Genomic DNA, 56715 nt, shown 5'->3' with positions numbered 1-56715 from the left:
GTTCCGCGACGCACGGGTGCTCCAGCGGCGACGCGACGACGCGCCCCGGGCCGGCGAGCCCGAAGACGGCGAGGTTGTTGGCCTCGGTGGCGCCGCCGGTGAAGGTGACTTCGTCGGGCTCGCAGCCGAGCGCGGCGGCGACGCGCTCGCGGGCATCGTCGAGCGCGCGGCGTGCGGCGCGGCCGGCGGCGTGGGCGCTCGATGGGTTGCCGTCCGGCGCGGCGCGGACGGCGTCCCACACCTCGGGCCGGGTCGGTGTGGTCGCGTTGTGGTCGAGGTCGATCCGCCTCATGGGGGGAATTGTACCCCGGCCGGAACCGCGCTTCTGGTGCCGTCGCGGTTCCTACGACCGGTGCGACCGCACCCGATTCGTGAACTACAGTCCCGGTGTCCCTCCGACCCCGGGAACGCGTCATGGCCAAGCTGTGCGAAGGGTGCGGGTTCTACACCGCCGACAACGCCCCGTCCGCGTGCCCCGACTGCTCCGCGGCGCTGAAGTTCACCTTCCTGCCGCCCGCCGGCAAGGCCGCCGCCCCCATCGCGGGGCTCCCCACCAACGCCACCGACGAACTGAACCGCCGCCACCGCGCCGGCGGCGGCAGCCGCATCAACTGGCTGCTGGTGAAGGGCGTCGGTGCCGCGCTCGTGACCATCACGATCGCCGGCGTGCGCTTCTACTTCAAGCAGGAGGCGCGCGAGGAGCGCGAGGCGCAGGAGACGGCGTCCGTGGAGCGCGTGCGGCCGGGGATGCACATCTCGGAGGCGGCCCGGCTGCTGGAGGGCGGCTCGAACATGCCCCGCTGGCACGGCTCGACCCGCAGCGAGTTCGACGCCGACGACGACTCGGACGGCACGATGGAGCTGAACGACGGCCGTAACGACGTGAAGGTGACGTGGCGCAACGGCTACGTGGTGTCGGTGGAGCGCGCCGCCGGCGGCGGCGGCACGCGGCAACGGGCGGCGCGGACGACGACGGGCCCGGACGTGGAAGCCGACGGGGTGGCGGACGGGCCGGACAGGCCGGTGGTGCACCCGGCGGAGCGGCTCATTGCCCAGCCCGGTTCGGGTCGCTAAGCAGCCGGCCGTAGTTGTTTCCCAGGTTCTGGGCGGAGCTTTTGGGCATAGGAGTTGAAGCCCTGCTCGACGGCCGCCCGCAGATCGGACCGGGTGGCGTAACTGCGGGTCGGGATCTCGTGGTGCTTGACCTGCTTGAACACGGCCTCGATCCGGTTCAACTCGGGGCTGTACGCCGGCAGGTAGTACAGGTAGACCCCCGACTTCGCCAGCTCGGGCCGGGCGGCCTTGACCACCTTGCTGGTGTGGATCGGGGCGTTGTCCAGAACCACCACCCGGGGTCGCCCGACCGCGGGCCTCCCCCGCAGGTAGGCCACGAGGTCGTCCGACGTGAGCGTCCGCTCGAACGGCACGGCATCCAAGCGGGGGGCCGGGCCGAGCGGCTCGTAGGTGGCCAGGACGTTGACCCGCCGACCTTGGGGGTACTCGTACCGGACCCGCTTCCGCTGGCCCGGCAGGCACCACGAGTACCCACCGGGCAGCGACGGGGCGAACCCGCACTGGTCGAGATAGTCCAGGACCAGCCGGCCCTCCCGGGCCTTCCGTTGCAGGCCGCCCAGGACGGCCGCCGCCCGGGCGACCTTGGGCCGGTTCTGCTTGTGCTCCAGGGTCGAGGCCGTCCGCCGGTACCCGGCCCGCAGTCGGGCGAGGTACCGACGGACCTGACGGGCACGGAGCCGGATCCCGTTGGGGCGGAGGGCGTCGGCCAGTTGGGCCGCCGTCCACGTCCGGTCCTGGCCGAGCAGGTCGGTCAGCCGGGCGGCCACCTGATCCCGGCGGGCGTAGTTGGGGGCCGGCCCGGGCTTGCCGGGGTAGAGGGCCGGCACCCCCCGGGCGTTGAACCCGTGGATCACGGCCCGGGCGGTCTGCGGGTCACACCCGAGGTGCCGGGCGATCCGGGGCGGGGACCACCCGGCGTCGGACAGCAGGACCATCTCCAGCCGATCCCGTACCCGGGGCGGGAGGGGGTCCCGCCGGAGAGCCTGCAACTCGGACTGCGTCGCAACGGTGAGGTGAACGCGGATCATGAAACATGGTACGCAATCGGGGCCAACTGCTTAGTGCCGGCCCCTGTGCGGCGGTGACACGCGGCCGTGTCACCGCCGCACGGCCGCGGCTGATGACGTTCCGTAGCCAGTCCGGTTGAGCCCGGTCCGGACTGAGGAATCGCACGGGTCGGGAAAAGTACCGCCGAGTCTGCGCCGGTTGGCATTTCATCTGCCTTACCCATCTTGACACTCCTCATCCACCCGCGACCGCAGGGCCCGCTCGGCCGCCGGCCGTGGGGCGGCCCGTCCGTTCCTCTGCCCGGAGGCCACGTCATGCGCCATACCACCCCGGTTCTACCCCGCCATCGGGTGCGGCTGGAACGGCTTGAAGACCGAACCAACCCCGACACCCACACCTGGGGTGGCCTGGGCCTGACGAACGACTGGAGCGACTCCTTCAATTGGGTCAGCGGCACAACGCCCGCGAGCGGCGACGACGTGATGTTCGTGAACAACGTCAACAACAACCAAGATCAGGACCTCGTCGGCCGAGTGTACCGGACCCTTCAGTTCAACACGGGTCCCGGGACCACCGCCGACGTCACCATCAACCTGGTCTCGGACCTGGGAATCAACGGCTCGCTGGCGACCAACAACGTGATCGACAACACGGGGCTCAACGACATCGTCGGCCCAGCCAACCTGGTCCTGTCCGGGTCGACGGTGTACTTCCTGACCAACTCCGCGACGGGGCGGTTGCGGATCTCGGCCGACATCACCGGGACGGTCGGCCTGCGAAAGCTCGGGGTCGGCACCCTCGAACTGGCCACCGACACCAGCGTCGCCGGGCACACGGGGAACACGTACACGGGGGCGACGACCATCGCCGCGGGGCGACTGCGGCTGGTGACGAATACGAGCGACGACGGGCTGTCGACGACGATCTCCGTCGGGGACGGGAGCGGCGCCGCGGGCTCGGCCGAACTGGAGTTGGTGAACATTACCGAGATTCCGGACACGGCCGACATCACCGTCCGGAGCGACGGCCTGCTCCACGTCCTGAGCACCGCGTACGAGGACGTGGCGACGCTGACGATCAACCCGGGGGGCCAGTTCACTCCGCCGTTGCTCGGCGGCGGGGGGGTCGGGCTCCAGGTCAGCGGGACGGTGTCGGTGAACGGGGCGGTACTGCTGCCGACCGCTCCCGGGGCGTCCGTCATCGGTCAGGAGTATATGGTCATCCGGAACCTCGGGACGGACCCGGTCGTCGGGACGTTCGCCGGGCTCCCCGAGGGCGGGGGGCTGCTCGTCGGCGGCTTGCCGTACTCGATCTCGTACCGGGGCGGCACCGGCAACGACGTGGTCCTCACCAGGCTGGTCGAACTCCCCCGCGCGCACCTGGCGGCCACCGGGACGGACGACGGGGCGGCGCTGGTGTACCGGGCGAACGCGGTCGGCCACTACACCGCCGCCCCGGTCACGGTCGGGGCGTTCGGCGGGCTCGGGACGAACGTTCGGGCCACGACCGCAGACGTGAACGGGGACACCTTCGTCGACACCATTCTGGTGACCGGCCCGGGCACCCCGCTGCGGATGGCTGTGGTGAGCGGTGTGGACAACGTCACCCTCCTGGTCACGCCGACCGCCCCGTTCACCGGGAGCGAGGACTTCACCGGCGGCGGGTTCGTGGCCGCCGCCGACCTCGACGGCGACGGCGAGGCCGAGTGGGTCGTCACCCCGGACGAGGGCGGCGGCCCGCGGGTGACGGTGTTCGCCTACGGCGGCGGGATGATGTCCGTCCGGGCGAACTTCCTGGGGATCGACGACGCCAACTTCCGGGGCGGGTGCCGGGCCGCCGTCGGCGACGTGAACGCCGACCACGTCCCCGACATGGCGGTGGCGGCCGGGTTCCTCGGCGGGCCGCGGGTGGCCGTGTTCGACGGGGCCACCCTGTTCGGCACCCCGACCCGGATGCTGAACGACTTCTTCGCCTTCCCGGGGGCGGACGCGGTGAACCTCCGCAACGGGGCCTACGTCGCGGTCGGGGACGTGAACCGGGACGGGTTCGCCGATCTCGTGTTCGGCGGCGGCCCCGGCGGCGCCCCGCGGGTGTTCATCCTCCCGGGCGACGAGATCGCGGCGGGGAACGTGGACGTCGCCCAGTCGACTCCGATCGCCAACTTCTTCGTCGCCGGGGACGCGGCCAACCGGGGCGGTGTGCGGGTGGCGGTGAACGACGCCGACTTCGACGGCCGGGCGGACGTGCTTGCCGGGAGCGGGGAGGGCTCGGCCGCCCGGGTCCGGTCCTACCTCGGGGTGAACTTCACGACGACCGGCGAGCCGGCCGTGTTCGAGGATCTGGCCGTGTTCGGCGGCGTACCCCTGGCCGGCGGGGTGTTCGTCGGTTGACCCGCCCGGCCCGGCCGCTAGCATGACCCCGTTCCGACGAACCCGCCCGGATCAGGACGTGTCCGGGCGCCGGAGCGGTGCTCGAGTGGTTGAAGAGGCGGCACTGGAAATGCCGTATACGGTATCCCCGTATCGAGGGTTCGAATCCCTCCCGCTCCGCTGGTTCGGTCGGTGGCGTCTCGCCGCGATTCGCAAGGGGAAGCGGTAACCGCTTCCCCTTCATCGTCTTCGGGCGGCCCGCCGCGGGCCGGGGCGGCGGCTGGTGGGCGCGAGCGACGAAGCCATTCTGGGGGCTACGCCAGAAGCGGTGTGGGTTGTAGACTAAGCATCCCGGCGCGGAGTCGCGACCGGCAGCCAAGGAGACGGAATGGGATTGCGAATGCGCGTCCACGACCGCGAGCCGATCGGCGCGGCGCTGCGGCGGTTCAAGAAGCTGGTCGAGCGCAGCGGGATGAAGAAGGAGCTGCGCGCCCACGAGTACTACGAGAAGCCGTGCGAGGCGCGGAGCCGGAAAGAGGCGAAGCGGCGGAGCACGATCCGCAAGGCCCTTCTGGGCAAGCCGGTCAAGAAGGAGCGGTACTGATTCGTGGTCGGAGCGGGGTCCGCCGGCCCTCGACCCCACCAGGAATGAGTACCGCTTCGTTACGGTCATGGCACCGGGCGTCCGTCGTCGGCCGCCCGACAGGTGCGGCCGCGCGCCGACACTTCGGCCAGGATGATTGTTTCCGGCCGAGGGGGGTCGATCCCCGGAAACATGTCACCGACTCATAAAAAAGTTGGTTCGATCCAGCCGCGACCCACACTTCCGACGCTAATTCCTCCCCCGTAACAGCTTGGGCCGGCGGCCGTCAGGCACGCTTCACCGCCGGATGCTCTCCCACAACTCACCCTCGGGGCCAGGGGCTTCGTGCCTACTGCCGGGGTACGACGCGGCCCAGGCAGACGCGGAAGCCGTCGCGGGAGTCGGAGTAGGTCACGCTCTGGATGCCCAGGCGGACCGCGCAGCGGGCGTTGCCGGGCACGTCGAAGTAGTTGCCGCCGCGGCACACGGGGCGCGTCACGGTTCGCGTCTCCGCGTTCTCGTAGTAGATCTCCTCGTGCCCGCCCTTCGGGTCGAAGTGGTCGATCACGAACTCCCACACCCCGCCGCACGTGTCGGCCAGGCCGAAGCCGTTGCGCCCCCGCTCGCCGTAGTGGTCCACGGGCGAGACGAACGGGAAGCCGTCGCTCCAGGGGGCCTTCCCCAGCGGCCAGGTCCGCTTGCGGCCCGGCAGGAAGTCGATGGCGGAAATGTTCAGCCGGCCCTCGCCCTGTTCGAGGTCGTTGCCCCACCAGAAGTACAGGCTTTCCTTGCTGCCGCCGCGACACCCGTACTCCCACTCGGCCTCCGTCGGCAGGCGGTACTCCAGCCCGTCCGGCAGCCGGCCGGCCTTTCGCTCCCGTTCGGTCAGCCACCGGCAGAAGGCGTTCATGTCGTTGTAACTCACGCACACCACCGGAAAGGCGTCCCGGTTCTCGAAGCCCCAGTTCGGGTCGCGCCAGCTCTTGCCCGGCACCGGCGCCCACGGGTGAACCACCTTCGACGTGAGGTGGTAGCCGTCCCACGCCGGGTCGAAGACCTGCGTCTTGCCGCCGGGCTTCTCGGCGTCGGTGACGTACTTGGTCTCCGCGACGAACCGGCGGAACTGGCCGACGCTCACCTCGGTGCGGCCCATCCACACGCCGTGTTTCACGCGCGTGAGCCGCGGCTTCTCGCCCTCGTACGACTCGCGCTCCGTCCCCGGCTGGGCGCCGCCCTCGATGCCCGTCGCCCACTTCTTCTCGTCCGGCGTGCTCCCCATCAGGAACTCGCCGGGCGGCAGGTAGACGACCTCCAGCGAAACGCCGTCACCGAGGTCAACCCGCCGGGATTCGCCGGCCTTCGGCTCGGCGGCGTGGAGCGCGGCCAGCGGCGCGAGCACCAGGGCGAGGAGGAACGTGGGACGGAAAACGACTGGCCGCATGGTACCGCTCTCGGTGGGGAATGGTGTTCGACCGGACCGCGTCACGGCTCCGACCCCCGGCCGGGCCGACGCCGACCCCGGTCACCACAGCCGTTGAACAGGGTACGGGTCGAAGGCGGTGTCGGTGCCGACGATCGAAATTCCGTCGACGACGGCCGGCGAGATCCGGAGCCGGTCGGCGGGGTCGGTGTGGTACCGGGGGAGTGTCACGAGCGGTTCCCCGTGCCGCGGCTCGACCGGGGGGACGACAACGCCGTTGTCGAACACGGCGTGCCGGAGGGAATCGGGGACCGGCTCGGACCGGGCGAGCGTTCCCGTCCCGAGCTTGATGGCCATTTCCCCGTAGGACGCCGGGCTAACAACCAACTCAGCAGCGGCCCCCGCCCGTGTGAGCTATGGTCACCAGAAAGCTATAGGCGGGGGCCGTCTGCTGCAGCGTGGGGTTCGGCAATTGAAGTTACGCATCCAACATAATCGCCTCGTCCCAGGCGTGGTGAAACCAGAAGCTATCTTCGAAGTTGCTCGGATCAGCCTTCTTCAATCGACTCAGAAACTTCCGGTGCATCTTCCGCGCGTGCGGTCGATCTGCCTTCTCCAACTCCACCTCGTCACTTCTGCCGTACTTGCGGAGCAGTTGGGTCCATTCCTCGCGGAACTCCTTGTACGCAAGCCAACTTTCGAGGTAGCTCGCCAGACTGGTGTTGATCGGGTCGCAATCCGTACGCCGATCCCTCAACTTCGGATACACCCACCAGACACCACCGCGGACGCCGTCCACACAAACCAGGCGGTTCGGGTAGAACGTCCCCGGAGCCTCCCCAACCACGACAAACTTGCTCAGATCGACCCACTTGTCGAGTTCCGCGTGGCCAGTCCGGGGAAACTTTTTCCCCTTCTCAAGTCCAGCGTCCGCAACGAGACGAAGTTGCCGCGGTTGGTGCAGAACGTCGACATCCTCGAATCGCATGAACAACTTCAACGCGGCCTTCGGCCCGCGGGGCAGCCCGATGGCTCCGAGCAAGGCTTTGTCTACGGCGAGCAGTGGCAGGGACTCGACTAGTTTGGCGGGCGAACGACTGAAGTGTCGCGTCCCCCACTGATCCCGGATCGCGGCGAGATTCATAATGTGCGGTACACCCCTGTGCCCTTCGCCTCCGCCGCCGAACGACCAGCTCAGCAGTCGCCCGGGTAGCAGAAAACGACCGGAACACGCGAGCCAGCGAAAAGCGCGAATGAGCCGGCCGTCTGCTGCAGCGCCGGGTTCCACCCCGGGCAGGGGACCTGCCCCCGCACGCCAGGAACTTGGGGCTGGCTCCGCTGACCTCGCCGACTATGTTACCCGCGGCGCCCGGCGCAAAGCCCGTCCGGTTTCTGGTGCGGCGAGTGACCTCTGCTCGGCCCGTGGGTTCGATTGGGACGGGGAGCGCTTTCGGCCAAACACTTGGTGACGACCGCCTACCCACACCACCGGCGGTCGATCCCGTTGGGACGGCTGACTACACCGTGCCGACTCCCCCGCCGGTCGCCACTCGCCCTGGCCATAGTTCGCCAGGTGCATAACCCCTTCGCGGCCCGCCCCGGCGGCCCCGTCCGCGGTACGCGCCGATCCCGTGTTCATGCACTCTCCTCGCCCGACCGGCAACCTCACCGGCGGCGCCGTGATCCGACTCGCACGACATAACCGGCGGGGGGCGTTCGACTTGGCGGCCGCGGCCCGCCCTACGAGCGCCCCTCGTCAAGAGAAGTTCCTGGGGCGGCGGGCTTGCGCCGCCCACCAGCTCACCTGTGCGGTGCTGCGGGCGGCTGGCGACTTGCCCGGTACTCGTCCAGCAGCACGTAGAACTGGTCGAGCGCGTCAGCGTCGTCGCGGTAGTAGTACGCTATCTTGGCCGCCCATCCGCCCACATCGTGCCAGCGGTACTTGTCGCACACGAAGGCGTCGAACCCGTCGAACTCGTCCTCGCCGGGCAGCGGGGGCAGCTTGGCCTGCATCCGGGCGAATCGCAGCCCGCCGAGCCAGGCGTAGAAGTCCCGGAGCGACTTCCGGCCGATGTACATGCCCGGCCGCTCGCGGACTGCGGCGAGCAGCCCGAAGAACGTGTCGGGTATGGGGAGAACGTTGATGTCCTCAACCCGGTACACGGCGTCCGCGGGTGGCTGCCGTTCTTCGGGCATCGTGACTCCAGTCGCCTCCGCCGCCGAACCAGTGGTTAGATTGCGCCTTCGTTATCTATCACATGACGCCGCCCGCGCCGCCCCGCCGGCCGTAACCACCGATTGTGCCGGCCGTTACCTGCTACGGTCAAGTCAAAACCCACGCTATCGATCCTGCTAACGCACCTCGCGAAGCCCTCGGCCGCCGAACCACGTTTAGGGGTATTCGCCGGGGTCGGGGCTTCACCCCCGGTACGGCTCCGCGGCGGACACCGCCCGTCCGCAGGAGCGTACCGAACTCAACGGACGCTCGCAAGAAAATACTGGGGGCCGTTCGTCGTCGCTCGTCGAGCAGTCGGGGCAGATGCGCCCGGGCTGCTTCAACGGTGAGGGTGGACCGGGTTCTTCCGTCCGGCCGTCGGAATGCCGTCACCCCAGCTTGATGTCGTGCTCCTCGGCGATCGGGGCGAGGTCGGCCAGCAGCTGCGCCGCGGTCGCGTAACGGTCCTCCTGGTGGACCGCCAGCAGCTTCATCACCACCGCGTCGAACGCCGCCGGCACCTTCTTGTACACCAGCCCCGGCCGCGTCACCCGGCCGGCGTGCAGGTTCGACACGACCTCCGCGTGCGTCGCGCCCCCCACCGGCGGCCGGCCCGTGATCAGCGCGTACGCCACCGCCCCCACCGCGTACAGGTCCGCCGACTCGTCCACGAACGCGCCCGCGTCCGCCTGCTCCGGCGCCATGTACGGCAGCTCCGCCAGCAGCTTCGCCGCCTGAACCCGCTTGTGCAACGCGCTCCCCGCTAGCGCCTGGTGCAGCCGCAGGTCGGTCAGCTTCGTGGCGTGGTCGTCGGCGCGGAGCAGCACGTTCGCCGGCGTGATGTTGCCGTGAACGACGTGGTGCCGGTGCAGCGCCTCGAGCGCCCGGCCCAGGTGAACGGCCACCCGCGCGGCCCGCGTCCAGCTCGGCTTGTCGCCGGCGGCCACCCGCGCCGCCACGGCCGCGGCCGACTCGCCCGGCACGTACTCGCGCGCCACCCAGCACCCGGCCGGCGTCCGGCCGGCGCCGGCCAGGGCGATCAGGTTCGGGTGCTTCACCGCCTGCGCCGCCTTCAGCTCGCGGGCGAACGCCTCCAGCTCGGCCGGCGCCGCCGGGAACTCGGCCGCCAGCAGCTTCAGCGCCACGGTCTGGCCGGTGGTGTCGTGCGTCGCCTCGAACACCTCGCCGGTGAAGCCGCGGCTGAGCGACCGGCCGAGCTTGTAGTGCCCCACCGGCGGCAGCTCCGGGGCCGCCTCCTTCACCGCCTCGGCCCGCACCGGCTTGTGGTGCTTCGAGCCCTCGGCCGGCGGCTCGTCGGCGGCGGCGAGTTCGAGCCGCAGGTGCGAGTTGCCGACGCGCAGCACGCTCCCGCGCTTCAGCTCCTGCGAGCCGTTGATCTTCTTGCCGTCGATCAGCGTGCCGGCGATCCCCTCGACGTGCGTCACCACGATGCCGGCGGGCGACACCTCGAGCGAGCAGTGGACGCGCGACACGTACAGGTCGTGGAGGCCGACGTCCGCCGAGCCGCCGGACTTGCCGACGGTGACGGTGCCGCTGTCCGGCAGGCGGAAGGCGTGCCCCTGGTCGCCGCCGTCGATCACCTTCAGGCGGCGCGGGCCGGCCGCCGGCAGCGCGGGGGCGACCTCCGTCTCCTCCGCCAGCGCCGGGACCAGCGCGGTGCCGGCCATCGACAGGCTGGAGCTGCCGACGCGGAGGCTGCCGCCCGGCCCGAGGGCGCGCTTGACGAGCACGCCGGGCTCGTCGATGGGGACTTCGCCGCGGTCGTCGTCGAACTCGATCTCGCAGCGGACGCGGACGACGCGCAGGTCGCGGATGAGGCCGGCGGTGTGCGCGGGGCCGTCGCCGAGGCGGACGGTGCCGGACTCCACGGCGAGGAGGAAGTGGTGCAGGTCGGTGCCGTCGATGACGAGGGTACGCGTGGGCACGGGAGAGCCTCTTCAGGGGAGAACTGAAGTGACGCGAGGCGGGAGCGAGTCTGCTTCCAGTGTCGCCGGGGCGCAGGGGGTCTGTCAAGCGCACCGGGCGTGGGGGGCGTGTGGGCACCCGAATTGCTTGGTGTCCGGGTCGCGGCCCGCGTCGGGCCGCGGAGGGCTACCGATGCTACCATCAACCAGCCAACGCGTTCCGGACCAGACCGCCGCCCATGTGAACGAGGCCATCCGGCAGCGGACGCGCGGGTCCGTCGAGCGGGCCGCCGCCGGCGGGGTGCCGGCGATCGACCGCCGGCTCGCCGAACTCGACGCCGAGTGGGACGTGGAGCGGACCCTGGAGGCGAACGCGGCGACCGCCGCGGCGACGGGGGCCGCGCTCGCCCTCCTGGTGGACCGCCGGTTCGCCGTCCTGCCGCTGGTGGTCGGGGGGTTCCTGCTCCAGCACGCGCTCCAGGGGTGGTGCCCGCCGCTCCCCGTGTTCCGCCGCCTCGGGTTCCGCACGCCGACCGAGATCGACGAGGAGCGGGCGGCGCTGAAGGCGTTGCGCGGCGACTACCGCGGGGTCGGCGGGCGGACGCCGGGGGAGATGGCCGCCGACGCCCTGGCCGCCGCCCGCGGGTGAGTTCGGGGGTCGGGGCTTGACCGGGCCGCTAACTGTGGTAAGTTCGGTCCCAGCTTCCACGTCCGATTCGGCCCCATGACGCGCGTCCTCTCCCACCTGCCGGTGCGCACCGTCGCCGCAGCCCTGCTGCTGGCCGCGGGCGTGCTCGCGCCGGCGGGCCGCGCCGAGGCCGCGTGCGGCGACTACGTCGTGATCGACGGCAAGCCCGCCGCGCACGACCCGGCGCCGCCCGGCGAGCCGTGCCACGGGCCGAACTGCTCGGCCCGCGAGGCGCCCGCCCCCGCCCCGCTCGCCCCTCCGGCACCGCCGAACCCGGCGCCGAAGGACCGGCCGGCCGACCTGGCCGCGCCCGCCGACCCGAGCCCCACGTTCGACCACGTCGCCGACCCGCCCGCGGGCCGCGCCGTCCACGTCGCCTACCAGCCGTTCCACCCACCCCGGTCGGTCTGACCCGCCCGCGGCGCCGCCGCTGCGCACCCGCGCAGAAGGTCCGCGCCGCGCCGTCGTGGCGTCACTCCGTACCCCGGTACGTCCCGCGCGTCGCCGCGCGGGCGCGCCGCCATTCCCCGCCCGAGGTGGTCCCGTGTCTCTCCGTCGCAGTGCGTTCACGCTCATCGAGCTGCTGGTCGTCATCGCCATCATCGCCATCCTGATCGGGCTGCTCCTCCCGGCCGTGCAGAAGGTCCGCGAGGCGGCGGCCCGCATGAGCTGCCAGAACAACCTGAAGCAGATCGGGCTCGCCAGCCACGCCTACCACGACACGTACAGCGCGCTGCCGCAGGGCCGCTCGCCGTCGAACGCCAGGTCGTTCTCGGCGCTGGCCCAGGTGCTGCCGTTCATCGAGCAGGAGAACGCCCGCAAGCTGATCGACTTCGGCGTGCCGTGGAACCACGCCAACAACGCCGCCGCCGCCTCGACGCGGATCAAGACGTTCGTCTGCCCGTCGGACGACATCGGGGCGGTGCCGCCGACCCTGGCGCCGAACAGCTACCGGGCCAACGAGGGCACGATCGTGGCGATGTGGCAGGGGGCCAGCGACGCGAGCGGGGTGAACGCTGCGCTGCCGCCGAACAACGGGCCGTTCTTCTGCAACCAGCCGTACCGGTTCGCGGACATCACCGACGGCACGAGCAACACGGCGGCGTTCAGCGAGCACGTCAGCGGCGACTACAGCCAGACGACGGGGAGCGTGAAGAAGGACACGTTCCAGCCGGGCACGTACCCGGCGACGGCGGACGAGGCGGTGACCATGTGCAACGCGGTGGACCCGAACGACCTGTCGAAGCAGGGCTACTCGAACGTCGGCGGCCCGTGGCTGTACGGGTACCACTCGACGACGGCGTACTGGCACGTCATGCCGCCGAACGGCCGGTCGTGCATGTTCCCGCCGAGCCGCATCGCCACCAGCGCCAACAGCAACCACACCGGCGGCGTGAACGTCGTGCTGTGCGACGGCAGCGTGCGGTTCGTCCGCGACGCGCTGGACATCGCCACCTGGCGGGCGCTGGGCACCCGCAACGGCGGCGAGGTCGTCGGCAACTACTGACCGGGACAGCGGGACCGACGAAACCCAGGCCTCAGCCACCCACGAGATCACCATGAACGCACTCGCGCTCGCCGCGCTGCTCGTCTCGCAACCCGCGCCGTCGCCGGAGCCGAAGCCGGTGCCGGCCACCCGCGCCGAAGTGAAGGCCGCGATGGAAGGGCACAAGACCGCCCGCCCGCGCATCCCGTTCCCGCCGGGCGAGGGCGACGGCCCGTTCGCCAAGGTGAACAACGGCCGGTTCCGCGCGTACTACCTGCCGGCCGAGTTCCGCGACTTCGGCCTCGGCGGCCGCGGCGGCACCCCGGACGAGGCCGCCACCCTCGACAACACGTTCAAGACGCGGCTGTTCTGGGTCGTGTCCCGCGTCAACAACTGCTACTACTGCCTCGGCCACCAGGAGTACAAGCTCTCCGCCGCCGGCCTCACCGACGACGAGATCGCCGCCCTCGACGGCGACTGGGACGCGCTGGCGCCGAACCTCCGCGCCGCGGTGCGGTTCACGCGCAAGCTCACCGTCGCGCCGCACACCATCACCGACGCCGACGTGACGGAGTTGCGGCAGCACTTCAGCGCCACCCAGTGCAGCGAGATCGTGCTGGCGGTGGCCGGGTTCAACGCCATGAACCGCTGGACGGACGGGCTGAACATCCCCGGCGAGGCCGGCGGCGACTTCTTCGCCAAGGAGGGGAAGAAGACGGCGTCGTTCACCACGCCGGCGTCGCCGAAGTACGCGGGGTTCGTGTCGCAGGTGGCGGCGCTGCCGGAGAAGTGCGTGAAGGCCAGCGCCCCGGCGTGGCCGGCCCGGCCGAAGCTGGAGGACCGCGCCGCCGTGGAAGCCGCGTGGGCCGCGGCACGCACGCCGCGCCTGCCAGTCGCCGCGGACTCCAAGGCGCTCGGGTACGACGGTGCGGCGCCGAACTGGGCGAAGCTGCTGGCGGTGTTCCCGAACGGGACGAAGGGCCGCGCCGCGGGGCTGAAGGCCGGGATGGAGGCCGGGAAGCTTTCGCCGCGGCTGAAGGCGGCGGTGGCGTGGGCCGCGGCCCGCGAGGACCGCGCGTGGTACGCCCTGGCCGTGGCCCGCGACCGGCTCCGCGCCGCCGGCCTCACCGACGACCAGATTTTCGGGCTCGACGCCGACGCCGCGGCGCTGCCGGAGCGGGAGCGGCGGGCGCTGGCGTTCGCGCGGAAGCTGAGCGCCGCGCCGGCGACCGTGACCGACTCCGACGTGGAGGCGCTGCGGAAGGAGTTCACCGACTTCGAGGTCGCGGAGCTGGTGCACCACGTCTGCAACGCGGCGTTCTTCGACCGCGCCACCGAGGTGGCGCGGCTGCCTTACGACCGGTAACTGGGTATTGCCGCTTGCGGCGTAGCGGCGCCGGCGCCGCTACGCCGCAAGCGGCGGAACACAGTACACTACACGGCGATGCGCCGCCGCCCCGTCGTCCTCGCCGTCGCCGCCGTCGCGCTCGCCGCCGGCGCCTACCTCGCGTTCCGCCCCCCCGCCCCGCCCGACGCCGGCCCGCCGCGCGTCCGCTTCACCGACGCCACCGCCGCGGCCGGCCTCCGCTTCTCGCACACGAACGGCGCCACGCCGCGCAAGTTCCTCCCCGAAACGATGGGCGGCGGCGTCGTCGTCCTCGACTACGACAACGACGGCCGGCCCGACCTGTTCTTCCCCAACGGCCGCCCGTGGCCCGGCGAGCCCGGCCCACTCCCCACCCAGGCGCTCTACCGCAACCAGGGCGACGGCACCTTCGCCGACGTGACCGCCGCCGTCGGCCTGAACGTCACGCTCTACGGCATGGGCGCCGCCGCCGCGGACGTGGACGGCGACGGCTTCACCGACCTGTTCGTCGCCGGCGTCGGCGCCAGCCGGCTGTTCCGGAACGACGGCGGCACGCGCTTCATCGATATCACCTCCGCCGCGGGCGTCGCCGGCGGCGCGGAGCTGCCGACGCCGTTCGACACGCACGCGGGGCCGGTTCCGTTCCCCGCGTCGGCGGCGTTCCTCGACTACGACGGCGACGGCCGGCCCGACCTGTTCGTGTGCCGCTACCTGACGTGGAGCCCGGCCGCGGACCTCGGCGTGAAGGCCGAACTGCCCGGCGGCGGCCGCGCCTACGTGCCGCCGACGCAGTTCCCCGCCGCGGACAACGTGCTGTACCGCAACCTCGGCGGCGGCCGCTTCGCGGACGTGTCCGAGGCCGCCGGCGTCCACGTCCGCGACGCCGGCCGGCCCGTCGGCAAGGCGCTTGGCGTCGCCGTCTGCGACGCGGACCGCGACGGCAAGCCCGACCTGGTGGTGGCGTGCGACACGACGCGGAACCTGTACTTCCGCAACGCCGGCGGGCGGTTCGAAGAAGCCGCGATGCCGGCGGGCCTGGCCACCGCCGACGGCCGGCCGCGCGGCGGCATGGGCGTGGACGCGGCGTACCTGGACGCGGAGCGGCTGGCGGTCGTGGTCGCCAACTTCACGAACGAGCCGGACACGCTGTTCGTGGCCGGCGCGCCGGGGCGGTTCGGCGACCAGGCCCAGCGGCTCGGGCTCGCGGGGCCGAGCCGGCCGCCGATGAAGTTCGGCGCGCTGTTCCTCGACTTCGACCTCGACGGCCGGCCCGACCTGCTGACGTGCAACGGCCACCTCGAGCCCGACATCGCCGCCGCGCGGCCCGGCGAGACGCACCCGCAGGCGGCGCAGCTGTACTGGAACAGCGGCACCGACTTCGTGCCGGTCGGCGCCGACCGCGCCGGGCCGGACCTGTTCCGCCCGCTCGTCGGCCGCGGCTGCGCCGCGCTGGACTACGACGGCGACGGGGATCTGGACGTGGTGCTGGTGGCGAACGGCGGCCCGGCCCGGCTGCTGCGGAATGAGGGGAGCGGTAATCGCTCGTTGCGGCTCGACGTGCCGGCCGGCAGCGAGGTGACGGTGGGCGACCGCCGCTTCTACGCCACGCCGGCGCGCGGCTATCTGAGTCAGTCGGAGGCCGTGCTGACGGTGGGGCTGGGGGCGCGCGACGCGGAGCGGGTGACGGTGCGGTGGCCCGGCGGCGCGGCGGAGACGTTCGCGGAGCTGACGCCGGGCGGCGTGTGGCGGCTGCGGCCGGGGGCGGCGGCGGAACGGGGGCGGTGATTCAGCCGCCGCTCGCGGCGTAGCGGGGCACACACCGCTACGCCGCGAGCGGCGGCCGAATCACTCTCCCACTTCCTCGAACACCATGTCCATCCGGTCGGCGCAGCTCCGGAACGCCGTCAGCAGCGCCGGGTCGAAGTGCCCCGGCGAGCGCTCGACGATCTCGGCCACGGCGTCCGCGTGCGGCATCCCGGGCTTGTAGACGCGCCGCGCCCGCAGGGCGTCGTACACGTCGCACACGGCCAGGACGCGCGCCGCCAGCGGGATCGCCTCGGCCGACAGCCGGTCGGGGTAGCCGGTGCCGTCCCACCGCTCGTGGTGGCTGCGGGCGATGTCGATGGCCGTCTGCAGGAACCCCAGCGCGAACGGGTGCTCGTCGGCCACGGCCTGCAGCGTCTCGGCGCCGATCGTGGTGTGCGTCTGCATCCGGGCGCGCTCCTCGGGGGTGAGCGGGCCGGGCTTGTTGAGGATGCCGTCGGGCAGGGCCGCCTTGCCGATGTCGTGCAGCGGGGCGGCGTCCTCCAGGTTGCGGACGAACACCGGGTCGATAAGCGGGGCGAACGCCGGCAGCTCGGCCGCGGCCTCGGCCAGCACGCGGGCGTACCGCTGCAGCCGCATCAGGTGCGCGCCCGTCTCCTTCGACCGGTGCTCGATCAGCTTGGCCAGCGCCAGCACGAGCCCGCCGCGGGCGTGGGTCAGCTCCCCCTCGCGCACGGCGACGGCCCCTTCGAGCTCGGCGTTCAGCGCCAGCAGGCTGCGGTTGAGGCGGTCGGAGCGGTCCTGCGCGGCCTTCAGCCGCAGCGCCGCCTTCACCCGCGCCCGCAGCTGCACCGTGCTGAACGGCTTCGTCAGGAAGTCGTCGGCGCCGGCGAGCATGTTCCGCGACAGGTCGTCGCCGGACGCCGTGCCGGAGAACATGACGACCTTGAGGTTCGGCGCCGGCGGGTTGTGCCGCAGGCTGCGGAGCACCTCCTCGCCGTGGCACCCGGGCAGGTCGCAGTCGAGCAGCACCAGGTCGTAGTTGCGGCGGGCGGCGGCGGCGATGGCGGCGGGGCCGCTGCCGACCTCTTCGCACACCAGCCCGTCGGCCGCCAGCACCGTGCGGCACAGGCGGCGGATGTCCGGCTGGTCGTCCACGATGAGGACGCGGTGGGCGGGCGGGTCGGCGGCCGGCATGCGCGGCCGCGGGGCCGGGAACGCGCGAAGAACGGACTGGCCCACGTCGAACGGCTCCGAGCGCGAGGGGGTGCAGGCGTCCTGCCCGGGGGTGACGTTTGGGCTGATTCTAATTGATGCCGCGCCCGCATATCAGGTACGGTCGGACAAAAACTCACCATCGGCAGCGGCACGATCGGTCAACTTTTGCCATCCCGCCCAGCCTTCGCGCCCTGCCGAGGCCGCACGGTCACCGCCCGCCTGCCGCCTCGGCCTCGGCCCCGGTCAGGGTGATGTCGCAGGTCGCGCCGGTGTCGGCGAGAATCTTCCTCGCCAGCAGGCGGTTCACCGGCGCCAGCACGCTGAAGTGGTCGTGCCCGCGCACGGTCAGGAACGACACCCTGGGGTTGCCGTTGCCTTGCTTCATCCGCGCCAGGCTGGCGGCGTTGCCGCGGCTGGCCCCTTCGATCACGAACGTCGGCGACTTGATCGAGCCGAGCCACTTCCCCGGCGAGCGGATCTCGACCTCCTTCGCGTCGCGCTGGTTGAAGCCGGCGAGCTGGTCGCCGTAGCCGGTGGGGTCGTCCACGGGGCCGAACGAGAAGACGGCGCGGAACGCGTCGGTGTACTCGGCCGTCAGCAGCGCCACGGTGCCGCCGGTGCTGTGGCCGCCGAGGTAGACGCGGTCGGGGTCCACGTACGGCAGCGTGCGGAGGTACGCGGCGCAGGCGGCCACGTCGTCCAGTTCGCCGAAGAAGTACTCGCGGCGGCCGGGGTTGTCGTTGCCGCCGCGGAGCGACGGCACCATCAGCACCACGCCGGCCTCGCGGTACTGGGCGGCGCTCTGGTCGTTCTTCGGGTCGGCGCGGCCCCACATCGGGCCGATGCTGTTGCAGTCGCCGCCGGTGACCCAGACGATGGCGGGGTGCTGGGCGCCGTCGCGCGGGTCGGGGGTGACGTAGGCGGCGAGCTTGCCGGCGGGCGACTCGTAGCGGACGAGGTTGAACGTGCCGCGCGGCGGCGTCGGCGGCGGCCCGTCGCTCTCGCCGCGGGCGGCGGGGAGCTTCGTCACGAACGACTTGCGGGCCTCGGCGAGCGTCTGCTGCGGGAACTCGGTCGGCGCGGCGTTCGTGCCGACCTTGCGGAGCACGTCGCACCCGGCCGCGGACAGCACGAGGAGCAGACCGACGGCGGCGCGGCGCATGACGAACCTCCGGGCGCGGGGACCGCCCGAATGGTAGGACGGGGCGGCGGACGCCGCAACCGGGAGCCAGGAGCCAGGAAGCATATCCGTATCCTGGTTCCTGTCTCCTGTCTCCTGTCCCCGGAGGACGCACCCGTGTCGCAGAAGGTCGCCCTGGTCACCGGCTCGGCCACCGGCGTTGGCCGGGCGTGCGCCGTGCGCTTCGCCAAGCTCGGCTTCGCAGTCGCCGTCAACTACTCGAAGTCCGAGGCCGACGCCGCCGAGACGGCCGAGCTGGTCCGCGCCGCGGGCGCGCCGGTGAAGGTGTACAAGGCCAGCGTCGGCGACGACGCCGCGGTCCGCGCCATGGTCGCGGACGTGGTCGCCACGTTCGGCGGGCTCGACGTGCTGGTGAACAACGCCGGCACGACGCACTTCATCCCGCACGCCGACCTCGACGCGCTGACGGACGCCGTGTGGGACGACATCTTCCAGGTGAACGTGAAGGGCGCGTTCTACGCCTGCCGGGCGGCGCTGCCGCACCTGCAGGCGCGGCGCGGCAACGTCGTGAACGTGACGAGCGTGGCGGGCCTCAGCGGGCAGGGGAGTTCGATCCCGTACTGCGCGAGCAAGGCGGCGCTGAACTGCGTGACGCTGTCGCTGGCGCGGGCGTTCGGGCCGGCCGTGCGGGTGAACGCGGTGGCCCCCGGCCCGATCCTGACGCGCTGGCTGGCCGGCCGCGAGGCCCACGTGGCGAAGTACCTGGAGCAGGCGCCGCTCGGCCGCGCCGCCGACCCCGACGACATCGCCGACGCGGTGATCTACCTGGCGACGGGCACGACGCTGACCACGGGCCAGGTGCTCGTGGTGGATGGCGGGCGGACGATGTGAGCGCTCACCGGCGGATGCTCACGACCGCGGCCATCGCCAGCAGGGCCACGGCCGCCCAAAGCAGCCGACGCGGGGTCATCGGGCCGCGCGGGCGGTAGTAGCCCATCTCGCCCCCCGCTTGCACCGCTCAGCGACTCGGCGCGGGGACGTCGCACACGAGTGTCGCCGTGTGGCGGACCGACGCGAACGACTTCCCGCCGAACTCCCCGCCCTTCGCTTCCACCCGGCGGGCGGCCACCACGTAGCGGCCCCGCTCGGCGAACGCCGGGGTCAGGCCGGCTGCGTCGGTCTTCACCGCCTGCGCCTTGTCCTCGCCCTTCCCGGACAGGCCGACCGTGACCTCGGCGTCGGCCACCGCCTTGCCGTCGGCGTGTACCCGGAAGCGGACCTTCTCGCCCTCGCGGACCGGGGCCACGTCCAGCGCCTTCGCCCCGCCGAGGTTCGCCGCGAACGGGTCGCCGACGATCACCTTCGGGTAGTACCACGACAGCATCGGCGGGGCGTCGCCGCGCTGCGTGACGCCGGCCTCGGTCGTGCCGTACACCACCACCGGCCCGGCCGGCAGCTTCGCCCGGAAGAAGTTCCCGGCCCCCTTCTCGACCGTCAGCTTGGTCTCTTTGCCGGCGGCGTCGCGGGCGGTGAGGGTGGTCTTCTCGGCCCGGGCGGGGAACAGGTCCGGGTCGGGGGCGGCGTCGTGCCCGAACACCAGCTTGGCGTCCGCGCCGTCCACGTACACGAACACGAAGTGGGCGTCGGCCGCCGCCGTCACCGCCGCCGCGAGCAGGAACGCTGCCAGGTACCGCATGGTGCTCTCCCCGGTGGTGGGTCAGAAGTCGCCGGCCGTCTCGCCGCCGTTCCGCGAGCCGAGCGCCTGCCACGTCGGCAGCGGCACCGCGTCGCGGACGAACCGCACCGACCCGTCGCCGAGCAGCGCGTTGACGCCGCCGACGTGCCGGCTGCGGGCCGCCTTCCACGCCGGGTTCGAGTGCTGGACGCAGTCCATCTGCGGGCTGTTGGGGCCGACGACGTTGTTGTAAAGCGTGCAGTTGTACGCCCCGTCCGCCCACAGCGCCCCGCGGTCGGTAATCAGGGTCGTGCTGGCGTCGCAGTTGGCCGGCGAGAGGGCCGTCGTCTGCTTGTAGAACAGCGTGACGTCGGTCGCCCCGGCCGGGGCCGTGCCGCCGGCGCCGAGCGTCGTCTCGGAGAACGCGACGGTGTTGCTCAGCCCGTCGAGGACGCCGGCGACCCGCACCCCGGCGTTCGGGCTCACGTCCAGGTTCACGCCGTAGAAGATGCCGTTGCCGACGAGCGCGTCCCCGTTCGCGTTGCTGCCGCTGCACGCGACGTAGTTGCACGGCCCCTGGTCGGGCTTCACCTCGCGGAACTGGTCCGACGGGCACAGGAACGACGGGACGACGGCCTTGACCGCCGGCCGGTTGACCGGGAACGGCTCCGTCTGCGGCTGGAGCGCCCCGCCGCCGTAGAGCGGGTACGTGAGGTCGAGGGCGTTGTAGACGCTCGTTTGCTCCAGGAACGGCGTGAGCTGGGCGAGGGCGGACCAGCGGAAGTGCCCCTTCGGGTTCGTCGGGTCGGTCGGCCACGTCTTCCGCCAGTACCCGGTCGGGAAGTGGCCGCGCGAGCCCTCGAACCCGTGCATCGCCAGCCCGATCTGCTTCAGGTTGTTGGAGCACTTCATCCGCGCCGCCGCCTCGCGGACCTTCTGCACGGCCGGGAGGAGCAGCCCGATCAGGATGGCGATGATGGCGATCACCACCAGCAACTCGATGAGCGTGAAGGCGCGGCGTCGGGTCATGGGGGTGCTCCGCGGCCGCCGGCGCGTGTTACGAATCGCGCGAGCGTCACATCAGAGTAGATGATCGTCGCCGGTGTGCAAGTGGCAAAACCGCCCGCACGAGACGTGAAAAGACCTGCGGCGGCGGGCCGGGGCGACCCGATCCGCCGCCGCGGGTCGTGTTACCGCCGGAACGCTTCGTACGCCTCGGCCACCTTCCCCGCCTTCACGTCGCCGGCGTGGGCGTAGGCGCCGAAGCGGTACGTCAGCGTCTTCCCCTTCTCAACCCGCACGAGGTCCTTCTTCCCCTTCTGCGACGGGAAGCCGCTGTGGTCGCGGCCGAACGGGTTCGCGGCCATCAGCCCGTAGGCGCGGGTGTGCCACGCCGACTTCGTCGGGTTGTCCGGGTGCGCGAACACCGCCAGCCCCACCGCCTTGCCGTTCACCGTGCCGCTGTAGTCGTTCCAGTCGGCGACCTTGCCCCACAGCGGCAGGTTGTCTTTCGCCCCCGTCGCCGCCGCCTTCCCGGCCGACGGCGTGACCGTCCCGCTGATCGGTTGGCCCTTCGGGTCGGCCGTCCGCAGGTCGTCGTGGACGCGGACGCCGAACGAGCCCTCCTTCGTGTCGCCGAACACGATCGGGTAGTCGTTGGCGGTCAGCTCGCAGGTGAAGGCGAACAGCCGGCCCTCGGGCGTGTCGCGGAACGTGATCGTCCGCTTCTCGTCGAGGATCTTCTCGCCGTCGGGCGTGAGCCACACGTTCCACGTCACCACGACCACCGGGCCGCCGGGCTTGGCGTCGGGGATCGTCACCTTCGTGCAGCGGATGGTGCCGTGGCGCTTCCGGCCGTCCTTGTCCTTCGCCTCGCTCCAGAAGTCCACGCCCTTGTCGGCCTTGTTCGCCGCCGGCGTCTTGATCGCCAGCCCTTCGGGGATCACGTCGCCGTGGCAGAACCACACGGACTTCTGGTGGACGTGGTCGGTGGTGGCGTCCGTCGCGCTCGTCTGCACCGGCCAGGCGCGGGTGACGGGCGTGCCGCCGGGGGCCATCACCGGCCACAGGAACGGCTTCGCCACGGTCGGGGCGGTGTGGTACTTCGCCACGACCTCGGCGCCGACGCGGAACTCGACGCCGTCGGCCACTTGCACGGCGGTGGCCTGGGCGGACGCGGCGGACGGGGCGGCGAGGAGCGCGACGGCGGCGAGCCAGCGGCGGGACATGGCGGCGGTCCTGGGGGGGAGGGGACGGGGTGTAGTGTCGGCGGGGGGTGGGAGCGTGTCAAGCAACCGCCGCGAGCGGCTACACTACCCGGATGGGAAGCGGCAAGAAGAAGGTGCGCGTCGACCTGCGGAAGAACCGGGCGAAGCCGCCGCGCGAGAACGACATCACCCGCGCGTTCAAGGCCGACGCCGCCGCCACCGGCGACGCCGCCGGCGGCGAGCGCGTCCGCGCCAAGGGCGACCTGTCGCGCAAGCGCACCCTCACCGTCGACACCGCCGCCGACGGGATGCCGGCGGCCGACGCGGCGTGCGTGCGCGGGCGGGTGCTGCGCGTCCACGGGCTGGCGTCGGTCGTGGAGGCCGACGACGGCCGCGTCTTCCGCTGCGCCGTCCGCCGGCTGCTGAAGTCGCTCAGCGTGGACGAGCGGAGCGTGGTGACCACCGGCGACGTGGTGTGGTTTCGCCCGGTCGTTAGTAATTCGGAGGTTGAAATTGGGGGGGCTCCTCGCGCGGCGGCAGCTGAACCGTTGACCGCCGACGTGGGTGAAGAAGCGCCCTCCCCCGACGCCGACCCCGGCGCCGCCCAAATTCCAACCTCCAAATTCCAACCGACCCCCGAAGGCATGATCGAGCGCGTCGAGCCGCGGCGCGGCGTCCTCACCCGCGCCAGCCGGCGGCGCGAGCACGTCCTCGTCGCCAACGTCGATCAGCTGGCCATCGTCATCTCGCTCGTGCTGCCCGACCTGAAGCCGCACCTGATCGACCGGTACCTCGCGGCGGCGCAGAAGGGCGGGCTCGCCCCCGTGCTGCTCCTCAACAAGGCCGACCTGGCCGACCCCGTGGCGCTGCAGCCGCTCGTCGGCTTCTACTCGCAGCTGGGCATTCCCACCATCCTCACCAGCGCCGCCACCGGGCTCGGCGTCGGCCGGCTGCGGGAGCTGTTGCGCGGGCGGGCCACCGTGTTCTCCGGCCAGAGCGGCGTCGGCAAGTCGTCGCTCCTTAATTCGGTGCAGCCGGGGCTGGCGCTGAAGGTGAAGTCGGTGAGCGAGGTGAACGAGAAGGGCCGCCACACCACGACGTACGCGCAGCTGATCCGCCTCGACGCCGGCGGGTGGGTGGTGGACACGCCCGGCGTCCGCACGCTGGCGCTGTGGGACACGAGCCCCGAGGAGGTGGAGGGCTACTTCCCCGAGTTCCGGCCGTTCGTGCCGGGGTGCGCGTTCCCGGACTGCACCCACACCCACGAGACGGGCTGCGCCGTGAAGGCCGCCGTGGCGCGCCGGCAGCTGAGCGAGCGCCGGTACCACAGCTACATCGGGATGTTCCGCGGGGCCGGGGAGGAATGACCCCGGGAATGACCCGGGGAATGACCAGTTCCCACTGACCCACCAATGACCACGGGAAGAGCCGCACTCCGCCCGTGGTCATTGGTGGGTCAGTGGGAACTGGTCATTCGCCGCCCGTGACCACGTTTTCGCCGCGCGCAAGGCGCGAACCCGTCCCAAACTTCAGTCGTTTCCCCGGCGCGCGGCCCAACCGTCAGACTCGGCCCGTCTTCGACCCGCACAACGCACCCGGCCTCACCTTCGGGCGTAACCCGCGCACGGCGCGGGCCCGCGCCGACCGGCGCAACGGGGCGCAACCGGGGCGCGTTTTCCAGCCCGCGCGCCCCGATCCATTTCCCAACCCCGCCCGGCGCGGGAATGATCCCGGTAAGCACCTCGGGACCGACCGCCGCAGGGCCGCGACGAACGGATAGGTCGCAGCGGCGGTGGGCGGGGGTGCCGGATCGGAACAGTGAGGGAACCCATGAGCATTCGTCGGATCAAGGCGTGTCTGCTGACCGCCGCTTGTCTCGGCCTCGTCGGCCTCGCCGCCGGCGACGCCTCGGCCTTCGGCGGCCGCAGCAAGGCCAGCAGCGCCTGCTGCGACCCGTGCGCGGCCCCGGCCGCCCCGGTCGCCACGCAGAAGGTCAAGGTCACCGAATACGTCCCCACCTGGGTGGAGGAGACGGTGTCGGTGATGAAGCCCACCATGGTCACCGAGACGTACACCGCCCACAAGTGGGAGTGCGTGCCGGAGACGGTCACGAAGAACGTGACCAAGTACAAGAACGTCACCGAGACGACGATGGTCAACAAGACCGTCACCGAGCGCGTCCCGGTCACCAAGAACGTGACCGTGACGGAGCGGGTGCCGGTCACGAAGACCGTCACCGTGACGGAGCGGGTGCCGGTGACCAAGCAGGTCACGGTGATGGAGAACCGGACCAAGACGGTCCAGGTGACGGAGATGCAGACGAAGACGGTCACCCGGTGGGTGGACGTCCAGGAGGTGGTCGAGGACAAGGGCGGGCTCCTCGGCACCGGCATCGGCAGCCGCATCGGCGGCGGCCGCGGGAACAGCGGCGGCGGGCTCCTCGGCCGCCTCTGCCACAAGCCGGACGAGTGCGCCGACCCGTGCGCCCCGGCCGCCTGTGCCCCGGCCTGCGACCCGTGCCCGAAGACCAAGGTCGTGTGCAAGAAGCAGCGGGTCTGCGAGACCGTCTGCTGCCCGGTGACGGTGTGCAAGAAGGTGACGGAGTGCGTGCCGGTGTGCAAGACGGTGTGCACCTACGAGTGCCGCCAGGTCCAGAAGCAGGTCTGCACCTACGAGTGCGTGCAGGTCCAGAAGCCGTGCACCGTGTACGAGTGCGTCACGAAGTGCGTCCAGGTGCCCTGCACCGTGACCAAGTGCGTCCCGTACTGCGAGGCGGTCACCTGCACGGTGAACGTCAAGAAGTGCGTGGCGTACCAGGCCACCCGCCAGGTGTGCAAGAACGTGTGCGTGCAGGAGAAGGTCAAGGTCTGCAAGATGGTGCCGACCGTGGTCGAGCGTGAGGTGGCCTGCGCCCCCGCCGCCCCGGCCTGCCACACCGCCGCCTGCGGCCCGACCTGCGACGCCGGCTGCGGCGACCCCTGCAAGGCCAGCCTCCTGGACCGGCTGAAGAGCCGCCTGGGCAGCCTGAAGGGCAAGCTGTGCCACAAGAACGAGTGCGCTCCCGCCTGCGACACCGGGTGCGGCTCCGCCGCCGCCTCCGGGGCCGCCGCCGGCTGCTGCAACTAAGCCGTAGCAACAAACCAGGCCGGCCGGGGATCCGTTCCCCCGGCCGGACCCCCGCCCCGGGCCCCTCACCCGGGGCGGGTTCTTTTCTGCCGATGAAGGGGTGAAGGGGTGAGCGGGCGAAGGGGTGACAACCCCCGCCTCGCTCACCCCTTCACCCCTTCACCCCTTCACCCCTTCACCCCTTCACCCCTTCACCCCTTCACCCCTTCACCCCTTCACCCCTTCACCCCTTCACCCCTTCACCCCTTCACCCCTTCACCCCTTCACCCCTTCACCCCTTCACCCCTTCACCCCTTCACCCCCTTCACCACGCCGGCTGGTACAATGCGCCTCACCCCCGAGGCGTACCCATGTCGCGGCTCGTTCCCCTCGCGCTCGTTGTCGCCGTGGTCGTGGCTTCCGCCCCCGCGCCGGCCCAGCCGCTCGACGCCGAGCCGACCGCACCCGGCGTCTGGCGCGTCGTCGTCCTCACGGCGCCGCACCCGCTCCTCACGCCCGCGTTCCGCGACCGCCTCCGCCGCGACCTGATGGCCGCCCTCCCCGCCGCCGCCCACCCCGTCGCCACCGTCGAAGTGCCGGACCTGGCCGCCCTGCCGCGCGACCAGTGGGACCCGCTCTGGCTCCAGGCCGAATCCAAGGGGCTCGCCGCCCTCGACACCCCGCGCGACCTGAGCGGCGTCACCACCAGCGTGCTGCGGGTGGACGTCCGCGACGGCGCGTACCACCTGGAAGCCCGCCTGTACGACGGGTTCAGCGGCCTCGCCGCCCCGCCCGTGCGGCGGCAGAGCGTCCGCGCCCCGGAACTCGTCGGCCGCGCCGCCGGGCTCCTCGTCGGCCGCGACTTCGGCCCCGCCGGCACCGTCGAGCCGGTGGAGGGGAACGCCGACGTGGTGAAGGTCCGCATCCGCGCCGGCACCGCCGGCCCGCTCGACAAGCTGGTGCAGAAGGACGACGTGTTCGCCGTGTCGCGCGTCACGCAGTCGAGCCGCGCCGCCCCGACCCAGAAGCGCACCGCCACCGGCAAGCTCATCGACGTGGCCCCCGGCACCGTCGCCCCGCCGGCGCTGTCGGCCGTGCCGCGCGACCACACGTACCTCCGCGTCACCGGCGTGGCCAAGGACGGCGTCGCCACCTGCGCCGTGTTCAGCCCGTTCAAGACGCCCTTCCCCCCGGGCGCCGCCGGCTACCGCTGCCTCAAGCTCGCCACCGTGCGGTCGCCCGTGGCGGTGCGGCTCGTGAACCCGTCGGCGGACGCCAGCAAGGACCCGCCGTCGCGGGCGGCGACCGTCCGCGCCAGCGACCGCGGCTTCCTCCCCGGCCCCGTGGACCCGCGCGACTTCTTCAACCCCGTGGACGGCGTCTACAAGTCGGCCGGCGCGTTGAACGGCCTGGCGTGCGTGACCGTGGCGCTGGGCGCCACCCGCGAGGCGCGCTTCCCCGTCCCCGTGTTCGGCCCCGACCCAGTCGGCCTGCCGTTCGCCATCGACGCCAAGGACGAGGAGAAGGCCGCCTACGAGCGCGCCGTGCTCGCCGTCGCCGGCCGCGCCTCCGACGCCCGCCTCGCCCAGAACCTGGCGTTCGGCAACATCAGCGCCCTCATCAAGGGCGGCCGCAACGACGAGGCACTGACCCAGGCCCGCGGCGCGGTCGCCAGCGCCGAGGCGTCGGGGCTGGCCGTGCTCGACGAGGTGAAGGCGCTGCGCGGCCGGCCGAACCCGCCGGCCGGCGCCGAGGAGCTGCTGCTGGCCGTCGAGCGGCAGGTGGCCGGGCTGCGCGAGAGCAACACCCAGCTGAACCAGCGCGTCAAGGACCTGGAGGCGGTCATCGACATCGCCAAGCGGCAGGAGGCGCCGCGGCTGGTGCAGGCGCAGGCCGCGAACGTCCGCATCCGCGGGCTGCTGGAGGGCGGCGAGGTGGACGAGGCGCTGGCCACCTACGACCAGCTCCTCACGACCATCGGCGCCGACCCGGAGATCAAGGGCCGCCGCGACCGGCTCGCCGAGGAGTGGAAGCCGAAGTCGGACGAGCACGCCAAGGCCCGCGAGTACCTGACGGGCACGTGGCCGAAGGCGGCGACGGCGGCGGACCTGAAGGAGAGCCTGCCGCGCGTCCGCACCGCGGTGGACGTGCTGAAGGCGAACGGCGACAAGCACGCGCTGCGGCGGCTGGGTCGGCTGCTGGCGGGGGTGCCGGCGAAGGTGGAGGAGCTGGCCCGCGGGCTGGAGGGGAGCCCGCAGGAGCTGGCGGGTTTGCGCGAGACGGCCGGCGTGCTGGCGCGGCTGGACGAGGAGGTGGTGGCGTTCCTCCGCTGAGCCGACGTTCGCCCCGCGGGCATTGTGTGCCTCGACCCCCCCCGGGGGGTCGAGGTACGAATTGAGTCCATGCCACAAAAGAGTGTCGGAGCGACGTGCGGGTCGTAACCCGGTCGTGTCTCCGGGTGGTGGGGCCGGCGCCCCGCCGGCCGTTGGTTCCGGTAGCCGGTATGGCTGCCCCACCACCCCAAGGCACGACCGGCTTTCAGGACCGCGGGACGGCCTTTCCCGCCTCGTTGCCCGGCCGACTGGAGGCCAATCGGACATCCGAACGGTGCAGGAGCTGCTGGGGCACGAGCACGTGGAGACGACAATGATCTACACGCACGTGCGGGACCGGGGCGGGCGGGGGGTGACGAGCCCGGCGGACAAGCTCGGGTGAGGTGCGTGCGCAGGGTCCCGGTTACGGGATAGGCTGCGCAGGCCCGGTACGGTTCGGTAGCCGGAAGCGGTTGGCGGGAGTGAGGTTGCGCGACCGGATACCGGGCTAAACTGTTCGGGTGTCCACGATGGATAGTCTGCGCAGCAGCGCAGACTAACTATCTTGTTCGGCCGCGGAGGGCGGAACAGATGCGCGGGAGCCTTCTTTCTCGCCTATCATCAATCAGCGATTTTCCTTTCCAAATGGAGCACATCAGATGAAACGTCTTTCCAAGCCCCTCGGGTTTCTCGTCCTCGGGCTGACGTTCCTCGTTCTTGTGGGGCAACGACTCGAAGCCTGTACGGGGCTAACTCTTAAGGCCAAGGACGGGGCGGTGGTGTTCGGGCGAACGATGGAGTGGGGCACCTTCGACCTCCGCTCACGGGTGGTCATCATCCCAAGGGGGTTCGACCTTCAAAGCCCGACCCCCGACGGCAAAAAGGGGCTGGCGTGGAAAACGAAATACGGGGCCGTCGGGATCGACGCGGTCGAGAAGAATTACCTCGTCGACGGCATGAACGAGAAGGGCTTGTCCGTCAACCTGTTCTACCATGAAGGGTTCGCGGAATACCCGAAGTATGACCCGGCGAAGGCGGCAAAATCGTTGGACGTCCTCGCTGTCTGCCCCTTCCTGCTCACCACCTGTGCGACGACTGACGAGGCTCGCAAGGCTCTGGCGGACGTGACGGTCGTCGGCAGCGTGGTCAAGGAGATTGGCAGCGTCCCACCAGTGCACTTGATGATCACCGATAGCAGCGGGAAGGCGTTCGTCCTCGAATTCACCAAAGGTGTCACGACCATCCATGATACAAAGCTCGGCGTGATCACGAACGGCCCGAACTACAACTGGCACGTCGAGAACCTGCTGAACTACACCAACTTGGACACGCCGCTCCCAAAACGCAAAGTCGAAGACTTGAAGGGGTTGAAGTTCGGTGGCGGGAACCGGCTTTTTGGTCTGCCTGGTGACCTCTCGTCGCCCTCGCGTTTCCTCCGCGTGGCCTCCTATTCTGGCACCGCACGGGAGACGGACGACGGCAAGGAAACGATGTACGAGATCTTCCGCATCCTCGACAACTTCAACCTGTCGGTCGGGGCCTCGGCCGAAGGGTCGGGAGAATCGAATCAGAAGGGCATGCGCAGTTCGACGATTTGGACGACGGCTTACGACACCAAGAACCTGGTGATGCAATACCACACGATGCACAACCGCCGGGTGCGGCAGCTTGACCTCAAGAAGCTCGATTTCGACGCCAAAGAGATCGTCCGTCTCCCGCTGGATCGAGAAAAGTCGCAAGACATCGAAGACGTGACTCCGAAGAAGTAGCCCCGCGTGCGGTGGCGGTTGTCGAGGCATCCAGTGCCCCAGACGCCGAACCCGGCGCTGCACCGGACCCGGCCATCTGATCTGTTTCCCGTTGCTCCCCGGGTGTCCGTCCCACACACTGGTGTCGCGGCCGGGCCGGTGAGCTTCATCGTTCGGCAGCGGAGGGCTTTGGAGTGTGGCGGCCGTTCGACAATGGGGCGACGCTCGGCCAGCCTGGCTCCGAGGGTGGCGTCATCGTCCGCGACGAGGAGCACGATGCCGGGGCGCGGGCCACCCTGGAGCGGGACTGCGGGTCGGCTCCTTGGACCGTGACGTGCGGGGTCTACGGGTGGTTCTTCCACACGCGGTTCTTGGGGTCGGAGACGGAGGCCGAGTTCCCGGCCATGCTCGACAGACTGGCCGCGATCCTTGACATCGTCCCGATGGTCAGTGATCCAGCCTGCGACGCCAAGATGCGTGTGGTTGGCGAGGCCATCAGCGAGTTCGTGGCTCGCTTCCCGTGAGCAAGGCACGCCGAACCAGGCGCCGCGGCAGGCCGGGGCCGCCACATTGGTTTCTGGGACTTCGCAGCCCACTCGGGCGGCCGCCGCTGCTGAGCTGGGTCGTTCGGCCGCAGATTCCAGGCTACGGGATCGGATAACCCTCGTTTCGAGGAGCTCGCCATGCGAATCTGCGGTCCCGCCTTCACGGTGCTGCTGCTCGTAGTCGCCTCGGTCCAAACCCCACTCGCCGGCCAAGACAAGAACAAGCCCGCCGGGGGGCCGAAGGAAGAAACGCTCGAGGCGTACGACAGCAAGACCAAGGGCGCGGTCTCGGTCAGAGTGGACCAGAAGGATCCCACGGGTTCGTTCGATGTCCTCCAGGACGGCAAGCGGGTGTTCAAGGGCGAAGCCCCGAAGCTGCTCAACGGCACCCTCGAGTTGCCTCCCGGAACGTACGTGGTGGATGTCAACAAGACGCAGCGCAGGATTACCATCGAAGCCGGCAAGAAGACAATCCTCTGGACGGGCGAACTTGTGGTCGAGGGCAAACCGGAAACCATGGCATGGTACGCCATGAAGGAGAAGGTGAAACTCACGAGTACCGGCGTCGAACCGCTCCTCAATACGGCGATTCCCCTGTTCCCCGGAACCTACACGGTGTTCGTGGATACCAGCCTCACCGGGAAGGATAAGAGCCTTGGTGAGGCCGAGGTCAAGGCGGGACGGCGAACGGTGCTGAAGCACTAACCGGCGTCGCCGGGCCGCGTATTCGGTGATCGCTTACCGGCATGCGTTCGCGCACCCGAACGCGACAGGCCGCCGAGCGCTGCCACAGTCGCTGCAGCAGCCGGCGGGGGCGTTCGTTGATCTCAGGCTATAACTCTCCGGTGCCCCGCCGCTGCTGAGCGGGGTCGTTCGGCCGCGGCGGGCTTGCGGAAACACCTTCGGGTCGATCTCGTGGGACCGTTCGAGAGGGGGTAGTGCTGTGCGTCTTCTCCGGTTCATGTTGCTCGCCCTCGGAGCGACCGGCCTCCTGATTTCTTTGCCCCTCCTGGGGTTTGCGGCTCTCGGGTACCTCGGAATCCTCGCCGACGTGGGCCCCGACGAGAATCGCGCGATCGGCATTCACGCGCTCTCGCTGGGCCTACCCGCCGTGATCTGCGGGGTGGTGTTGTGTGTGCTCGGTCTCCGGACGGTTGCCTGGAATCGCCGGCGCACCGACGCCGCCCCAGGAACCTCGCTCGAGTAGCCGCGCCGTCCGCACCACCTGACCGAGCCGTCACCGGCCCACGGCGCGTACCTCCGACGCCCTTTTTCGCCCGCCGGCCCGGGGGAAAATCGCCGCCGGGCGCGGAACCCCACCCCCCGGCGGCGGGTTGAATACCCTAACCACCCCGCCGCCCGCCCCGTGGGTCGCCGCAAGGGTTTGCCAATGAAGCCGTTCCGCCTCCTCGCCGCGTTCGCCGTCACGCTCGGCGTCACCATCTGCCTCGGCGACCTGACCACCGCCCAGGACGCCCCCACGAAGGCGGACAAGAAGGCGAAGAACAAGAACAAGAACAAGCTCGACCCCGCCGCCCAGGCGCCGCTCCGCCCCGCGGTGCCCGTGAAGCCGATCGTGCTGCCGAGCGGCCCCAAGGACGCCGCCGCCCTCGCCCGCATCATCGACGCCGAGGTCGACAAGGCGCTCGCCGCCGCCAAGGTCGCCACGTCGCCCGCCGCCACCGACGAGGAGTTCGTCCGCCGCGTCTACCTCGACGTGACCGGCGTCATCCCCACCGGCGAGCAGGCCAGGGCCTTCCTCGACAGCAAGGCCGAGGACCGCCGCGAGAAGCTGATCGACGACCTGCTCGCCAGCCCCAACTTCGGCAAGCGGCTCGCCGACGTGTGGTTCCCCAAGCTGTTCCCCCGCGACTCCAACAACCGCTTCGTCCTCCGCGACCCGCTGGTGAAGTGGCTCACCGACAAGTTCAACGCCAACACGCCGTGGAACGTGTTCGTGTTCGAGCTGGTCACCGCCACCGGCACCGTGGAGGAGAACCCGGCCGTCACCTACTACCTGGCCAACCGCTCGGTGGACAAGCTGACCGACGGCATCACGCAGCACTTCCTCGGCATCCAGCTGCAGTGCGCCCAGTGCCACAACCACCCGTTCACCGACTGGAAGCAGACCGAGTACTGGGGCATGGCCGAGTTCTTCGCGCGGGTGCGGCCGGACAACCCGAAGAACGCCAACAAGGGCGGCGACAACACCAAGGTCGGCGTGCAGGAAACCGCCGCCCGCACCAAGGTGAAGGACTTCTTCCCCGAGTCGGCCAAGCAGGTGGCGCCGAAGTTCCTGGGCGGCGCCGAGGTGAAGATCGCCGCCACCGAGCCCGCCCGCCCGATCCTGGCCCGCTGGATGACCGCCCCGGACAACCCGTTCTTCGCCAAGGCGATGGTCAACCGCACGTGGGCGGCGCTGTTCGGCAGCGGGTTCGTGAACCCGATCGACGACATGCACGACGACAACCCGGCCTCGCACCCGGCGCTGCTGGACGCGATGGCCCGCGACTTCGGCCGCAACGGGTTCGACGTGAAGTTCCTGTACAAGAGCATCCTGCTGAGCAAGGCCTACGGCCGCACCAGCAAGCCGGCCGCGGGCAACGACAAGGACGAGGCGCTGTTCAGCCACCAGGCGGTGAAGGTGATGAGCCCCGAGCAGCTGTTCGACAGCCTGGCCCAGGCCACCGGCCTGAGCCAGCAGGTCGCCGCCCGGCAGGCCAAGAACCCGATGGCGAAGGGGCAGCCGAGCGGCCCGCGCGACCAGTTCGTGAACTTCTTCCTCGCCGGGGCCGACGCCTTCACCCCGACCGAGTACGAGGCCGGCATCCCGCAGGCGCTGCGGCTCATGAACTCGCGCCAGCTGGCCGGCAACCCGCAGGCCGTGCGCCTCTACCAGACGAACGCGAAGGACGAGCCGCGGGCCGTGCTGGAGAAGATGTTCCTGGCGACGCTGGCCCGCCGCCCCACGCCCGCCGAGGTGACGCGCCTGACGAACTACGTGCAGGGCGCCGGCACCCAGGCCGAGGGCTACGGCGACGTGCTGTGGGCGATCCTGAACAGCAGTGAATTCACGATGATCCGCTAGGCGAACCGGCGGCGTCAGCCGTCGGGTGGTATCGCCTCCGACTCGAACACCTGCCGGCTGACGCCGGCCGTTCGCCAAGACCCGAACCAACCCCCAACCCTGGGTTCCGCCATGCTGCCGCAATCCACCCGCCGCCAGTTCGCCCAGTGCGCCGCCCTCGGCGTCGGCGGCGTCGGCCTGTCCGGCTGGCTCGACGTGCTCGCCGCCCGCGCGCAGGCGCAGCCGGCCGCCGCCGCGGCCCCGCGCCGCGCCCGGTCCGTCGTGCTGCTGTGGATGGACGGCGGCCCCAGCCACAAGGACACCTTCGACCTGAAGCCGGAGAGCCGCGGCGCCGGCGAGTTCAAGCCGGTGGCCACGAGCGCCGCCGGCGTGCAGATCAGCGAGCACCTGCCGAAGCTCGCCCGGCACATGCACGAGGGCGTGCTGGTCCGCGGCATGAGCACGCCGGAGGGGGCGCACCCGCGGGCGAAGTACAACCTGCACACCGGCTACCGCGAGGGGCAGGGCGGGCTGGTGTACCCGAGCCTCGGCGCCATCGCCGCCGCCGAGCTCGGCCGGCCCGAGTCGCCGGTGCCGGCGTTCGTGTCGATCGGCGGCCGCAGCTACGGCTCCGGCTTCCTCGGCCCGCGGTACCAGCCGCTGATGGTGCAGGACGCCGCCCGCGGCGTCGAAGACCTGCGGGCGAGCGTGGGCGAGTCGCAGTTCGGCCGGCGGATGGGCCTGCTGGACGAGATGGAGCGCGCCTTCCACGGCGAGTACCGCGCCCCGCTCGTGACCGACCACCAGACGACGTACCAGCGCGCCGTGCGGCTGATGCAGGCCCGCGAGGGGCAGGCGTTCGACCTGTCGAAGGAGCCGGCCGCGGGCAAGGCGAAGTACGGCACCGGCAAGTTCGCCGAGGGCGTGCTGATGGCCCGCCGGCTGGTCGAGGTCGGGGTGCCGTTCGTGGAGGTGACGCTCGGCGGCTGGGACACGCACAACGACGTGTTCAACCGGGTGAAGAACCTGTCGGCGCAGGTGGACAACGCCACGTCGGCGCTGCTGGACGACCTCCGCGAGCGCGGCCTGCTGGACAGCACGCTGGTGATCTGGATGGGCGAGTTCGGGCGGACGCCGAACATCAACACCCGCGGGCCGGTGCCGGGCCGCGACCACTACCCGCGGGCGTGGAGCCTGGCGATGTGGGGCGGCGGCCTCCGCGGCGGCCGGGTGGTGGGCCGCACCGACCGCGAGGGCGCGACGGTGGAGGACGGCAAGGTGGGCACGGCCGACTTCCTGGCGACGGTGTGCGAGCTGACGGGGATCGACCACACGAAGAAGAACGAGACGCCGACCGGCCGGCCGGTGCAGATCGTGGACAAGCCGAAGCCGTTCACGAGCCTCGTGGTGTGAGGCGCGGGCGGATCACACAACGCCCGGGGGCACCGCCCCCGGGCGTTTTCGTTTCGCGGGTCGGCCACACGGCGGCGGGCGCGTCCGGACGTGTGGCCGGCGACGGGGCGGAGTCGGTGGACCGGTTTGGGGAATCGGCTGAACGGGCGGGTGTTACGTGGCGCGGTCGTGTGGCGCGGCCGGGAACCGAAGTCGTGTCCGGGAAAGCTCTTGCACGAGCCGCGCGTGGCCGGTAGCGTGGCGCGTTAGTCTGACACGGCCGGTCACGGATAACGCGCAACGTCGATCAGGCAAAATACTGGTTCGGCCGCAGAAAGTTGCTCACGGAGCGAGTTGATGGAAGCATTGAAGGGTGTCTTGGCAGTAATCGGCACGCTCATCGGAATACTGTCGGGGCTGCTCACCCTCTACGCCAAATACCTCGACCTGAAGGCGCGGGCCGCACGGGAGGAGGCGGAGTCCCCATCAGCCGCTGAGCCACGACGCGGTCGGCCGGGCGAGTTCGATAAACCGCCCCCCGCTCAGCCTGTCCCGACTCCGGCGGCCGTCCTCCATGCTCGACGACTGGTCAAAGCGCCAGCCATCGCGATCATCGTTGCGGGAACTCTCGGGCTGGTGGGTAATCTGCTGCTCGCGGCAATGGCTGCGGCCGATAAGAGCACCCTCGACGGTAGCCGGCCCATCGGGTTCGTGCTGACGTGCCTGAGCCTTTCGGTCGGTAGTGCCGCAGCGGTGTGGGCGGGGTCGAATATGCTTCGCGCCCGCAACTATTGGCTCTCGGTCGCCGGTGCCATAGCCGTCATGCCGGGATCCTGTCTGTGTGTCGTCACTGGCGTGCCGATCGGAATCTGGTCGTTATCCGTCCTCCTCAAGCCGGAAGTGAAGGGGGCGTTCACGTGATCGCTGCAGTAAGGGTCGGCCGATTCGCCGAACCCAACGCTGCACCTGACGCCGGCCGCCTATAGGTTTTCGTGACCCGTAGCTCACTCGGCGGCCGGCGCAGGTGAGCTTGTTGTTAGGCCCGGGAGGGCGCTTCACGACTGCCAACCCTCACGAGGAAGGAGCCCCATGGCCAAATACCTGATCTCCTTCCCCAGCGCGGCGATGGTCGTGCCCGACGGCGAGTGGGACGCGGTGGTCCGCGATTCGCACGCCGTCATCGACGAGGCGAAGGCCGCCGGCGTCTACGTGTTCGGCGGCGGCATCGACGAGGGCGTGCCGCCCGCGCTCGTCTCGGCCGACGGGGCCGTCGCCGCGGGCGGCTACCCGTGGGCACCCCCGCTGACCGGCGGCCTCGCGGTGCTCGAATTGCCCTCGCGCGCGGGGGCCGTCTGCTGCAGCGTGGGGTTCGGCGGCCTCCGCGCTAGTCGGCGGAGGGGAACATCAAGAGCACGGCGACCGAGAGCACTGGCAGGCTAGCGAGCACCGCAAGCCCGGCAACACTGATCGCCGCCGTCGTCCGCCCCCGCCGATCCAGGGCGACGGTCGCCACCAGCCCGTAAACCGCGGCTGCACCGCTGGTCACCAGGGCCGCGACGCGGGGAGCGAACATGATTGGCTCTGGCAACTCCATCACGCCGCAGCACACGACGGCGCCGAACGCGATCACCGCGGCGAGGGACAGCACGTACGAGTTACGGTCCCACTGCCACACCGGGCATACTCCGAGGCCGAACGACACAGCTCAGCAGCCGGGGCCGCTCAGCGACAATGACTCACGAGAAGCGAACATGCGGCCCCGGTCTGCTGCAGCGCCTGGTTCGGCGTGCCTTTGTCAGTCGAAGCGCTCGCCTTGCAAGTATAGCCGCTCGACCTCCTGCCACGCCCGCACGGCCCGCTGCCGGGGGGCCTTGAAGTGCCGCCCCATGCGGGCCATCGGCTGCTTGCACTCCGGACAGGGGAACGGCCGCTCGGGCACGTTGCTGTCCCAGTTCGATGACCCGGCCTGCTTGAACGTCTTGCGGCACCCGAAGCAGGCGAAGTGGACGCGGTTGGTCGCGGTCGGCACCCCCGGCCCTTGTCGCTTGCCCGCCATCGCGCGCCCTCTGCCTCCGCCGCCGAACAAGTGATTAGCGCGCTTCCATGCGCCGACAGATGCTGCGCCTTGGCGTCCCCCAAGTTGGCAGAAACCCTGGGAAAACGCGCAGGTTGGCGCCGCGAGGGCGCATCCTAACACGCTAAACACCAGTATGCGCCGACTCGCACGGGGGCGCCGCCGTCGAACTCGTCATTCGACAGCAGCACGGTCGCGCCGCCGCTCGCAGCCTACCGCGGCCCCGGGCTCGTCGCAACGGGCCGCGCGGCGAACCCCTTACCCCCGCGGCCGCCGCGCCCCGACGGCCACCAGCACCGCCACCAGCAGGCCGAACGCCGTCAGCACCGGCAGGTTGCTCTCGGCCCACGGCGTGCCGCCGACCGACACGCCCTCCACGAGGTGTTCGAGGTTCAGCGCCTTCAGCACGTTCGGGGCGAACTCCAGGAACGCCGCCACCAGCGCGGCGATCGACCCGCCCGCGATGTAGCCCGAACTCAGCAGCACGCCGGGGCTCGTGTCGCCCTCGTCCGGCGCCTTCCGCAGCGTGTCCACCAGCCAGCGCACCAGGCCGCCGATGAAGATCGGCGTCGAGGCCGACAGCGGCAGGTACACGCCCACCGCGAACGGCAGCGCCGGCACCCCCGCCAGCTCCAGCGTCACCGCGATCAGCACGCCGATCAGCACCAGCTCCCACGGCAGCTTCTGGTCCAGGATGCCGTTGATGATCAGCGACATCAGCCGCGTCTTCGGGGCGTCGAACTTGTTCACCTTGTTGCCGTTGTCCTGCTCCTCCAGGGTGCCGTTCACGGCCGGGTCCACGCGGTACGCGATCACGCCGTCGGCGTTCACGAGGTAGCGGCCGGCCGGCGCCGGCGCCCCGGTCTCGCTCTCGCCGACGTTCAGCACCTTGTACACGGTCGAATCCTCGGCCGCGTACTGGCCGCTGCGCACCGTGTCGGTCACCGTCAGCGCGGCCACGTCGATGCGCGTCGTGGGCAAGTCCTTCTTCGTGTACACCGTGCCGGCCTGGTTCAGCCACAGCAGCGTGACGCCGACCACCAGCGCCGACGTGAGCGAGCCGATGAGGATGGCGTACTGCTGGCTCCGCGGCGTCGCGCCGACCAGGTAGCCGGTCTTCAGCGCCTGCGACGTGGTGCCGCCGTTCGACGACGCGATGCACACCACCGCCGCCACCGTCAGCGCCGCCAGCTTCGTCTCCTTGCCGAGCGGAATGACGCCGGCCTCGCCGAGGATCAGCAGCAGCAGGCACGTCAGCAGCAGCGTCGCCACCGTCATGCCGCTGATGGGGTTGGACGACGAGCCGATCTCGCCCGTGAGCCGGCTCGACACGGTGACGAACAGGAAGCCGAACACCAGGATCATGATCGCGCCGAGGAACCCGGCCGGGGTGAAGCCGAGGCCGACGGCGGGGGCCAGCGCCAGCGCCATCACCATGCCGATGCTGCCGAACAGCACCACCGTCATCGACAGGTCGCGCTCGGTCCGCGGCACGGCGACGGCGGTGCCGCCGCGGGCCGCGGCGCGCTCGGCCTTCAGGTCGCGGAAGCCGGCGGCGACGGACCCCACGATCACCGGCATGGCCTTCAACATGCTGATGATGCCGCCCGCGGCGACGGCCCCGGCGCCGATGTACAGGATGTAGTTGTCGCGGATGTCCTTCGGGCTCATGTGCTTGATGAGCCCCTTGTCCACGCCCGTCTTCTCGTCCACCTTGCTCACGGCCGGCGCCACCGGCTTGTCGACGCCCTCGCCGAAGTAGGCGATGGCCGGCACGAGCGCCAGGTACGCGAGCACGCCGCCGCCGACCATGATGCCGCCGATCCGCGGCCCGATGATGTAGCCGACGCCCAGCAGCGGCGCGCTCAACTCGGCGGCCAGCACGCCGGCCTTCAGGCCCACGGTCTTCCCCGCGGCGGTGGTGGTGTACAGCGCCTTCGCGGCGACCTCCTTCCACAGGTGGCCGACGAGCATCAGGAACTGGTACGCGAAGCCGATCCCGAAGCCGAGGAACACCATGCGGGCCGTGGCGCCGCCCTTCTCGCCGGCGATCAGCACGTCGGCGCAGGCGGTCCCTTCGGGGTACGCCAGCGTGCCGTGCTGCTTCACGACGAAGGCGCGGCGCAGCGGGATCATCATGAGGATGCCGAGCAGCCCGCCGAGGACGCCGACGGTCATCACGCGGACCACGTCGATGTCGAACCCGAGGAGGAGCAGCGCCGGCATGGTGAGGCCGACGCCGAACGCGATGCTCTCGCCGGCGCTGCCGGCGGTCTGGACGACGTTGTTCTCCAGGATGGTGGCGCGGCGGAGGCCGAACGCCTTGGAGAAGCCGCGGAACAGGGTGATGGCCATGACCGCGACGGGGATCGACGCGGAGACGGTGAGGCCGACCTTCAGCACGAGGTACAGCGACGACGCGCCGAAGACGATGCCGAGGAGCGACCCGACGGCGACCGGCGCCCAGGTGAGCTCCGGGGGCGATTGGTCGGGCGGCACGAACGGCTGGTGCGGGGCGGGGGCGCTCGACATGGGTGCGCTCGGGTTGCGGCGGGGAGGGTGTGGCAGAGAGTACGCGGCGCGCGGCGGCGCGGCGAGCGCCACACGGGGACCGCCGTCGGACGGAAGAATTGGACAGGATAACAGGATGAACGGGATACCGAGCCGAAGACACGGCCTTGGTTCGGTATCCCGTTCATCCTGTTATCCTGTCTAAACTCCGGTTCCGCGTTCCCGTTGCACCTCCGCGCGCACCGGGTACACTGGCACGCAGACCCGCACCCCCGCACCCGGAGCCCCCGGTGTCCATCAACCGCACCACCTGCCCCAGTTGCGGGGCGGGGCTGAAGTCGGCCGCCGGCTTCAACCCCGGTCAGGCCCTCCGCTGCCCCAAGTGCTCGACCCCGTTCACCGTCCCCGCCTTCGAGGTCGAGGAGGACGACGCCGACGCCCCGCCGCCGCCGAAGAAGAAGGGCCCGCCGGCCCGCGCCGCCCGCGACGACGACGACGACCGGCCCCGCCGCCGCCGGCCGCGCGACGACGACGACGACGCGGACGACGACGACCGGCCGCGGAAGAAGAAAAAGACGAAGTACCAGGAGTACAAGACGTCGCCGGTGCGGTTCGCCGTCCTCGGAGTGCTGCTGGTCGTGCTCGGGGTGCTGGCGTTCCTGCTGTACCAGAAGAAGATGAAGGAGAAGGAGGACAACGCCGAGGGGCCGGAGCCGGCCGCGCCGGTGGCGGCTGGGCCGGGCGGCAACCTCGGCCCCCCGCCGAACGCCCCGCCGCGCGCCAACCCGCGGGCCATCGACCCGCAGGCGGGTGTGACGCCGGCGGCCACCTGGACGCCGTACGAGGCCGACGGGTTCCGCGTCCAGTTCCCGGGACCGGCGAGCGAAAACCAAAACTTCTCCAAGGTCATGGAGAACATGATGCTCAAGGGAGGCGCGCGGTTCCTCCCCGGCCCCGACGAGTCGTTCTCGGTTGTGTACTTCACGACGCCGCCGAAATGGCCGGCCGACGAGCGGGCGGCGACGTTGAAGTTTCTGTCGGACGCGATCCTGCCGGGGCAGGTCACGGAGCGGCGCAAGGTGACGATGGCCGGGAAGGAGTGGGACGAGATCTCGATGACCGGCCGCGTCAGCCTTGAGCGCGCGACGAGGCGGACGCTCGACACCGGCGACCGGATCATCATCCTTCACGCGACGTACCTGAAGGGCCGCGAGACCGCCGACCGCTTCCTGAACTCGTTCGAGTTCGTGGGGCCGACCCGCCCCGGCCCCAAGGGCGACGGGGGGCCGAAGGGCGACAAGGCGGCCGCCGCCGCCGAGCGCGGCATGAACGGCCTGAAGCAGGTGATGCTGGCGATGCACAACCACCACGACGTGACCACCGCGTTCCCGCCGGCGGCGGTCACCGCCCGGGACGGCAAGGCGCTGCTCAGCTGGCGGGTGAAGCTCCTCCCGTACCTGGAGGAGGACGAGCTGTACAAGCAGTTCAAGCTCAACGAGCCGTGGGACAGCCCGACGAACCGGCCGCTGGTGGCGAAGATGCCGGCCGTCTTCCAGGGGACGCTCCCCGCCAACGACGGCAAGACGGCGTTCAAGGTGTTCGTCGGCGGCGGGGCGCTCTTCGACCTGCGGCAGGGGCGGCAGATTCGGAACGTCACGGACGGCACGTCCAACACGCTCGCCGTCGTGGAGTCCGGGCCGCCGGTCGAGTGGACCAGGCCCGAGGACATCCCGTTCGACGGGAAGACGGCCCCGCGGCTGGTGTCGCCGACCGGCGGGGACATCATCCTGGCGGCGACGGCCGACGGGGCGGTCGGCCGGCTCAGCCTCGTGCGGAACCCGGCGGACGTGATCGTCAAGGGGATCACCGCGGCCGGCGGCGAGGTGGTCCAGTTCCAGTTCGAGCGGAATCGGTAGCCCGCGGCGTTCGCCCGTGCCCGCCGGGTTGCCCCGGCGGGCCGCGGCGTCACTTCTTCGGCGCCCGCTTCGTGAACACGACGACGTGCTGCCACGGCAGCGTGCCGACCGTGCGCGTGTGCTCCAGCTCGGGGAACGCCTCCATCTCGCGCACCACCTGCCGCTCCGTCATCTTGTGGACGAGCTTGATCGGCACCTTCGGGTCTTCGAGGCGGAACTCGACGAACACCAGCCGGCCGCCGGGCTTCAGCGCCGCCACCATCTTGTCCGCCATCTCGAACGGGTGGCTGAACTCGTGGTACACGTCCACCAGCAGGATCAGGTCCACGCCCGCGGCCGGCAGCTTCGGGTCGGTCTCGGTGCCCCGCACCGTGCGGACGTTCTTCACCCCCTGCTTCTTCGCCTTCTCGGTAATCAGCTCCAGCATCTCGGGCTGGATGTCGGACGCGATCACGGTCCCGGTGTCGCCGACGAGCGGCGACATGAGGAAGGCGTGGTAGCCGCTGCCGGCGCCGACGTCGGCGACGGTCATGCCCGGCCGCACGGCCAGCGCCTCGACGAGCTTGGCGGGCTCCTCCTCCTTCACGCGCTCGGGCCGCTCGAGCCAGCTGGCGCCCTGGAAGCCCATGACGCGGGCGATCTCGCGGCCCATGTAGAACTTGCCGATGCCGTCGGGGTCGTGGCGCTCGCGGGTCTCGTACTTCGGGGCGGCGCGCTTCGGCGCGGGCTCGTCGGCGCCCGCGGGGAGTGCGGCGGCGGCGAGCAGGGCGGCGGCGGCGATCAGGCGCATGGGGCACCCGGGGTCGTTGGGAGTCTTCGGGAGTCGTTGGGAGTGGGGAGTCGTTGGGAGTCGTCGGGAGTGAAGAGTCCGGGCAGCGGCTCGACTCCTCACTCCCAACGATTCCCGAAGACTCCCCACTCCTCCACTGTATTCCGTGCCCGCGCGGAAAAACCGGACCCGCAACTCGGCGGGCGCGCGGGCGGCGGGGCGAATTCCGGCGCGCCCCCCCGCCCGACCCTGTTACGCTAACCTACACACGGGCGTGGCGTAGCCGCCGGCCCTTCACCCCCGCGGAGGCACCCATGCGTCGGTTGGCGTTCGTTCTGCTGGCGACCCTGATCGTCGGGGTGAGCACCGCCTCCCCGGCGCAGGGCTACTGGTCGCTGTTCCACAAGCCGCACCACCTGCCGCACGCCCGGCCGCACCACGGGGCGTACTACCAGGTGGCCCCGTCGTCGGACCCGAACGCTCTCACCGCCGGGCAGATCTTCCGCGGCATCCAGCTCGGCGGGCAGCTGCTGTGGCCGTTCCTGAACCCCGGCCAGCCGCAGCCGAACCAGCCGCAGCAGCCGGCCCCCGAGCCGCGGATCAGCGCCGCCACGTCGAAGCAGATCGTCAAGACCGGCGAGGCGGTGAACAAGTCGGTCGACAACGTGAACGAGCTGCTCAAGCTGGTGCGGACGGGCGACCCGCGGATCAAAGACACCCTCAAGGACGTGACCAAGACCGGGGCGGCGAAGCCCACCACCACGAGCGACGACGACGACCCGTTCAAGAAGAACTGATCGGCGGGGGCCGGACCCGCGGCGCCCGCCGGGGCGGGCGGGGGAATTTCCGGGTTTGGCGAAAGGCGGGCGGCCCGGGTGACGATGGGAATCTAAGCCGCGTTGTACGGTCGAGGTGACCGCGGCGGCCGATCCACCGTCCTTCCCGCGGAGGGTTCCCGTGAAGTCCTTGCTGCCCCGCCTGGCCTGGGCCTCGGCCGGACTCGCCGTCGCCTGCGGGCTCGCCTCCCGGGCGACGGCTCAAGACTCCGCTCCGCTCCCGTGCCCCGAACCGTGCCCGCCCGCCCGCACGGTGTGCGCCCCCACCCCCAAGGTGATCGTCGAGGTGCCGCCGCCGAACGTGATCATCCGCGCCGCGGCCCCGTGCGCCCCGGAGTGCAAGGAAACACTTTTCCAGAAGATCTGCCACTTCAGCTGCCACCCGCACCACCGCTCCGCCCCGATGCAGTACGTGCAGCCGGCGGCGCCGATGCAGTACGTGCAGCCGGCCCCGGTGCAGTACATGCAGGCGCCGGTGCAGTACGTGCAGCCGGCCCCGGTGCAGATGATGCAGGCGCCGGTGCAGTACGTGCAGCCGGCGCCGGTGCAGTACATGCAGGCCGCCCCGGTGCAGATGATGCAGGCGCCGACGCAGTTCGTGCAGGCCGCGCCGATGCAGTTCATGCAGGCCGCGCCGACGCAGTTCATGGTGGCCGCGCCCGGGAACTTCCAGGTGAACTCGAACAACGAGTCGAAGGCCGATGCGAAGGCCCAGGGCGAGACGTGCGACGCGGCGCTGAAGAAGGTGGCGAGCCAGATGGAAACGCTGACGAAGGTGGTCGAGGCGCACACGCAGGTGCTGGTCAGCCACGAGGAGCGGCTCCAGCGGCTGGAGGCGTGGGCGGCGTCGGCCAGCGGCAAGGCCGTGGTGCCGCCGCTGCCGGAGCTGCCGAAGCGGTAGCCGGCGAAGAACTAGCCGCGGGCCCGCCCGGCCTGCCCATCCCGCCGAGAGCCCGGGGACTGCGGTCCCCGGGCTCTCTTCGTTTTCCCCCGCCGCCGCCCCGGAATGCGGACGAAACTGTCACGATCTGCCGGGGCTGCCGCCGATACGGGTTGTAACGGCCGTACGGGTCGGCCGCGTCGCACGGGGAGAGCCCATGAACGCCCACTCTGCCGCCCGGACGGCGGGGCTGGTCCTGCTGGCCGGGCTGGCGGCCGGCAGCGTCGGCTGCAAGCACGGCCGGCTGCACGCCCGGCGGATCGTGGACGCCTGCCTGCCCCCGGCCGAGTGCGCCACCCCGACCCCGTCCGACAAGTCCACCACCCCGCCGCCGGCCGTCGTCACCAAGACCGCCCCGGACCTGTGCCCGGCCCCGTGCCCGCCGAAGGCCGCCTGCACCGACGCCGGCTGCGCCCCGAGCGTAGTCGAGGTCCGCGACACGCCGCCGGTCCACATCAAGGTGCCGCGGCAGGACGTGGTGGTGGAGCTGCCGCCGCGGCACGCCCCGCCGCCCGCGATGACCGCCCCGCCGGCCGCCCCGGCCGCAATGACCGGCGGCATGGTGCCGGCGACGGTGAACCACGTGCCGGCCAACCGCGCCCGGCTCGGGTTCGCGTTCGACACGATCCGCATCCCGTTCCCGATCCTCCGCCCGATCGCCGTGCCGACGCAGCCGGAGGTGACGATGGCGATGGCCCCGGCGCAGTTCGTGCAGGCCGCCCCGCCGCAGTTCGTGCAGCCGCCGCCGCCGCAGTTCGTGCAGCCCGCGGCCCCACCGGCGCAGCTGGTGCAGCCGCCGCCGCAGCTGGTGCAGCCGCCGCCGCAACTGGTGCAGCCGCCGCCGCAGCTGGTGCAGCCGCCGCCGCAGCTGGTGCAGCCGCCGCCGCAACTGGTGCAGCCGCCGCCGCAACTGGTGCAGCCGCCGCCGCAACTGGTGCAACAGGCTCCGACGCAGTACGTGCAGCCGCCGACGCAGTACGTGCAGCCGCCGACGCAGTACGTGCAACAGGCCCCGACGCAGTTCGTGCAGCAGGCCCCGAACGCCGCGATGGCCCCGAGCCAGCAGTCGGTGGACGAGTACTGCCGCCAGGTGGACGCGCTGATGCGGGCGCTGGAGGCGAGCAAGCGGGCCGCCGGCTGCCCGCCGACGCCCGGGCGCTAGCCAACGGGGCTTCCGGTTCCGCCGCTTGCGGCTTCGCGCTGCCCAGCGCGAAGCCGCAAGCGGCGGCCTCACTTCACCTCCACCAGCCCCGCGTCGATGTACTGCCCGCCGCCCGTCTGCCGGCAGTGAATTGCGATCACGTTCCGCCCCGGCCGCAGCGCCGCCCGCCCCGCCGCCGTCAGCGGCACCTCCACATACGCCGTCGTGAACCCCGTCACCCGCGCCGCCAGCACGCCGTTGATGAACACTTCCGCGTCCTCGTCGTGGTGCAGCCGCAGCATCGCCTCGCCGGCCGGCGCCGCCTTCAGCTCCGCGGTGCGGCGCAGCCACACGTCATTGGTCTTCCACTCGGTGCGGATCACGCCGCCGGGCGTCCCCTTCGTGCCGAACCCGCCCGGCCCCTCGCTCCACGCCGCGGCGTCGAAGTCGGCCTTCTCCCAGCCCGCGGCGGGGCGCGTCGTGGTGTAGCGCCACGTCTGCGCCGCCTTCTCGGACGTGGGTACCAGCTCGGTGATCGTCGGCGGCGGGCCGTACAGCGGGCGGTGCCAGCCGGCGAGCTCGGCCACGTCGAACTTGATGACCTCGCGGTCGTAGGTCATGAGGCCGTTCACCTCGACTTCCACGTCGGTGGTTTGGGTGTAGACCGCCGCCGCCAGCCCGCGGGCGACCAGCGGCCGCAGCGCGACCGCGAGCCGCTGATAATTGTCGCGCAGCTCCTCGCGCGTCTTGTAGGTGCGGTAGCCCCAGTTCCCCTTGTCCTTCCACAGCCGCCCGGCGACGGGGAGGCCCAGGCCGCCGAACTCGCCGAGGACGCTGACGCGGTCCGGCATCACCGGGAACATGCCGGGGCCGGGGTAGATGTGGGCGTCCTTCATGTCGCCGAAGCCGCGGTCGGCCCAGCCGCTCGGGCCGTTCGTCAGCCGCGACGGGTCGTACTCCTTCGTCCACTTCAGCACGTCGTTCGTGTCGTGCTGGCCCCACCCCTCGTTGAACGGCACCCAGCAATAAATGCTGGGGAAGACGCGGAGGTGGTCGATCATCGCCTTCAGCTCGGTGCGGAACTGCGCCTTCTCGGCGGGGGTGAAGGTGGCGTCCTGCTTGGCGTCCGGCCCGATGAGCTGGCCGCGCTTCGGCACGCCGCCGCTGGGCATGTCCTGCCACACGAGCATGCCGACCTTGTCGCAGTGGTGGTAGAACCGCGCCGGCTCGACCTTGATGTGCTTCCGCAGCATGTTGAAGCCCATCCGCTTGAGCACGTCCACGTCGTAGCGCATGGCTTCGTCGGACGGCGGCGTGAGGAGCCCGTCGGGCCACCAGCCTTGATCCAGCGGGCCGTACTGGAACAGCGGCCGGTTGTTGAGCATCAGCCGCAGCACGCCGTTGGCGTCCTTGCCGGCCGACACCTTCCGCATGGCGAAGTAGGTGGAGACGCGGTCGCCGTTGGTAATCCGCGCGCCGCCGGGCAGGTTCTTGCTCAGGACGATCGTCGCCGGGTAGAGGTGCGGCGTGTCGGGCGTCCACAGCTTCGCGTCGGGCACCTTGAGCCGGTACTTCGCGCCAGTCTGGATCGTCTCGCCCTTCATCCCCGGCCCTTCGACCGTGGCCCACACCGACGGGTGCGGGTCGTCGATCTCGACGATCACCTCGACCTCGCCGCGGTCGATGTCGGGGGTGAAGCGGACGCGGCGGACGTGCATGTGCGGGAACACCGGCTCCAGCCACACCGTCTGCCAGATGCCGGTGACGGGCGTGTACCAGATGCCCTCGGGGCTCATCACCTGCTTGCCGCGCGGCTGGGCGCCGGTGTCGGTCGGGTCCCACACGCGCACGACGATCTCGTTCGCGCCGGGCCGCAGCGCGTCGGTGATGTCAATGGTGAACGGGTCGGAGCCGCCGCGGTGCGTCACCAGTTCCTTGCCGTTGACGAACACGGTCGCTTCCCAGTCCACGGCGCCGAAGTGCAGGAGGACGCGCTTGCCCGCCCAGCCGGCGGGCACCTCGACGCTGCGCTTGTACCACAGGTGCTGGTCGGGCGTGACGCGGCGGCCGACGCCGGACAGCGCCGACTCGGCGCAGAACGGGACGAGGATTTGGCCGTCCCACTTCTCCGGCCGCGGGGCGGCGCGCGGGGTGATGGCGTAGTCCCAGAGGCCGTTGAGGTTGAGCCACTGGTCGCGGACGAGCTGCGGCCGCGGGTACTCGGGCCACGGCTGCTTCTCGGCGGTGACCTGCTTGCCCCACTTCGTCATGAGTGGGGTCGCGGCGGGCTTCCAGTCGGCGGCGACGGCGGTGCCGGCGCCGGCCGCGAGGAGCAGCGCGAGGAGGAATCGCATGGGAGAGGGCTCCGGGCGACAGGGTGGCGAAGGTGAATCGCGCCGGGCTCACGCCGCCCGGGGTTGCCACCCCGGGCTACACGCCGTCGCCCTCCGGGCTCAAGACGCAGGCGGCGCCCACCGCTGGTACTGGTGGGCGCCGTTCACCAGCACCAGCACCACCCAGCCGAACCAGCGGAAGAACACGACCGGGTAGTACCGCGCCGGCCGCGGGTCGGCGACGCGGTCGATGAACGCCGCCAGCCCCGGCGACCACACGCACACGACCGGGAAGACGACGAACGTGAACACCTCGCGCGTCGTCCACGGCTTCGGCCCCGGCAGCAGGTAGCCGAGCACGAAGAACAGCACCCCGAGCGCCAGCGCCGCGGCGCGCTCGGCGGTCCACAGCGGCGGCCGTGGGGCGGCGGCCGCGGTCGGCGGCGGCTTCCGGCGGGCGATGACAACCCCCTGTCAGTCGCTGACGCGCTTCACGATGTTGCCGTAGGCGTCGATGCGGCGGTCGCGGAAGAACGGCCAGTTCCGCCGCACGTCCTCCATCAGCTTCCGGCTGCACGTCACCGTCAGGATCTCTTCCCGGTCGTGGCTGGCGCGCTTGAGCACGCGGCCGAACGGGTCGCTCACGAACGACCCGCCCCAGAACTCCAGCCCCTCGCCGACGATCACCTCGTGGCCGACGCGGTTCACCGCAGCGACGTACGTGCCGTTGGCGATGGCGTGGCCGCGCATGCTCGTCTCCCACGCCGAGTGCTGCGCCTCGCCGTACTCGGCCTTCTCGCGCGGGTGCCAGCCGATCGCCGTCGGGTAGAAGATCACCTCCGCGCCCTGCAGCGCCGTCAGGCGGGCGGCTTCGGGGTACCACTGGTCCCAGCACACGAGCGTGCCGACCTTCGCCGGGCCGGTGTTAAACACCTTGAAGCCGGTGTCGCCGGGGGTGAAGTAGAATTTTTCCAGGAACAGCGGGTCGTCGGGGATGTGCATCTTGCGGTAGATGCCGAGGAGCTCGCCCTTCGCGTCGTGGACGGTGGCGGTGTTGTGGTACACGCCGGCCATCCGCTTCTCGAAGAACGACCCGACCACGACGACGCCGTGGGCCTTCGCCGCCTTGGCGAGCCGCTCCTCGCCGGGGCCGGGGATGGGCTCGGCGAGGTCGAACAGGGCGATGTCCTCGCGCTGGCAGAAGTAGTACCCGGTGAACAGCTCCGGGAGGCAGACGACCTGCGCCCCGGCCTTCGCGGCCGCGGCGATGCCGGCCTCGGCGGTGCGGAGGTTCGCCTCGCGGTCCGGGGCCATGCGCATCTGCACGAGGCCGATGGTGAACGTGTCCGACATGCGCGGGGGTTCCTCGGGACCGATTCGGCTCGGGGCTTCGCCGCTCGCGGCGTAGCCGGGCATGCCCCGCTACGTCGCGAGCGGCGAAGTCCGGGCGGCTACCACCGCCGGCATCCCCTTCTTATACCGAACCCCACCACCCGTCCGTTCCCCGCCGAAGGGCTCTCCCGTGTCCGTCAACATCACCAGCGTCCTGAACGAGACCCGTCGCTTCGAGCCGCCGGCCGGCTTCGTCGCCGCCGCCGCCATCTCCGCCGCCGAGCGCGACCGCCTCGCCGCCTGGGCCGAGAAGGACCCCGAGGGCTTCTGGGCGCACCACGCCGAGAGCCTCCACTGGTTCAAGAAGTGGGACGCCGTGTTCGACGGGTCGAACCCGCCGTTCTTCAAGTGGTTCGTCGGCGGCACCACGAACGTCAGCTACAACTGCCTCGACCGGCACCTCGCCGGGCCGCACCGGAACAAGGCCGCCATCATCTGGGAGGGCGAGCCCGGCGACACCCGCACCCTCACCTACCAGCAGCTCCACTACCAGGTCTGCAAGTTCGCCAACGGCCTCAAGCAGCTCGGCGTGGCGAAGGGCGACCGCGTCACCATCTACATGCCGATGACGCCGGAGGCCGTGATCGCCATGCTCGCCTGCGCCCGGATCGGCGCGGTCCACTCGGTCATCTTCGGCGGGTTCAGCGCCGAGGCCGTCGCCGACCGGAACAACGACGCCGGGGCCAAGCTCGTCATCACGTCCGACATCGGCTGGCGCCGCGGCAACGCCGTCCACCTCAAGCAGAACGTGGACGAGGCGCTGAAGAAGTCGCCGACCGTGAAGAACTGCGTGGTGTTCCAGCGCGCCCGCAACACGTCCGTCCACATGCACCCGGGCCGCGACGTGTGGTGGCACGACCTGATGTCCGACGTCAGCGCCGACTGCCCGGCCGAGGAACTCGACAGCGAGCACCCGCTGTTCATCCTGTACACGTCCGGCAGCACCGGGAAGCCGAAGGGCGTGCTGCACACGACCGGCGGCTACCTCCTCGGCGCGGCGCTGACCCACAAGTGGGTCTTCGACATCAAGGACGAGGACGTGTACTGGTGCACCGCGGACGTGGGCTGGATCACCGGCCACACGTACATCGCGTACGGCCCGCTGGCGAACGCCGCGACGGTGATGATGTACGAGGGCGCCCCGAACCACCCGCGCGAGGACCGGTTCTGGGAGATCATCGAAAAGTACCGCGTCACCATCCTGTACACCGCGCCGACGGCCATCCGGGCGTTCATCAAGTGGGGCGACCAGCACCCGAAGGGCCGCGACCTGAGCTCGCTGCGGCTGCTCGGCAGCGTGGGCGAGCCGATCAACCCGGAGGCGTGGATGTGGTACCACGAGGTGATCGGCGGCGGCCGCTGCCCGATCGTCGATACGTGGTGGCAGACGGAGACGGGGTCCATCATGATCTCGCCGCTGCCGGGGGCGATGTTCACGAAGCCGGGGAGCGCGACGAAGCCGCTGCCGGGGATCGCGGCGGTGGTGGTGGACAAGGAGGGGAACCCGGTGCCGGCGAACCAGGGCGGGTTCCTGGTGGTGAAGCGGCCGTGGCCGAGCATGATGCGCACCATCTACGGCGACGACGAGCGGTTCAAGGCGACGTACTGGAGCAACTACCCGGGCATCTATTTCACCGCCGACGGCGCCCGCCAGGACGACGACGGTTACATCTGGGTGATGGGCCGGGTCGATGACGTGTTGAACGTGAGCGGCCACCGGCTGAGCACGATGGAGGTGGAGAGCGCCCTGGTGAACCACCCGAAGGTGGCGGAGGCGGCGGTGGTGGGCCGGCCGGACGAGATCAAGGGGGAGGGGATCTGCTGCTTCGTGACGCTGAAGCAGGGCGTGCCCGCGTCGGACGGGCTGAAGGACGAGTTGAAGAAGCACGTGACGAAGGAGATCGGGGCGCTGGCCCGGCCGGACGACGTGCGGTTCACGGACGCGCTGCCGAAGACGCGGAGCGGGAAGATCATGCGCCGGCTGCTGCGCGACATCGCCGCCGGCCGCGAGGGGAAGGGCGACACGACGACGCTGGAGGACTACAGCATCCTCGCCAAGCTCCGCGAGCAGGACGAGGGGTGAGGGATCACCTGCGGAACGGCCGGCGCGACAGGTATATCGCGGCCTGCACGCGCTCGGCCGCCATAGGGTCGCCGAAGGCGACCCCGCCGCAGGCGACGATATCGTTAACCAACTCGGCGGTTCGCCCTACGACGTGTTCGGCGTCCTTGAGTCGGAGCCGCAGTTCCGCCTCCTCGGCCGGGTAGAGGCGGAAGTGCACCAACATCTGCGACGCCTGGAGCGCCGCGTCGAGTATGTCTTCCCAGACGAGCCGGAATCGACCGACGTCGGTGACGACGGACCGCGGCGGCGGCGACCCGTCCGGGTGGCTGGGGAGGAACCCGTCGAGGTAGGCACCGAGGTTGTCGGCGATGCGGTACACACGGGCCGTGTACTCCCGCAGGAGCCGGGCCACGATCCGGTACTGCCGTCGACGGCGCTGGTCGCCGTAGATCGAAGTCGTGTCGGTGCTCGCGTCCGTCGTGGCGTGTTCGCTCATCACCGGCCCTCCCACTCGACCAGCCTGTGAATGACCTCGACCAGCCGGCGCACCGACCCGACTTGGGCACGCTGGTCGTACCCGGCCGCGTTCTTCCGCAGCACCTCGCCTGCCCCGGACTCGAAGTTGGCGATGACGAGCGACCCGAACACGAGCTCGTGCCGGAACCCCGCCGCGTTCCGCCCGGCGGCCAGTTCGGCCACGACCGCGCCGAAGTCGCCGGACCGGTAGAAGGCGTCGGCCGCAGCCTGCTCGTGCGCCCAGAGGTCTTGCTTCGCCACTACCGTTAGCAGCCAGACCGGTTTCGGGCACGCCCGGAGGTGGGGCGCGAGGTTTCGCAACACGCGGACCTCCTCCGCCCGCCGGTCGTCCACGAACCGGGTCAGGAAGTCCGCCGTCGGTTGCCGGCCGCCAGGTTGATAGAGCGGGTGGGCTTTCGCCGGGCTACTGCCGCTCAAAGTATGGTAGCCGAACGCCGTCAGCAGCACGACGCCGCGATACTTGCCGGCGGACACGTCCGCCTGCACGTCCCTCCAGAAGGTGTGCGCCCGGTGCGGCTGGCCGGGGGTCACCACCACCTGCACCGATGGATCGTCGCCGAGCGGCTTCCGCTCCTCACCGATACTCTCGGTGTACACCCACGGCGTGTCGCGGAGCCAGTCGCGGTCGCCGGCGAGGATGTGGAGGAGTGTCGTCTTGCCGCACCCACCCGGGCCAAGGATCAGGATCGGCCGGTCAGTCGGCCCCTTCACCAGCCCGGCGAGCTCCGCCAATCGCTTCTTGATCACATCCCAGTTGTCCCAGGCCCATTTCAGCGCGGTGGTCACGGCCGAAGTGGGATCGGGCATCGGGCGGCTCCCTTCTACGAGCATTATCGCGCCGTTTCGACACCCTCGCAAGTCCGCCCAGCGACCCTGGCGGGCGGCAGACGCCCGTTCCGCCGTCATTGTTTCCACGATCTGGTGTGGGGCGTCGGAAACACTTATCCTGGCCCGAACGGATACGTCCCACTGGGCGACCGACCGAAATCGCTACGGATGAATGACTTCCGACCCACGCGCAGCTCGACACTCGTGCGAACGGACTTTATTATGAGTCGGTGACATGTTGCCGGGAATCGACCCCCCTCGGCCGGCAGAATCATCCGCGGCGGTCGGCGGCGGGCGGGGTGGCGTCGCGGATGGCCAGGTGGCGCGTCAGCGCCGTGATCTCGCGCTCCAGCCGCAGGCAGCGGGTGTACAGGTAGAACGCCACCCACAGCCCGCCCAGCGCCGTCAGGTACAGCACCACGTCCGCGGCGCGGCCGATGCCCAGCAGGTTCGCCACCGACTGCAACAGGCCCGGGTCGGCGATCGTTACCGCCGCCGCGGCCCACGCCGCCAGCCGCAGCAGCCGCACCCCGTGCGTCAGGTGCGACCGGCCCCAGCGCAGCACGTCGCGCACGAACAGCGCCGCCAGCACCGACACGGCCGCGATCTGGAAGGGCGTCATTTCACCACCTTGCCGACGAGCAACTGCCACACGATGCTGAGCGAGTTCCACGAACTCTGCCCCTTCGCCAGCGTCGCCGCCGTGTAGCGGATCGTCACCGGCACCTCGACGTACCGCAGCTTCAGCCGCCGCACCTCGTCCAGGATTTCCGAGGCGTGCGCCATGCGGTCCTGGCGGATGCGGATCCCCTCCGCGGCGGCGCGGCTCAGGGCGCGGAAGCCGTTGTGCGCGTCCGTCACGTTGATCTGCGACACCACCCGCGTGAACACGACCGCCGCCTTCAGCACCAGCCGGCGGGACGCGGGCATGCCGACGGTGCGGCCGAGGAAGCGCGAGCCGAGCGCGGCGTCGGCGCGGCCCTCGACCACGGGCGCCAGGAGCTTGGGGATCTCGGTGGGGTCGTGCTGGCCGTCGGCGTCGAAGGTGACGACGTACTCGGCACCCTGTTGCAGGGCGAAGCGGATGCCGGTCTGGAGGGCGGCGCCCTGGCCGCGGTTGATCGGGTGGCGCAGCACCCACACGCCGGCGGCGCGGGCCACGGCGGCGGTGTCGTCGCGGCTGCCGTCGTCCACGACGACGACGTTCGTGGCGTGCGGCGCCAGCTCGGCGAGGGTGTTGCCGAGCCGCGCCGACTCGTTGTACGCGGCGATCACGACCCACACGCCGGGCGGGGTGGGCGGGGTCATCGGGCGGTCCTCCGGGGCACGGGGAACAGGGCGAGTAGCTCCCGTACCCACCGCTCGGGGGTCGGGAACGGCGGCTCCGGCGGCGGACCGGCGCCGCGGACGCGGGTGCCGGCGGCCAGCGCGGCGGCGACCGCGGCGCGGACGGCGGCCGGGGTGCGCTCGCAGAACACGAGCCCCGGAACGCCGCGGTACGGGGCGAACCCGGGGTCCCACCCGAGCACGGCCGGCAGCCCGCACGCCACCGCCTCCTGGACGACGAGCGGGAACCCCTCGCGGACCTCGGCCGGCAGCGCCAGGGCGTCGGCCGCGTGGTACAGCCGCCGGAGCTGGTCCTGCGGGCGGGGCGGCAGGTACTCGACGCCCGGCCGCGGCAGCGGCCCGAGCAGGCCCACGTCGCCCGGGCCGCAGAACACCAAATCAAACCGCGGGTCGGCCGCCGCCAGGAGCAGCGGCACGCCCTTGGTCGGGATCAGCCGGCCGGCGAACAGCACCTTCGGGCGGTCGGCCGCCCAGCCGAGCTCGGCCCGGGCGGCGGCGCGCTCGGCGGGCGTGGGCGGGGCGAACACCGCCGGGTCCACCGGGTTGGGCAGGAACGCCGTGTCGCGCCGCCGGCCGAGCCGGTCGAGGGTGGCCTGGACGCGGCTGTTGTACGCCAGCGTCCGGGTGCTCAGGGCGGCCGACAGCCGGCCCACCGTCTCGGCCCCCAGCCGGGCCGCCAGGGTCGCCGCCCGCGACGCGAACCGCTGCACGCCGCCGTGGTCGGTCAGCACGCACGCCTTGCCGCACAGCCGCGCCGCCACGACCGCCGCGGCCGTGTTCTGGAACAGGAAGCCGTGGGCGTGCACCACGTCGGCCCAGCCGACGGCGCGCCACAGGGCCGGGACCAGCCGCGGGCCGAACACCGGGTACGGGATGCCCGCCCGCCGCTCCAGCAGGTGCGCCGCCGGCACCCGCACCACGCCGACGGCCGGCGGGTAGTCGGGCACCCGCCCGGCCCCGACCCCGTCGCTGGTCAGCAGCCGCACCTCGTGCCCGGCCGCGGCCAGCGCCCGGACCTCCAGGTCCACCAGGTTCTCGACCCCGCCGACGTGCGGCAGCGCGAGGTGGCACACGACCAGCACGCGCATCTCAGCTCGCCCCCGGCTTGCGGGCCACCGCGATCCCCATCGACGGCCGGCCGAGGACGTGGTTCTCGAACGCGCACCACGGCACGGCGGCGAACGTGACCGCGGCCCCGAGCGCCCGCCGGGCCAGCGGGCCGAGCCCCCGCCCGCCGTAGGCGTGGGTGATGGTCGCGCCCGGGACGAGCGACGACCCGACCTGCCCGCCGCAGTGGAGGGCCGAGTCCGGGACGATGCGGAAGCCTTCGAACCCCGCCTCCCGGAACGCGGTCGCCAGCCCCGCCCGGGACGGCAGCGACAGGTGCCGCGGGGCTTCGGCCGTGTGGATCCAGCGGCGGCCGAACACCCCGGCCTGCACGCAGTCCGTGAACGGCACCGCCCCTGCCACCCACCCGCCGGGCTTCAGCACCCGGAACATCCCCGCCAGCGCGGCCCGCACGTCCGGCACGTGCTCGATCAGGAAGAACGACGTGACCAGGTCGAACGCCCCCGGCTCGTACTCGTCGGCGGCCGCGGCGGCGTCGGCGCACCGGGCCGGGACGCCGAGGTCGTCGCGGACGTACCGCACCACGTCGGGGAGCACGTCGAGCCCGGCCACCTCGAACCCGCGGGCGCGGAACTCAAGCAGGCGGAGGCCGCGCCCGCAGCCGACGTCGAGGAGCCGCCGGCCCTCCCCGCGCCGCCACCCGCACGCCCGCACCACCTTGCGGACCTGCGCCGTGTACGCCGGCCGGACGAACGCCCGGTACTCGGCCGTGCTCAGCAGCCGCTTCAGCCGGCTCCCCGAACCCAGGTCGCCGCCGAAACTGTACACGCCCGGGTAGAACCCGGGCAGCTCCTCGGTCCGCGGCAGCGGGTCGAGCACGGCCGAGCCGCAGCCGCGGCAGCGCAGAAACGTCCGCTCGCCGGGCACGTGCCCGAGGCGGTCCGTCACGCCGGTGTACAGCACGTCGAGGTCGCGGCCGCCGCAGTACAAGCAACCGGGGTGGTCGGCGACGCTCACGGCCGGCTCCCCCGGTAGGCGGCCAGCTCGGCCGGCAGGTACGGCTTCTTCGCCTCGAACAAACCCACCCGTTCCCGGAGCAACGACACCTTGTCCGCCGGCCAGCCCGCCCGCTCCGCCGACGCCGCGGCGCGGCGCGCCAGATCCGCCGCCGCCGGGTAGTTCCCCAGCCGGGCCTCAGCCAGCGCCGCGGCGTCGAGCGCGGCCGCGTCGTCGGGCCCGTCCAGCCGCCGGGCCGCCGCCGCCATGATCGCCGCCAGTCGCAGGTGGACCGGCTTCGCCGCGTCGGACATGGCCGTCTGCCGGGCCTGCGTCACGAGCGTCGCCGCGAACCCGGGCGCAGCCGCCTTCAGCGCCGCGAACGTCTCCGCCGCGGCGGCCTCGTCGCCGGCCCCCGCCTGCGCCGACCCGAGCCGGAACAGCACCGCGGGGTCGGACGGCTTCGCCGCCCGCGCCACCGCCAGCGGCGCCACCGCCTCGGCCGGCTTCCCCGTCGCCAGCAGCAGCAGGCCGAGCAGCTCGCTCACCACCGGGTCGGTCGGCGACTGGGCGTGAACCCCGCGGATGTACCGCACGGCGTCGTCGGCGTCGCCGAGGGCGAAGAGCACGTTGCCGAGCGCCACCGCGTTGGCGGCGGTGTTCCGCGGCAGCTGCACCGCGGCCTTGATCTGGGCGTCGGCCTCGGCGAACTCGCCGTGCTGGCGCAGGATGTCGGCGTAGGCCCCGCGCGCCCGCGGGTTGTCCGGCCGCTTCTCGGCGCTGTCCTTGTACAGCCGGTAGTTGCTGCTGTAGTCCTCGTTCCGCACCACCGTCAGGAAGCCGAGCAGGATCACCAGCGCGGCCACGGCCCCGGCCACCGGCCGCGCCGGCAGTCGCGCCGCCGGGCCGGCGAGGAGCCCCGCCGCCAGCGCCACCAGGCACGCCAGCGGCAGGTACATGCGGTGCTCGAACGCCACGTCCTGGATGGGAACGATGCTCGACGTGGGCGCGAGGATCAGGAACACCGCCGCCGCCGGCACCGCCCAGGCGCGGTTCCGGACGACGCCGTAGGCGACGACCGCGAGCACGGCGGCGAGCCCAGCCGCGTAGGGCCACACCTCGGCGAGCGACGCCCGCACCGGCCAGTCGAGGTAGTCCAGCACCTGCCCCGTCGGCCACACCGCCAGCCGGAAGTAGTGCCAGATCACCTCCGTCTGCGTCAGCGCGTACGTCTTCGGCGTCCACAGTTTGACGCCGAGGCCGATCGTCGCCTCGGACGCGCCCGAGACCAGGCCGCCGAACGTCACCCACAGCAGGAACGCGACCGGCACGAAGCCGACGGCCAGGTGCGCCCGCCACCGCCGCAGCACGCCGGCCCAGCTGCCGGCCAGGAACGCGCGGTCGAACAGCACCAGCACCGCCGGCAGCGTCGTCGCCACCTCCTTGCACCCGGCCGACAGCGCGGCCGACAGCGCGGCCGCGGCGTACCACCACCGGCTGCCGTCGGCCGCGCGGAGGAAGCACCACACGGCGCCGAGGTAGAACAGCCCCATCCACGACTCGCACCGCTGCACGACGTACGTCACCGACTGCGTGTTCAGCGGGTGGACGAGCCACACCAGCCCCGCCGCGAGGCCGACCCAGCCCGCGGTCG

The 56715-nt window shown here is 71.4% G+C and carries 50 protein-coding genes, 1 tRNA gene and 1 pseudogene (2 of these 52 running past the window's edge); 26 read left to right on the top strand and 26 right to left on the bottom strand.

The window, feature by feature from the left end:
* On the bottom strand, nt 1–292 hold the beginning of the coding sequence (locus ETAA1_RS31300; protein WP_145244513.1) for a cysteine desulfurase family protein. 830 nt of this gene lie to the left of the window's left edge; only the first 292 of its 1122 coding nucleotides appear in the window; its start codon is at nt 290–292; the stop codon falls past the left edge of the window.
* A gap of 122 nt (nt 293–414) precedes the next feature.
* Between ETAA1_RS31300 and ETAA1_RS31295 the strand changes: the two genes are divergently transcribed.
* Nucleotides 415–1074: a hypothetical protein gene (locus ETAA1_RS31295; RefSeq protein ID WP_145244512.1), complete on the top strand. Its 660-nt coding sequence runs from the start codon at nt 415–417 to the stop codon at nt 1072–1074.
* On the opposite strand, the gene ETAA1_RS31290 is transcribed toward ETAA1_RS31295, so the two are convergent.
* Nucleotides 1071–2102 (bottom strand): IS630 family transposase, encoded by a 1032-nt coding sequence (locus ETAA1_RS31290; protein WP_145235399.1) that lies wholly within the window; start codon nt 2100–2102, stop codon nt 1071–1073. The two genes, ETAA1_RS31295 and ETAA1_RS31290, sit on opposite strands and share 4 nt — an antisense overlap.
* A gap of 294 nt (nt 2103–2396) precedes the next feature.
* On the opposite strand from ETAA1_RS31290, the gene ETAA1_RS31285 reads away from it, so the two are divergent.
* From ETAA1_RS31285 to rpsU, 3 genes are all read left to right on the top strand, one after another.
* Nucleotides 2397–4472 carry an autotransporter outer membrane beta-barrel domain-containing protein gene (locus ETAA1_RS31285; protein ID WP_145244511.1) on the top strand — a complete coding sequence of 692 codons (2076 nt, stop codon included), beginning with the start codon at nt 2397–2399 and terminating at the stop codon, nt 4470–4472.
* A gap of 71 nt (nt 4473–4543) precedes the next feature.
* Nucleotides 4544–4631, top strand: a tRNA-Ser gene (locus tag ETAA1_RS31280).
* A gap of 208 nt (nt 4632–4839) precedes the next feature.
* Nucleotides 4840–5055 (top strand): 30S ribosomal protein S21, encoded by a 216-nt coding sequence (gene rpsU / locus ETAA1_RS31275; RefSeq protein ID WP_145244510.1) that lies wholly within the window; start codon nt 4840–4842, stop codon nt 5053–5055.
* Between the two features lie 328 nt (nt 5056–5383).
* Here the strand turns inward: rpsU and ETAA1_RS31270 are convergent, their stop codons facing one another.
* The 5 genes from ETAA1_RS31270 to ETAA1_RS31250 form a co-directional block, all read right to left on the bottom strand.
* Nucleotides 5384–6475: a formylglycine-generating enzyme family protein gene (locus ETAA1_RS31270; RefSeq protein ID WP_145244509.1), complete on the bottom strand. Its 1092-nt coding sequence runs from the start codon at nt 6473–6475 to the stop codon at nt 5384–5386.
* Between the two features lie 81 nt (nt 6476–6556).
* On the bottom strand, nt 6557–6811 hold the full coding sequence (locus ETAA1_RS31265; RefSeq protein WP_145244508.1) for a PIN domain-containing protein: 255 nt from the start codon (nt 6809–6811) through the stop codon (nt 6557–6559).
* Nucleotides 6812–6932: 121 nt separating this feature from the next.
* The gene (locus tag ETAA1_RS31260; RefSeq protein WP_145244507.1) at nt 6933–7598 is read right to left on the bottom strand and encodes an SUKH-4 family immunity protein; all 666 of its coding nucleotides are present in this window, start codon (nt 7596–7598) and stop codon (nt 6933–6935) included.
* 656 nt (nt 7599–8254) lie between these two features.
* Entirely contained in the window at nt 8255–8650 is a 396-nt protein-coding gene (locus tag ETAA1_RS31255; RefSeq protein ID WP_145244506.1) for a hypothetical protein, read from the bottom strand.
* Between the two features lie 408 nt (nt 8651–9058).
* Nucleotides 9059–10615 (bottom strand): FHA domain-containing serine/threonine-protein kinase, encoded by a 1557-nt coding sequence (locus ETAA1_RS31250; protein WP_145244505.1) that lies wholly within the window; start codon nt 10613–10615, stop codon nt 9059–9061.
* Between the two features lie 172 nt (nt 10616–10787).
* On the opposite strand from ETAA1_RS31250, the gene ETAA1_RS31245 reads away from it, so the two are divergent.
* From ETAA1_RS31245 to ETAA1_RS31225, 5 genes are all read left to right on the top strand, one after another.
* A complete protein-coding gene (locus ETAA1_RS31245) occupies nt 10788–11243 on the top strand; it encodes a DUF2892 domain-containing protein (RefSeq protein WP_145244504.1) in 456 nt (151 codons plus the stop codon).
* A gap of 75 nt (nt 11244–11318) precedes the next feature.
* Nucleotides 11319–11693, top strand: a complete 375-nt coding sequence (locus tag ETAA1_RS31240; protein ID WP_145244503.1) for a hypothetical protein — start codon at nt 11319–11321, stop codon at nt 11691–11693.
* A 133-nt stretch (nt 11694–11826) separates the two neighbouring features.
* Nucleotides 11827–12789, top strand: coding sequence for a DUF1559 domain-containing protein (locus tag ETAA1_RS31235; RefSeq protein ID WP_145244502.1), 963 nt, complete (start codon nt 11827–11829; stop codon nt 12787–12789).
* A 52-nt stretch (nt 12790–12841) separates the two neighbouring features.
* Complete coding sequence (locus tag ETAA1_RS31230) at nt 12842–14134, top strand: carboxymuconolactone decarboxylase family protein (protein WP_145244501.1); 1293 nt, start codon at nt 12842–12844, stop codon at nt 14132–14134.
* Between the two features lie 78 nt (nt 14135–14212).
* A complete protein-coding gene (locus ETAA1_RS31225; protein ID WP_145244500.1) occupies nt 14213–15919 on the top strand; it encodes a CRTAC1 family protein in 1707 nt (568 codons plus the stop codon).
* Between the two features lie 60 nt (nt 15920–15979).
* On the opposite strand, the gene ETAA1_RS31220 is transcribed toward ETAA1_RS31225, so the two are convergent.
* Both ETAA1_RS31220 and ETAA1_RS31215 read right to left on the bottom strand, forming a co-directional pair.
* The gene (locus ETAA1_RS31220; RefSeq protein WP_145244499.1) at nt 15980–17140 is read right to left on the bottom strand and encodes an HD domain-containing phosphohydrolase; all 1161 of its coding nucleotides are present in this window, start codon (nt 17138–17140) and stop codon (nt 15980–15982) included.
* Nucleotides 17141–17324: 184 nt separating this feature from the next.
* On the bottom strand, nt 17325–18278 hold the full coding sequence (locus tag ETAA1_RS31215) for an alpha/beta hydrolase family protein (protein ID WP_202920547.1): 954 nt from the start codon (nt 18276–18278) through the stop codon (nt 17325–17327).
* Nucleotides 18279–18413: 135 nt separating this feature from the next.
* Between ETAA1_RS31215 and ETAA1_RS31210 the strand changes: the two genes are divergently transcribed.
* Nucleotides 18414–19148, top strand: coding sequence for an SDR family NAD(P)-dependent oxidoreductase (locus tag ETAA1_RS31210; RefSeq protein WP_238389334.1), 735 nt, complete (start codon nt 18414–18416; stop codon nt 19146–19148).
* 127 nt (nt 19149–19275) lie between these two features.
* Here ETAA1_RS31210 and ETAA1_RS31205 read toward each other — a convergent pair whose 3' ends face one another.
* From ETAA1_RS31205 to ETAA1_RS32605, 3 genes are all read right to left on the bottom strand, one after another.
* Entirely contained in the window at nt 19276–19953 is a 678-nt protein-coding gene (locus ETAA1_RS31205) for a DUF4198 domain-containing protein (RefSeq protein WP_145244497.1), read from the bottom strand.
* A 21-nt stretch (nt 19954–19974) separates the two neighbouring features.
* Nucleotides 19975–20961, bottom strand: a complete 987-nt coding sequence (locus ETAA1_RS31200) for a DUF1559 domain-containing protein (RefSeq protein WP_145244496.1) — start codon at nt 20959–20961, stop codon at nt 19975–19977.
* Nucleotides 20962–21122: 161 nt separating this feature from the next.
* Complete coding sequence (locus ETAA1_RS32605; RefSeq protein WP_202920546.1) at nt 21123–22160, bottom strand: DUF6807 domain-containing protein; 1038 nt, start codon at nt 22158–22160, stop codon at nt 21123–21125.
* A 92-nt stretch (nt 22161–22252) separates the two neighbouring features.
* Here ETAA1_RS32605 and rsgA point away from each other — a divergent pair, with 92 nt between their 5' ends.
* The 11 genes and pseudogenes from rsgA (at nt 22253) to ETAA1_RS31140 (ending at nt 35748) form a co-directional block, all read left to right on the top strand.
* Complete coding sequence (rsgA, locus tag ETAA1_RS31190; RefSeq protein WP_145244495.1) at nt 22253–23506, top strand: ribosome small subunit-dependent GTPase A; 1254 nt, start codon at nt 22253–22255, stop codon at nt 23504–23506.
* A gap of 463 nt (nt 23507–23969) precedes the next feature.
* The gene (locus ETAA1_RS31185; RefSeq protein WP_145244494.1) at nt 23970–25265 is read left to right on the top strand and encodes a hypothetical protein; all 1296 of its coding nucleotides are present in this window, start codon (nt 23970–23972) and stop codon (nt 25263–25265) included.
* 350 nt (nt 25266–25615) lie between these two features.
* On the top strand, nt 25616–27577 hold the full coding sequence (locus ETAA1_RS31180; protein ID WP_145244493.1) for a tetratricopeptide repeat protein: 1962 nt from the start codon (nt 25616–25618) through the stop codon (nt 27575–27577).
* 262 nt (nt 27578–27839) lie between these two features.
* A pseudogene (locus ETAA1_RS31175) lies at nt 27840–27959 on the top strand (tyrosine-type recombinase/integrase); the annotation flags it as partial.
* 256 nt (nt 27960–28215) lie between these two features.
* On the top strand, nt 28216–29325 hold the full coding sequence (locus ETAA1_RS31170; protein WP_145244492.1) for a linear amide C-N hydrolase: 1110 nt from the start codon (nt 28216–28218) through the stop codon (nt 29323–29325).
* Between the two features lie 173 nt (nt 29326–29498).
* On the top strand, nt 29499–29828 hold the full coding sequence (locus ETAA1_RS31165) for a hypothetical protein (RefSeq protein WP_145244491.1): 330 nt from the start codon (nt 29499–29501) through the stop codon (nt 29826–29828).
* A gap of 159 nt (nt 29829–29987) precedes the next feature.
* Nucleotides 29988–30554 carry a DUF4397 domain-containing protein gene (locus ETAA1_RS31160; protein ID WP_145244490.1) on the top strand — a complete coding sequence of 189 codons (567 nt, stop codon included), beginning with the start codon at nt 29988–29990 and terminating at the stop codon, nt 30552–30554.
* Nucleotides 30555–31239: 685 nt separating this feature from the next.
* A complete protein-coding gene (locus ETAA1_RS31155) occupies nt 31240–32937 on the top strand; it encodes a DUF1549 and DUF1553 domain-containing protein (RefSeq protein WP_145244489.1) in 1698 nt (565 codons plus the stop codon).
* 111 nt (nt 32938–33048) lie between these two features.
* A complete protein-coding gene (locus ETAA1_RS31150; protein ID WP_238389333.1) occupies nt 33049–34329 on the top strand; it encodes a DUF1501 domain-containing protein in 1281 nt (426 codons plus the stop codon).
* Between the two features lie 336 nt (nt 34330–34665).
* Entirely contained in the window at nt 34666–35229 is a 564-nt protein-coding gene (locus ETAA1_RS31145) for a hypothetical protein (RefSeq protein ID WP_145244487.1), read from the top strand.
* Nucleotides 35230–35397: 168 nt separating this feature from the next.
* A complete protein-coding gene (locus ETAA1_RS31140; RefSeq protein ID WP_202920545.1) occupies nt 35398–35748 on the top strand; it encodes a hypothetical protein in 351 nt (116 codons plus the stop codon).
* On the opposite strand, the gene ETAA1_RS31135 is transcribed toward ETAA1_RS31140, so the two are convergent.
* From ETAA1_RS31135 to ETAA1_RS31125, 3 genes are all read right to left on the bottom strand, one after another.
* Nucleotides 35693–35983, bottom strand: coding sequence for a hypothetical protein (locus ETAA1_RS31135; RefSeq protein ID WP_145244486.1), 291 nt, complete (start codon nt 35981–35983; stop codon nt 35693–35695). The genes ETAA1_RS31140 and ETAA1_RS31135 overlap by 56 nt on opposite strands.
* Before the next feature lie 120 nt (nt 35984–36103).
* On the bottom strand, nt 36104–36337 hold the full coding sequence (locus ETAA1_RS31130; RefSeq protein WP_145244485.1) for a hypothetical protein: 234 nt from the start codon (nt 36335–36337) through the stop codon (nt 36104–36106).
* Nucleotides 36338–36640: 303 nt separating this feature from the next.
* On the bottom strand, nt 36641–38914 hold the full coding sequence (locus ETAA1_RS31125; protein ID WP_145244484.1) for an OPT family oligopeptide transporter: 2274 nt from the start codon (nt 38912–38914) through the stop codon (nt 36641–36643).
* 269 nt (nt 38915–39183) lie between these two features.
* On the opposite strand from ETAA1_RS31125, the gene ETAA1_RS31120 reads away from it, so the two are divergent.
* Entirely contained in the window at nt 39184–40809 is a 1626-nt protein-coding gene (locus ETAA1_RS31120; protein ID WP_145244483.1) for a DUF1559 family PulG-like putative transporter, read from the top strand.
* Nucleotides 40810–40858: 49 nt separating this feature from the next.
* On the opposite strand, the gene ETAA1_RS31115 is transcribed toward ETAA1_RS31120, so the two are convergent.
* Nucleotides 40859–41599 carry a class I SAM-dependent methyltransferase gene (locus ETAA1_RS31115; protein ID WP_145244482.1) on the bottom strand — a complete coding sequence of 247 codons (741 nt, stop codon included), beginning with the start codon at nt 41597–41599 and terminating at the stop codon, nt 40859–40861.
* Between the two features lie 293 nt (nt 41600–41892).
* Between ETAA1_RS31115 and ETAA1_RS31110 the strand changes: the two genes are divergently transcribed.
* From ETAA1_RS31110 to ETAA1_RS31100, 3 genes are all read left to right on the top strand, one after another.
* Nucleotides 41893–42375, top strand: coding sequence for a hypothetical protein (locus tag ETAA1_RS31110; protein ID WP_145244481.1), 483 nt, complete (start codon nt 41893–41895; stop codon nt 42373–42375).
* A gap of 160 nt (nt 42376–42535) precedes the next feature.
* Nucleotides 42536–43315 carry a polyadenylate binding domain-containing protein gene (locus tag ETAA1_RS31105; RefSeq protein ID WP_145244480.1) on the top strand — a complete coding sequence of 260 codons (780 nt, stop codon included), beginning with the start codon at nt 42536–42538 and terminating at the stop codon, nt 43313–43315.
* 196 nt (nt 43316–43511) lie between these two features.
* A complete protein-coding gene (locus tag ETAA1_RS31100; RefSeq protein WP_145244479.1) occupies nt 43512–44516 on the top strand; it encodes a hypothetical protein in 1005 nt (334 codons plus the stop codon).
* Nucleotides 44517–44584: 68 nt separating this feature from the next.
* On the opposite strand, the gene ETAA1_RS31095 is transcribed toward ETAA1_RS31100, so the two are convergent.
* The 3 genes from ETAA1_RS31095 to ETAA1_RS31085 form a co-directional block, all read right to left on the bottom strand.
* Complete coding sequence (locus ETAA1_RS31095) at nt 44585–46849, bottom strand: glycoside hydrolase family 2 protein (RefSeq protein ID WP_145244478.1); 2265 nt, start codon at nt 46847–46849, stop codon at nt 44585–44587.
* Between the two features lie 99 nt (nt 46850–46948).
* Entirely contained in the window at nt 46949–47200 is a 252-nt protein-coding gene (locus ETAA1_RS31090) for a hypothetical protein (protein WP_145244477.1), read from the bottom strand.
* Nucleotides 47201–47302: 102 nt separating this feature from the next.
* The gene (locus ETAA1_RS31085) at nt 47303–48181 is read right to left on the bottom strand and encodes a carbon-nitrogen hydrolase (RefSeq protein ID WP_145244476.1); all 879 of its coding nucleotides are present in this window, start codon (nt 48179–48181) and stop codon (nt 47303–47305) included.
* A 169-nt stretch (nt 48182–48350) separates the two neighbouring features.
* On the opposite strand from ETAA1_RS31085, the gene acs reads away from it, so the two are divergent.
* On the top strand, nt 48351–50303 hold the full coding sequence (gene acs, locus ETAA1_RS31080) for an acetate--CoA ligase (RefSeq protein WP_238389332.1): 1953 nt from the start codon (nt 48351–48353) through the stop codon (nt 50301–50303).
* Nucleotides 50304–50307: 4 nt separating this feature from the next.
* On the opposite strand, the gene ETAA1_RS31075 is transcribed toward acs, so the two are convergent.
* The 7 genes from ETAA1_RS31075 to ETAA1_RS32600 all read right to left on the bottom strand — a co-directional run.
* Nucleotides 50308–50781 carry a hypothetical protein gene (locus ETAA1_RS31075; protein ID WP_145244474.1) on the bottom strand — a complete coding sequence of 158 codons (474 nt, stop codon included), beginning with the start codon at nt 50779–50781 and terminating at the stop codon, nt 50308–50310.
* Complete coding sequence (locus ETAA1_RS31070; RefSeq protein ID WP_145244473.1) at nt 50781–51629, bottom strand: ATP-binding protein; 849 nt, start codon at nt 51627–51629, stop codon at nt 50781–50783. The genes ETAA1_RS31075 and ETAA1_RS31070 overlap by 1 nt, the downstream gene beginning before the upstream one ends.
* A gap of 292 nt (nt 51630–51921) precedes the next feature.
* Nucleotides 51922–52272 (bottom strand): DUF2304 domain-containing protein, encoded by a 351-nt coding sequence (locus tag ETAA1_RS31065; RefSeq protein ID WP_145244472.1) that lies wholly within the window; start codon nt 52270–52272, stop codon nt 51922–51924.
* Nucleotides 52269–52958 carry a glycosyltransferase family 2 protein gene (locus ETAA1_RS31060; RefSeq protein ID WP_145244471.1) on the bottom strand — a complete coding sequence of 230 codons (690 nt, stop codon included), beginning with the start codon at nt 52956–52958 and terminating at the stop codon, nt 52269–52271. The genes ETAA1_RS31065 and ETAA1_RS31060 overlap by 4 nt, the downstream gene beginning before the upstream one ends.
* A complete protein-coding gene (locus ETAA1_RS31055; protein ID WP_145244470.1) occupies nt 52955–54085 on the bottom strand; it encodes a glycosyltransferase family 4 protein in 1131 nt (376 codons plus the stop codon). Before ETAA1_RS31055 ends, ETAA1_RS31060 begins: the two co-directional genes overlap by 4 nt.
* Nucleotide 54086: 1 nt before the next feature.
* Entirely contained in the window at nt 54087–55082 is a 996-nt protein-coding gene (locus tag ETAA1_RS31050; protein WP_202920544.1) for a class I SAM-dependent methyltransferase, read from the bottom strand.
* Nucleotides 55079–56715, bottom strand: the 3' portion of a protein-coding gene (locus ETAA1_RS32600; protein WP_202920543.1) for a tetratricopeptide repeat protein. 340 nt of this gene lie beyond the right edge of the window; only the last 1637 of its 1977 coding nucleotides appear in the window; its start codon lies beyond the right edge, outside the window — the gene reads right to left on this strand; its stop codon occupies nt 55079–55081. The genes ETAA1_RS31050 and ETAA1_RS32600 overlap by 4 nt, the downstream gene beginning before the upstream one ends.

This window comes from Urbifossiella limnaea, from assembly GCF_007747215.1.
GTDB lineage: Bacteria > Planctomycetota > Planctomycetia > Gemmatales > Gemmataceae > Urbifossiella > Urbifossiella limnaea.
The sequence above is the reverse complement of the archived record's forward strand: the minus strand, read 5'-3'. Positions and strand labels throughout refer to the sequence as shown.

Bases quoted from the DNA above. Each gene is read 5' to 3' on its own strand.
- ETAA1_RS31295 (WP_145244512.1), top strand. From the start codon at position 415: ATGGCCAAGCTGTGCGAAGGGTGCGGGTTCTACACCGCCGACAACGCC.
- ETAA1_RS31290 (WP_145235399.1), bottom strand. From the start codon at position 2,102: ATGATCCGCGTTCACCTCACCGTTGCGACGCAGTCCGAGTTGCAGGCT.
- ETAA1_RS31285 (WP_145244511.1), top strand. From the start codon at position 2,397: ATGCGCCATACCACCCCGGTTCTACCCCGCCATCGGGTGCGGCTGGAA.
- rpsU (WP_145244510.1), top strand. From the start codon at position 4,840: ATGGGATTGCGAATGCGCGTCCACGACCGCGAGCCGATCGGCGCGGCG.
- ETAA1_RS31270 (WP_145244509.1), bottom strand. From the start codon at position 6,475: ATGCGGCCAGTCGTTTTCCGTCCCACGTTCCTCCTCGCCCTGGTGCTC.
- ETAA1_RS31265 (WP_145244508.1), bottom strand. From the start codon at position 6,811: ATGGCCATCAAGCTCGGGACGGGAACGCTCGCCCGGTCCGAGCCGGTC.
- ETAA1_RS31260 (WP_145244507.1), bottom strand. From the start codon at position 7,598: ATGAATCTCGCCGCGATCCGGGATCAGTGGGGGACGCGACACTTCAGT.
- ETAA1_RS31255 (WP_145244506.1), bottom strand. From the start codon at position 8,650: ATGCCCGAAGAACGGCAGCCACCCGCGGACGCCGTGTACCGGGTTGAG.
- ETAA1_RS31245 (WP_145244504.1), top strand. From the start codon at position 10,788: ATGCTACCATCAACCAGCCAACGCGTTCCGGACCAGACCGCCGCCCAT.
- ETAA1_RS31240 (WP_145244503.1), top strand. From the start codon at position 11,319: ATGACGCGCGTCCTCTCCCACCTGCCGGTGCGCACCGTCGCCGCAGCC.
- ETAA1_RS31230 (WP_145244501.1), top strand. From the start codon at position 12,842: ATGAACGCACTCGCGCTCGCCGCGCTGCTCGTCTCGCAACCCGCGCCG.
- ETAA1_RS31225 (WP_145244500.1), top strand. From the start codon at position 14,213: ATGCGCCGCCGCCCCGTCGTCCTCGCCGTCGCCGCCGTCGCGCTCGCC.
- ETAA1_RS31215 (WP_202920547.1), bottom strand. From the start codon at position 18,278: ATGCGCCGCGCCGCCGTCGGTCTGCTCCTCGTGCTGTCCGCGGCCGGG.
- ETAA1_RS31205 (WP_145244497.1), bottom strand. From the start codon at position 19,953: ATGCGGTACCTGGCAGCGTTCCTGCTCGCGGCGGCGGTGACGGCGGCG.
- ETAA1_RS31200 (WP_145244496.1), bottom strand. From the start codon at position 20,961: ATGACCCGACGCCGCGCCTTCACGCTCATCGAGTTGCTGGTGGTGATC.
- ETAA1_RS32605 (WP_202920546.1), bottom strand. From the start codon at position 22,160: ATGTCCCGCCGCTGGCTCGCCGCCGTCGCGCTCCTCGCCGCCCCGTCC.
- rsgA (WP_145244495.1), top strand. From the start codon at position 22,253: ATGGGAAGCGGCAAGAAGAAGGTGCGCGTCGACCTGCGGAAGAACCGG.
- ETAA1_RS31185 (WP_145244494.1), top strand. From the start codon at position 23,970: ATGAGCATTCGTCGGATCAAGGCGTGTCTGCTGACCGCCGCTTGTCTC.
- ETAA1_RS31180 (WP_145244493.1), top strand. From the start codon at position 25,616: ATGTCGCGGCTCGTTCCCCTCGCGCTCGTTGTCGCCGTGGTCGTGGCT.
- ETAA1_RS31170 (WP_145244492.1), top strand. From the start codon at position 28,216: ATGAAACGTCTTTCCAAGCCCCTCGGGTTTCTCGTCCTCGGGCTGACG.
- ETAA1_RS31160 (WP_145244490.1), top strand. From the start codon at position 29,988: ATGCGAATCTGCGGTCCCGCCTTCACGGTGCTGCTGCTCGTAGTCGCC.
- ETAA1_RS31155 (WP_145244489.1), top strand. From the start codon at position 31,240: ATGAAGCCGTTCCGCCTCCTCGCCGCGTTCGCCGTCACGCTCGGCGTC.
- ETAA1_RS31150 (WP_238389333.1), top strand. From the start codon at position 33,049: ATGCTGCCGCAATCCACCCGCCGCCAGTTCGCCCAGTGCGCCGCCCTC.
- ETAA1_RS31145 (WP_145244487.1), top strand. From the start codon at position 34,666: ATGGAAGCATTGAAGGGTGTCTTGGCAGTAATCGGCACGCTCATCGGA.
- ETAA1_RS31140 (WP_202920545.1), top strand. From the start codon at position 35,398: ATGGCCAAATACCTGATCTCCTTCCCCAGCGCGGCGATGGTCGTGCCC.
- ETAA1_RS31125 (WP_145244484.1), bottom strand. From the start codon at position 38,914: ATGTCGAGCGCCCCCGCCCCGCACCAGCCGTTCGTGCCGCCCGACCAA.
- ETAA1_RS31115 (WP_145244482.1), bottom strand. From the start codon at position 41,599: ATGCGCCTGATCGCCGCCGCCGCCCTGCTCGCCGCCGCCGCACTCCCC.
- ETAA1_RS31110 (WP_145244481.1), top strand. From the start codon at position 41,893: ATGCGTCGGTTGGCGTTCGTTCTGCTGGCGACCCTGATCGTCGGGGTG.
- ETAA1_RS31100 (WP_145244479.1), top strand. From the start codon at position 43,512: ATGAACGCCCACTCTGCCGCCCGGACGGCGGGGCTGGTCCTGCTGGCC.
- ETAA1_RS31095 (WP_145244478.1), bottom strand. From the start codon at position 46,849: ATGCGATTCCTCCTCGCGCTGCTCCTCGCGGCCGGCGCCGGCACCGCC.
- ETAA1_RS31085 (WP_145244476.1), bottom strand. From the start codon at position 48,181: ATGTCGGACACGTTCACCATCGGCCTCGTGCAGATGCGCATGGCCCCG.
- ETAA1_RS31075 (WP_145244474.1), bottom strand. From the start codon at position 50,781: ATGAGCGAACACGCCACGACGGACGCGAGCACCGACACGACTTCGATC.
- ETAA1_RS31070 (WP_145244473.1), bottom strand. From the start codon at position 51,629: ATGCCCGATCCCACTTCGGCCGTGACCACCGCGCTGAAATGGGCCTGG.
- ETAA1_RS31065 (WP_145244472.1), bottom strand. From the start codon at position 52,272: ATGACGCCCTTCCAGATCGCGGCCGTGTCGGTGCTGGCGGCGCTGTTC.
- ETAA1_RS31060 (WP_145244471.1), bottom strand. From the start codon at position 52,958: ATGACCCCGCCCACCCCGCCCGGCGTGTGGGTCGTGATCGCCGCGTAC.
- ETAA1_RS31055 (WP_145244470.1), bottom strand. From the start codon at position 54,085: ATGCGCGTGCTGGTCGTGTGCCACCTCGCGCTGCCGCACGTCGGCGGG.